We start from the raw sequence: 57,671 nt of genomic DNA, 5'->3' as shown, positions 1-57,671 counted from the left end.
ACATCGTCCAGCGCGACTACGGGGTGGCCGTCGCGGCGGACGCCGCCCGCCTTGCCGTCGCGCCGCTGCACCGGCCGGGAGGGCAGGCGCAGTACATCGTTCGGAACCGCCCGACGCACCGGACGTCGACTCTGGGACGAGCGCTCTCGTGGATCGAGGCGAACGCGCACCGGGACCTCACGCTCGCGGACATCGCCGCCGCGGCCGGCATGAGTGTGCGCACGCTGACACGTCGATTCAAGGAAGAGACAGGGCAGAGCCCCATGCAGTGGGTGTCGGGGGTACGCATCCGTCACGCGCAGGACCTGCTTGAAACCACCGACCACACCGTCGACCGGATCGCTGCCCAGACCGGGTTCCCCACGACGAGCAACTTCCGTTCCCAGTTCGGGCAACTCCTCGGCGTCACGCCCGGCGCGTACCGCAGGGTCTTTCGGCCTCAGGCGTCGGGTGCGGCCGACCGCCGGGATCGGTAGCCCACGCTTGCGGGGGCACATGAGCCTGCCGAGCGACTACCTCAGGGGGCGGAAGTAGTGCCGGACCGCGTAGCGGTAGACCTCCTCACCGAGTTTCGCCCCCTCGACGTCAGCACTGCGGAAGTGGACGCCGCCCCAGACGCGCGCGCCGATGAGCTCGTTGAGCGCTTGGGAGAAGCTGGTGAACTGCCTGGTCGTACCGGAGTCGACGCTGGATCCGCTGAACGCGATGTCGTCCCGGCCGAAGAAGTGCCGGTACAGCGACATCCGCGCGCCGGTGCCGCAGGCGTGGCCGGATGGGTACTCGGGGAAGGGGGGCGTCACGAGCAACGACTGCCAGCCTGGGTCGGCGGTCGTCCTCGGGTTGCCGTCCGTGTCGGCCAGTTGGATCGCCGTGACTGGACGCCAGTAGCTCCACAGGTCCTTCTGGCTGAAACACGCCACGCCTGAGTCGGCCACGATGAGGTCGGTCATCGCGAAGAAGCGCGCGGTCTGCAGGGCGTCCAGCTGCTGGGTGGTGGCGAGCTGGCGCTTGATCTCCCAGGACGCGGAACGCCGGTCGTGCCACCAGATCGCGGCCTCCGTCTGGTCCCGGGTGCGCACCGTGCTCGTCGCCGAGCCGAATTCCTTCACCTCGTCGAGGTCGCGGGTGTACGCGTGGCTGGTCAGTCGTGGCGGCTCGGGTGTGCGGGCCATCGACGCCGGAGGGATGAGGAACGGCCGCATGTGCCCGGTCCACGCGCCCTGGGACAGGAACAGCGGCGGCGTGGGTCGCCACTGGCCGGGCCGTGTCCCGTTCTTCCACTGCTGGTCGCCGAACGCGCCGTCGTCCTGCCGTGCGGTGACCATCGCGGCCGCGGCTCGTGCCCCGATCGTGATGCCGCCCTGCTTCGCCCGCCCGTCGGGAATCGCGGCGAGAGCCGCGTCGTACTGCGCCCGGAGCCGCTCCTGCTGACCGGGAAAGAGGGCGGCGAGCACGGTGTGGGCGGCGGCGGCGACGGCGGCGTCCGGCGACTCGGTGCCGCGCGACGGCGGTGCGACGAGGTACGGCTGGTACGGGGTGCCGGCGATCGCGTTCAGTGCGTCGTAGACGGCTCCGCTCACCATCGCGAAGCTGCGCACCTGCTCGTTCGGTTGCTGAGCCGCGACGTCCCAGATCGCCGTCTGGGCATTGAGGTCCCAGGTGACCACCGGATTGGCGGAGCCGGTGCCGGAGGTCGCGGCTGCGGCGTAGGGCGCCGGCCCGGTCATCGTGGAGGCGACCAGCGAGCCGAGCGCGATGGTCGCGGGAATGATGCGTGACCAGATCGCACGGCGTCTGTGGCTGCGGCTCGTCATGATCTCCCCGTCGGCAGGTTGTCGATGCTGGCTGTCGAGAGCGCGCGACGTACGAAGCGGAATCGATGACTGTCGAACATAGCATCGCCCGGCCTCGATGGTTGCCCCTTCGGTCGCCTCCCGGTGGCGGGCGCCTCGCCGACGTTGCTACAGTCGGGTTGTTGCTGAAGCAAATTTATCGTCAGCAACTACTTTGTCGAAAGGATGCCTTCGGTGACCAAGCTCTCCGTCATCTACTACTCCTCGACCGGTACGGTCCACGCCATGGCCAAGCGGCTCGCCGAGGCTGGCGAGAAGGCCGGGGCCGAGGTGCGTCTGCGCCAGGTTCCGGAGCTTGCCCCGGAGGAGGCCATCGCCTCCAATGCCGCCTGGAGCCAGCACTTCGACGCCACGAAGAACGAGGCGAAGGCGACCGCCGACGACGTCGTCTGGGCCGACGCGGTGCTGTTCGGCACCCCCACCCGCTACGGCAACGTCTCCAGCCAGCTGAAGCAGTTCATCGACACCCTCGGCCCGCAGTGGGGGCAGGGGCTGCTGGCCGACAAGGTGTACGCCGGCTTCACCGCATCCATGACCGCCCACGGCGGCCAGGAGTCGACGCTCCTGGCGCTCTACAACACGATCCACCACTTCGGCGGTCTGGTCGTCGCCCCCGGCTACACCGACCCGTTGAAGTTCGGCGACGGCAACCCGTACGGCGTCTCGCACGTCACCGGCGGCGGCAACGACGCTCCGCTGGGCGACGCTCAGCTCAACGCCCTCGACCACATGGCTCAGCGGGTTGTCAAGATCGCGGGCAAGCTCAGCGCCTGACAGTCGTACCGAGCCCGCAGGAGGCCAGGGGCCGGTTTCCCGTGCTGGGAGACCGGCCCTGGCTGGCCTGCCTCGCCGGGACTCGAGGCTGACCTCACGCTGACCGGGAATCTGTCGGACGTCGTGCTCAACCGGACCGATGTCATGCGCTGATCGTCCCTGTGGAGGGGACCGTTGCCATGTCCCGCTGCCGGACGGCCCTGTCAGACAGAAGCGAATCGTCCAGGCTTCGAGTTCGAATGAACATTCCCGGCGGGCCGCCGCGAACCTAGCGTCGGAAGCCGCCGTGCAGGGGATCCGCCCGCTCGGTTCCCGCACGGCACGGAGACGATGTGGTCAACGAGATCGGCACGACGGCGCTGCCCGAGCGCCTCGAGCCCGAGGTGGAGACGCGAGCGGACGGCGTCGTTCTGCGCGTACGACGCGACGGACGGACCGTCCTCGACGGGGTCCGGCTGGGCATCCGCGTCGGCGGCGTCAATCTGGACGTCGGTTCGGTCCTCCTGCGCTCCCGGCACCGCGACGTCACCGATGAGTGGACCGCCCGGTCCGGCAAGGCCACGGGAACCCACCGTTACGCGCATCGTGAGACGGTCCACGAGCTGCGCCACGCCAGTGGCCTCGAGTGGCAGATCCACGTCAGGGCCGGTGCCGACGGGGTGGCCGTCCGCTACGTGCTCGCCCGCCTGGAGGGCCACGGCCGCCTCGACGCCGACCGCACCCGGCTCACCTTCGAAGCCGACGCCCGCGTGTGGGCGCTCGACTACCAGACCTGGTACGAGACGCCGCGCTTCGGCGCCGACATCGCCGAGCTGCCGCCCGGCGCCTACGGGTTCCCGCTTCTCGTCCGCTCGCCCCGGGCGGGGGTGCATCTCCTGCTCACCGAGGCGGCGATCGACGGCCGTTTCAGCGGCGCCCACGCCGAGATCAGCGCTGGGGGAGAGGCGCGGTTCGCGCTGGCCGACGAGTCGGTCGAGATCACGCGCGGTCCCGTGACCCCCTGGCGGGTGCTCATGATCGGCGACCTCGCCGCGATCGTCGAGAGTCGCTTCGTCGACGAGTTGGCACCCGCACCCGACCCGTCGCTCGACGCGCGGTGGGTACGTCCGGGGCGCGCCGCCTGGTCGTGGTGGTCGGACTTCTACTCCGGTGCCCAGCTGCACCGGCAGCGGCACTTCGTCGACGTCGCCGCGCGCCTCGGCTGGGAACACCTCCTCATCGACTGCGGCTGGGACGAGACGTGGGTACCCGAGATCGTGGCCTACGCGAGTCGCCGCGGCATCCAGGTGCACCTGTGGGCGGTCTGGCACGACCTCGACGGGCCGGAGAACCTGGCGAAGCTCGCCTTGTGGCGGTCCTGGGGGGTCGCCGGCATCAAGGTCGACTTCATGGAGTCCGAGTCGAAGGAACGCTACCGCTGGTACGACACCATCCTCGCCGAGACCGCCCGGCTCGGTCTGCACGTGAACTTCCACGGCTCGGTCATCCCGCGTGGGTGGGCGCGAACCTGGCCGCAGGTCATCGGCTACGAAGCCGTTCGTGGCAGCGAGTACTACGTCTTCTACCAGGGCACGCCCCTGACCGCCGCACACAACGTGATCCAGCCGTTCACCCGCAACGTGGTCGGGGCGATGGACTACACGCCGGTCGCGTTCGCCGCGCCGGGGCGTACCACGAGCGACGGCCACGAGCTGGCGCTCAGCGTCGCGTTCGAGTGCGGCATCACCCACTTCGCCGACGACGTCGACGCCTACCTCGCCAGGCCGGACGCCGCACGGTTCCTCGCGGAACTCGCGCCCGTGTGGGACGAGACGGTGCTGCTCGTCGGCGACCCTGACCACGAGGCCGTGATCGCCCGCCGATCCGGCGACCGCTGGTTCGTCGGCGGCATCGCCACCGGGCCGGCGCGCCGTCTCACCGTCCCCCTCGACCGACTGGCGTTCGGGCCGGCCGACGCGTGGATCGTCGGCGACGGCGCCGAGGGCGGCCTGGCCGCCCACCGGCGACCCGTCGACGACAAGCTGGTCGTCGACGTGGCGGACAACGGCGGCTTCGTCGCCATCGTCGCCGCCCGCGGCGCCCGGCTGCACCGAGCCGTCGAGCGGCCCGAGCAGGCCGCCCCGCGGGTGCACCCGGCCGTCCAACTGCTCGGCCCGGATGGCTCGGCCGTCCTACGGACCGACGGACGCCTGGTGCTACCGCCCGGCTGGTCGGCCGAGCACCTCGACGGTGACCGCTGGAAGGTCTGCGCGCCCGCCGCCCTGGCACCCGGTCGGGCCGGCGTGGTCACGGTCGAGACGCCGGGCGAGGACGGCGTCCCGATCGTGGCGCACGCCCGCCTCTTCCGACCCCTGACGCCCGGATCCCATCGCCTGTCGGCGCTGACCATGGTGGCGTTCGACAACGAGAGCGGCCCGATCGAACGCGACCAGAGCAACGGTGGCGGCAACCCGGGCGACGGCCGCCGCATGAGGATCGCGAGCACGGAGTTCGACGACGGGCTCGGTGCGTCCACGCCGTCGAGGATCGAGCTCTACCCGGGCGGTTCGGCCGCCCGCTTCACCGCCCGCCTCGGCGTCGACGACGAAACCCCTGGCACCGCCGCCCGGATGAGCGTGCACGCCGACGGGGTCGAGTTGTTCAGCGCCGACGTCCGCTCGGGCGAACCTCCGCGCGACATCGACGTCGGCATCCTCGGCGTCGCCACGCTGATCCTGCGCGCGGACAGCCTTCCCGACCACCCGGAGCCGGCCCACGTCGACTGGGCGGCGGGCCGCCTCCACCTCCACCACGACACCGCCACCACCCCGGCCGAGCACTGACGCTCGGCCACCCACCAAGGAGAAGCCATGCGAAACGGCAAGAGATGGGTCGCCGCCGCGGCCGTGCTGGTCACCCTCGCCGCGACCGGGTGCAGCAGCGCCGGAGGCGACGGCAAGGTCACCTTGAGCTACGCGACCTGGAGCGACGACCAGAAGCCGGCCATGGAGGCGATCGCCAAGGCATTCGAGGACAAGCACCCCGATGTCGATGTCCAGGTGCAGGTCCTGCCGTGGCCTGAATACTGGTCCACCCTGCAGGTCGGTGCGGCGGGACGCACCGCACCCGACGCGTTCTGGATGCTCGCCGACCAGTTCCCCGCGTACGCCAAGGGCAACCAACTGCTCGACATCACCGACGCGGTCAAGGCCGCCGGCGTCGACCTGGCCGCGTACCCCAAGGCCGTCCTCGACCTGTACGACGTCGACGGCAAGCTCCTCGGCCTGCCGAAGGACTTCGACACCAACGGGATCTGGTTCAACAAGGCTCTGTTCGACAAGGCCGGGGTGGCCTACCCGGACGACAGCTGGAGCTGGGACGACGCGCGTGAGGCCGCCCGTAAACTCACCAACCCCGCCACCGGCGTATGGGGTATCGCCGCCCCGATCGACCGACAGGGCGGCTACTACAACAGCATCTACCAGGCCGGCGGCACGGTGATCGGCGCCGACGGCAAGGCCGCCATCGACAGCCCGGAGGCCGTCTCCGGTCTGCAGTTCTGGACCCAGATGCACGCCGACGGCCTCTCGCCGACGCTCAAGCAGCTCTCGGACACCGAAGCGGTGCAGATGTTCATGGACCAGAAGGTCGCCATGTACTTCTCCGGCTCCTTCTGGGCCCAGCGCCTCTACGCCGACCAGGCGCTGCGCCCCCACGTCGGCGTCGCGCCGCTGCCGAAGGCGAAGCAGCGCGCCACCATGATCAGCGGCATCCTCAACGCCGGATACGCCGGCACCAAGCACCCCAAGGAGCTCGCCGAATTCCTCATCTTCGCCAGCGGCAGGGACGCCGCCGCCATCCAGGCCAAGTCCGGCGCGGTGCTGCCCGCCTATCAGGGCACGCAGCAGGGTTGGCTCGACGCGATGCCCGAGTTCAACCTCAAGGTCTTCGTCGACGCCGTCGACTACGCGGTGCCGCTGCCGATCGCCGGTGACGCCGCCAAGTGGACCGGCCTCGAGACGCAGTACCTCGCCCCGGCGTGGGAAGGGAAGCAGAACGCGGCCGACGCGGCCCGGGCCTACAACACAGCAATCAACGAGGTCCTCGCGCAGTGACCACCGACGTCGCCAGCTCTCCCCCGCGGCAGCGCACGCGCCGCCGCGGGGGAGGGCTGCTGCCCTCACCCGGATGGGGCTACCTGATGATCGCCCCGGCGCTCATCGGCCTCCTCGCCCTCTACGTCTGGCCGTTCCTCACCACGTTCGGCAAGAGCTTCATGGACGTTCCGGCCTTCGGACCCGGGACGTTCACCGGAGTCGACAACTACACCGAGCTGCTCGGCGACGGGCGCTTCTGGCAGGCCCTGCGCAACTCCGCGCTCTACACCGCGATCCTGCTGCTCGGCGTCCCCGCCGCGATCGTGCTCGCCGCGCTCATCGAGCAGGTCAGCCGTGGCCGCGCCTTCTACCGGGTCCTGTTCTTCCTGCCGGTCGTGACGCTGCCGGTCGCGGTCAGCATGGTCTGGCGCTTCATCTACAACGGCGACTTCGGCCTGCTGAACTACGTCCTCTCGCTGGTCGGCGCTCCCGGGCAGTACTGGGTCGCCGACGCGACCTTCACGATCTACGCGGTCGGTGTCGTCGGCATCTGGATGAGCCTCGGCATCAACCTCATCATCCTCGGAGCTGGACTCCAGTCGATCCCGCAGGACCTCTACGAGGCATCCTCGCTCGACGGGGCGGGACGGATCCGCCAGTTCTTCCGGATCACCCTGCCGCTGCTGTCGCCGAGCGTGTTTCTGGTGACCGTGCTGACGGTGATCTCCGCGCTGCAGATGTTCGACCTCATCTTCGTGATGCTCCGCAGCGTCAACAACACCGCGCTCGCCGACTCGAAGACCATCGTCTACCTCTTCTACGAGAAGGCCTTCGTGCAGTTCGACCAGGGCTACGGTGCGGCGATCGCGATCGTGCTGCTCATGGTGATCATGGCCGCGACCCTCGTCCAGTTCCGCCTGCAACGTCGGTGGGTGTTCTATGACTGATCGGATCCTGCGAAGCAGGCGCAGGGAGCGCGCGGCAGCCGGATCGAAGGCCTCCCGCCACGGCGAGTGGGTCATCCACATTGTCCTCGCCGTCGCGGCGGTCGTCATGGTGGCGCCGTTCGTCTGGCAGTTGCTCACCATGTTCAAGTCCAACCGCGAAGCCTCCCGGATGCCGCCGACGTTCCTGCCCGAGGACCCGACCTCTGGGGCCTTCGCCACGTTCTTCGGCTCGGTGCCGTTCTGGGCGCAGCTCACCGTCTCGGTGTCCGCGCTCGTACTCCGCGTGATCGGGCAGCTCGCCGTCTCGGCGCTCGCCGGCTACGCGTTCGCCCGGCTCCGGTTCCCCGGACGCAGGCTGCTGTTCGGGCTGTTCATCGCCATGCTCATGGTGCCCAGTCAGCTGTTCCTCATCGGGCAGTTCGAGATCATCAGGGACTTCGGGATGCTCGACACCATTCCCGCCCTGGCGATCCCGGGCATGTTCTCGGCCTTCGGGATCTTCCTGATGAGGCAGGCGTTCATGTCGATCCCCGCCGGGTTCGAAGAGGCCGCCCGGCTCGACGGCGCCGGACCCCTGCGGACGTTCTGGTACGTCATGCTCCCCATGGCCCGCCCGACCATGGCGGCGCTGGCCGTCCTCACCTCGCTCTACTCCTGGAACGACCTGCTCTGGCCGCTCATCGTGACCCCGCGCGGTGACAGGCGCCCCGTCACCGTCGGCCTGGCCGGACTCCAGGGCCAGTTCGGAACCGACTACCCGACCCTCATGGCCGGCGCCCTCGTCGCGTCGCTGCCGCTCATCCTCATCTTCCTGGCACTCCAGCGGCAGTTCTTCTCCGGCATCGCCAGCAGCGGCCTGAAAGGCTGAACTGTTTGTGCTGCGCCGGACCCGGGCGACGACCGGCGTTGCTGTTCGTCCGGATGCCACGCCGGCATCCGGACGAACCTCCCGGCGGCCGACGCCTCGCCCCGCCGGGCCTGCGGGCGGCCGGCCGGTCACGTCACACCTCGAAGGCAGCATCATCGGCGATCTCGAAGCCCGCGTGGCGGCGGCGAAAACCGCTCGGGCTCAAGCCGTGGTGCTTCCGGAAGACCCGGGAGAAGTAGAAGGCGTCGTCGAAGCCCAGTTCGGACGCGATCTCGGTGACCGTCGCACCCGTCGTGTCGAGCAGTTGGCGCGCCCTCGCCATCCGCAGCGCGGTGTGGTGAGCCAGCACCCCGCCCCCGGTCGCCCTGCGAAACAGGGTGCTCAGATGAGACGGCGACATGCTCACCAGCCGCGCCAGCTCGGGCACCGTCACCTTCCCGTCGAGCCGCTCGGCCAGGTAGCTCATGGCGCGTTGCAGCGGGTCGCCCGGTTCGGGAAGCAGTCGGTCGACGCTGATCTGCGTCAGCAGCTTCCACGCGGTCCCCGCCGCGCCCAGCAGGCGGATGGGCGACTGGTCGCGCTCGAGGCCGGTGACGATCTCGTCCATCAGCGCCACCGCTCGACCGACGGCCCGCACCGGCACCACGGGCCGCTCGGTCGTGGCCTCCATGCAGTCCATCAGCTTCGACACGTCCGAACCCATCAGGTGCGCCCACCAGATCGTCCAGGGATCGCGCTCGTCGGCACCGTACTCGTGCGCGACGCCGCGGGGGATGACCAGCGCCTGCCAAGCCCCGACCCGGTGCGTGCCCGACCCGACGCGCGCCCAGCCGGAGCCGGTGGCACACACGATCAGGATCACCTCGGGCGTGCCCCGTGGGCGCTGCATCCGATGGTCGGCGGCTTCCGGGTAATAACCGGCGTCGGTGACGAGGAGCCGCCCGGTGATCGGACGCCGCAGCGCCTCGGCGACGAGCGGACGGGGGACCGAGGCCATCCGCTGCCCGCGAAATCCCTCCTGGAGCGGCACCGGTCCATCGTGCGCTGAAACCAGCGGATTGTCCATGCCGTGGGCCGTGCGGCACCGGTGGACGCGTCGGTCAGCGGGACGCCGTCAGGAGCTGACGCAACCCCTCCGGCGGCCGACTCGTTGGTGCGACAGGGGCGGACGGAGGCGGACGATGGCGGCGGGACCCGGTGCCGCACTGCTGCGCCCGCCCACGAGTTCGGGCCGCGCCACCTTCCTGGAGCTCTTCTTCGATCTGGCCTTCGTTGTGGCCCTCACCCGGGTCTCGCAACGATTCGCCGAGCTGAACGATGACACCGGCTGGGTGCTCGTCGAAGGGTTCGGTCGTACCCTGCTGCTCTTCCTGGCGCTCTGGCTGATCTGGTCGCACACCACCTGGATCACCAGTCGCTACGAACCAGAGCGGTCGATCATCCAGGCCGTCGTGGTCGGCACCATGTTCGCCGGCCTGGTGATGGCGGTGACGTTGCCCCGCGGCATGGAGGAGCGAGCGCTGCCGTTCACGGTCGCGTACCTGATGGTGATGCTGGTGCGGCCGCTGGTGGTCGCCGCCGCGCTGCGTGGCCATCCCCGACGGCTGGTGCCCTTCCGGCTTGCCGCATGGGCCGCGGCGAGCGCGCCGCTCTGGCTGGCCGGCGCGTTGGGCCCCGACCGGCTTCGCCTGCCGTTGTGGGCTGCCGCCCTGGCTGTCGACTACCTCGCCTGGGCCCTGGGTTGGCCGCTGCCGTGGCTCGGGGCCTCAGCGGTGGGCCGCTGGCGGATCGCTGGGCCGCATCTCGCCGACCGTCATCAGCAGATGTTCCTCATCGCGCTCGGTGAGTCGATTCTGGTCATCGGCATGGTCTTCAGCGGCACGGACTACTCCGTGGAGCGGGCGGCCGCCTTCGGGGTCGCGTTCGCCACCAGCGCGCTGCTCTGGCGGATCTACTTCCACCGCGCCGGTCTGCTGCTGACCGAGGCGTTGGGTCGGGCGGGTATGCCCGGCCGGCTGGGTACGGCGTCGGAACGGACGCATTTGCTGATCGTGCTCAGTGTGCTCGTCACCGCGGTCGGCTACGAGTTGGTGATCGATGAGCCGTTCGGGCCGCCGCGACCCAGCTGGCTCCTGTTCGTGGTGGGCGGTCCGGTGCTCTTCCTCGTTGCCCGTATGCGGCTGGAGTACGAGGTCTTCGGCCGGGCCTCCCGATCCCTGGTGATCGGGTTGGTGGCCCTGCTGCTGTTCACGTCGGCGTTGACCCGCTGGGCGCCGATGGTCGGGCTGAGCGTGGTGGCCGGCGTGCTGGCCCTGGTCGCGCTCCTCGACGCGCTGCGGAACCGGGGACGGCCGCTGGAGGTTTCCACCTCGCCGATCGGGCGGGAGGCATCCGGCGATCGGGACTCCGAGGCGTGACCGCGCGGCCGTGCACAGTGCTAGCGGGCGGATTCGGTCGACTGGCGCTCGGTATTGATGCGCAGGAGTCCTTTGATCCCCTGCAGGAAGGTCTCGGACACCAACGCGGGATTGAAAAGGCATCCGGCCGCCATGGCGCCGTCGCGGAGCATGACGAAGTGGCGCGCGGCGGGATCCGCCGTCTCCTCGTGGACCTGCGCCATCAGCGTGGTGAGCGTGTCCAGGAACCATTGCCGGTGGGCGATGATCTCCTGGCGTACGGGATGGTCGGTGTCGGGATACTCGGCCGCGGCGTTCAGGAAGGCGCATCCACGGAACCCGGGGGACTGGATGGTCTGAGCGACGGACCCGGCAATGGCCAGGAGCTGGTCGACCGCCGACGGGTTGGTGGCGATGGCCGCGTCGATCGACCCGCGATCCATCTGATGGACTTCCCGCAGGTAGGCGAGGATGAGGTCTTCCTTGCTGGGGAAGTGCCGGTAAAAGGTGGCCCGGGTCACTTTCGCCTCGGCGATGATCCGGTCGACGCCGACGGAGTGGATGCCCTCCGCGTAGAAGATCCTGGTGGCCGTGGTGAGGAGCCGGAGTCGTGCCTCGGAGGGCCGGGCGTCGGGTTCGCGGCGGGTCATACCCCCCATCTTAGCGAACAGAACGTTCGGTCTGGTCGACGTGCAAGGGGCCGTCTGAGAATCATCCATCAGCTAGATAGAACGTTCGGTCTTGACATCTTGAGGTGGGCTCGCGATACTGAACATGACAGAACGTTCGTTCTCCTCAAGCCCCCTGAAGGATCACCGTGGCCACCATTGCTGCCTCTCCCGGCATCTCCCAGACCGCTTCCGCACTGCGGCGGCTGTATTTCACCCGCTTCGCCTTCGCCATCGTGTGGGCACTCGTGACGATCGCGACCGCCAAGGAGATCGGCCCACTCACGGTGGTGCTGTTCGTGCTCTACCCGCTGTTCGACGTGGGTGCCGCCGTCTACGACCTTCGCTCGTCGCGCACCACCGGCTCGCCGGCCCTGCTGTACGTGAACATCGCGGTCAGCCTGATCACCGCCGTCGGCGTGGGTGTCGCCTGCGCGTCCGGCGTCCCCGCTGTCCTGCGGGTCTGGGGTGCCTGGGCGATCGTGGCCGGGCTGGTCCAGCTGATCGTGGGTGTCACTCGCCGCGGGATGGGCGGCCAGTGGCCGATGATCATCAGTGGTGGCATCTCGGTTCTGGCTGGTGGGTCCTTCATCGCCGCGGCCTCCGCGGACAACCCCTCGCTGACCAACGCGGCTGGCTACGCCATCCCCGGCGCCATCTTCTTCCTCATCGCCGCCTTCCGCCTCGGCCGCACAGCGAAGGGCAACTGACATGACCACCACCGAGTACGACGTCGTCGTGATCGGCGCGGGTCCGGTCGGAGAGACCGTCGCCGACCGGGTCGTCCGGGGCGGCCTGACCGCCGCCGTTGTGGAGCGGGAGTTGGTCGGCGGGGAGTGCTCGTACTGGGCCTGCATGCCGACCAAGGCGTTGCTGCGCAGCGCGTCCGCGTTGCGGGCGGCCCGCCAACTGCCGGGTGCGCGGGAGGCGGTGACGGGAGACCTGGACGCCGCCGCGGTGCTCGGCCGCCGGGACTCCTTCGCGTCGCACTGGAAGGACGACGGGCAGGTGTCCTGGCTCGAGTCGGCCGGGATCGCGCTGCACCGTGGGCAGGGGCGGATCCGTTCGGCCCGGGTCGTCGAGGTGACCGGCGTCGACGGTGTCACGACGAGGTTGACCGCCCGGCACGCGGTGGTCGTGGCGACCGGAAGCAGCGCTCTGCTGCCGGACATCCCGGGCCTGCGGGAGGCGTCGCCGTGGTCCAGCCGCGAGGCCGCCTCGGCCCGGTCGGTTCCCCGCCGGCTCGCCATCATCGGTGGTGGCGTGGTGGCGGCCGAGATGGCGACCGCGTTCGCCGCGCTGGGGTCTTCGGTGACGGTGCTGGCCCGTGACGGCGTGCTGCCGTCGGTGGAGCCGTTCGCGGGTGAGTTGGTCACCGAGTCGCTGCGCGAGGCCGGCGTGTCGGTACGCGTCGGCGCGGAGGCCGTCTCCGTCGACCGCGACGACAGCGGGGCGGTCCACATCCGGACCGCTGGCGGTGATGAGGTGGAGGCCGACGAGGTTCTCGTGGCGATCGGCCGTACGCCGAACACCCAGGACATCGGACTGGAGACCGTTGGGCTGGCGCCGGGTGCCTGGCTCGCGGTCGACGACACTCTGCGCGTCGTCGGCGGGGAGTGGCTGTATGCCGCCGGTGATGTGAACCGGCGGGTGTTGCTGACCCATCAGGGCAAGTACCAGGCGCGCGCGGTGGGCGACGTGATCGTGGCCCGGGCGAAGGGCGAGAGGGTCGAGGACGGCCGGTGGGGTCGGCACGTGGCGACGGCTGACGAGCGTGCGGTGCCGCAGGTGGTCTTCACCGACCCGGAGGTCGCGTCGGTGGGGTTGACCGCGGCTGCGGCCGAGGCAGCCGGACTGCGGATCCGGGTCGTGGACTACGACCTGGGCGCCGTTGCCGGGTCTTCGCTGCACGCCGACGGCTACAAGGGACACGCCCGCATGGTCGTCGACGAGGACCGGAAGGTGGTCGTCGGCTTCACCCTCGCCGGCCCGGACGTCGCGGAACTGATCCACGCCGCGACGATCGCCATTGTCGGCGAGGTTCCGCTGGACCGGTTGTGGCACGCGGTTCCGGCATACCCGACCGTCAGCGAGGTCTGGCTACGGCTGCTAGAGACCTACGGCCGCTGATGGTGAACAACCGAGCGCTCGTCCCGTCGCTGGTCGCGCCGGGGCGAGCCTGCCGTCCGCTCGCCGTGGATGCCGTCAACACCCACACGGATCTTCTCAGCTGGAAGTGGTCTCAGCGATCAGGTAGTTGGCGACCAGGTTCTCGGCCGAGAAGATGACCGGCCCCTCGTCGACGATGGCGCAGCCGCAGAGCTGCTGCACGGACCGGAAGCTGACATTGCCGTCCGACGGCACGTTCAGCTGCACCACGTCCGGCGGGACACCGGTCGTCACCTGGGAGAAGTCGGGGGTCTTGTGCCCGATGGCGTTGATGCAGAACTGGCAGAAGAACGACTGGATCAGGAAGGCCGCCGCGCCCACCGGCACGCCTCCCAGGCCCGGCAACTGGTCGACGACGTTCGTGCCCCATGCCGGGTTGGGCAGGTACCCGAGGCTGAGGCCGAGATCGTCTCCCGTCGTCGCGATCAGGGCGGCGTCAACGACACCGGTGAAGGCCGAGTCACCGGTCCAGATGCCGGACCCGACCACCGACAGGCTGGGAGTGGATGCGTACGGGTCGGGTGTGGCGCCCACCCCGGCGCCGATGCCGAGGAAGTCCGAGTCGTCCTCGGCGAACTGGTACGAGAAGCCGGCGATCGCCGCGGTGGCGTACGTCGGGGGGCCGCCGGTGGACACCGGTGACGACGACGTGCCAGACGACATCTGGTCGACGGTGATGCCGTTCTGGTTCTGCAGGAACAGGCCGGGCGGGTTGGTGGAGCCGAGCCACGCGATGACCGCGACCTCGGCCCACGACCCGTCAAGGTCCACCTGGTCGAGGAGCATCTGCTGATCGATGATGAGCGACGTGGTGCCGACGCCGGTGCCGTCGCGCGGGCGCAACGCGAGGCCGATCCGCTGGATGACCGTCCCCGGTTGCAGGGTTTGCAGGTTGAACTGCTGCAACGCGTAAGCGTAGGCACCGATCGTGCTCGGGAACGTGAATGTCGCCGAGCCGTTGCCGGTGATCATGCTGGTCTGGATGGCGATCGACACGATTTCCTCCGGTCAGGCGAACTGGGCGATCACGGACAGCGTCGCGCTGCTGTCCCCGCAGATGTAGTGGTGGGCCCCGGTATCCGGGTTGAACAGGTTGAGCACGACGCTTCCGGAGACGGTGCAGGCGTTGATGCTCAGGTCGCCCGCCTGCATCACCTGGATTAGTTGGAACTCGGCGGTGTCGTCGTAGACGATGCTGACGTCCTGCAGCAGCAGCGCGGCTTGGGCGACCGACGAGTACCCGGACGGGATGGTGAAGTCCACGAAGAACACTCCGGTCATGCCCTGCTGCCCCTCCGGAAGGAGCCAGGTCACGCTCGCCGCCTGCACGTCGAATCCGACGAGATCGGCGCCGTAGGAGAGGAGCCCGACGTCGACCGTGCCGGTCGTCGAGAAGTTCGTCAGGCCGACGCTGCCGTTGACCGTCACCTGGTTGCCCACGGGAGAAGCCACGCTCGACGCGAGTGTGAGCCCGCCGATCTCGCCGGTGCCGTCGCTCGCGGCGACGGAGAACCCGGAGAGGAAGGCCAGGCTTGTGGTGTTGTCGCCGATCGGGACGACCGACGAGTCCTGGCCGGAGGTCAGGCCGAAGGCTGTGGCACAGACCGGTGCCGACGTGTACGGCGTGCCGATCACCGCCAGCACGCTGACCTGCGCGACGCTGCCCGGGCCGCTGTCGGAGTTGGGCGGGTCGATGGCGCTGTCGCCGTCATAGTCGGTGAGCATGACGTTGCCGCCGACGGCGACGACGGTGCCGATCAGGTTGGGGGTGAGTGACACCCCCACCGCGCCCGCGTCCTCCGCCCACCAGGCCGAGTTGGTCTGGTAGTTCAGGACGAAGCCGCTCATCGCGACGGCGTACGCCAGGATCTGCTCGCCGCTGTCGATGTCCGCGGTGAAATCGAACACCACCGGCGAGGCGAACGGGTTCGCGTCGGGCATCGCCTGAGTGCGGACACTGAGATGGGCCACGGCTCTCCTCTACGGGGTGCCGCCCCCGACCAGGGGGGGCGGATGGAATCGGGTCAGGTGGCGTACCGGAGATCGCTGTAGCCGACGAAGGCACCGAGCACGACCGGCAGCGTCACCACGCCGAGTCCGGCGGCCGGCACCATGACCTGGAACGGGTCCGCGCGCCACGCGGACTTCAGGGCGGAGACGGGAGCGAAGACTTCGTCGCCGGCGTTGACCGCCACACCCCCCAGGGGGGTCAGCGCGCCGAAGCCGGTGTACTCGAGGATTCCGACGGTCAGGCCGGTGGTGAGTGGGACATGGTTGATGGTGTTGGTGAGCAGCTGCTTCGTCGTGCCCTGCGCGGTGCCGCCCACGATCCCGGCGGCGAGGTTCGGCACCAGCCGGGGGCGTGCGTAGGTCCATGCCCGCTGGGCCCGGGAGGCTGGCGCGGCTTCCTCCGGTGCGGCTGCGGCATTCGGCTCGTGCGCCGCCGTGGGTTGGGCGTCCTGGAGGGCCGTCACCTCCTCGATATCGTCTGCGGCACCGGCGGGCGGCGGTGGCGCTGGCACGACGGGCGCGGTGCCCACCTGCTCCGGGACCTGACTCGCCGCCGCGCCGGCAGCCGACAGCCCGGCCGTGAACGCGGTGGCGATGCCGCCGGTGATGAAGCCGCCCACCGTGCCGGCGGCCGCTCCGGCCCCGAACTCCTCGCCGAACGTCTTCGCGTTCCACATTCCCGGCGGCGTCTCCACGCTGTAGAGCAGGCCGCTGCCCGCGGCGCCCATCACCGCGCCGCCGACGGCGCCGATGCCGGCCCCGGTGGCGGTCGCGGCGAGGAGCCCCTGGGCGGCCATCGCCGCGGGCACCAGCGTCGCGGTCGCGCCGGCGCTGACGACCACGGTGGCCAGGACGACCAGGAAGAGGCCAAATTCGATGCTGCTTTCCTGAAGGGTCGTCAACTGGCCGCTCGGGTCGGTCAGCAGGGTCGGCTGGTTGCCGACGTAGACGTAGGGGCTGGCGTACTGGGCGGCCGGATCGGGGTTGAGGAACCGCGCGACGCACGGGTCGTAGAGTCGGGCCGGGAAGGCGTACAGGGCGGTCTCGGCGTCGAACTCCTGGCCGGTGAACAGGATCGGGAGGAAGCCCGGCGCCGGTTCGTGCGCGAGCACCTGGCGGCCGAACACGTCGAACGAGTACGCCGAGACCAGCGCTCCGGTGCTGTCCAGGACGAGTCGGGGGGAGCGGAGATGATCGGTCACCACGGAGTAGCGCTGGTTGCCGCGGACCATGGCGACCAGTCCGGTCGGGCCGTGCACCCAGGCGGTCGGCACACCTGACGGGTCCACGGTGAGCAGGGGGCCGGGCACACCGGCGTGTACATAGAGCGTGGGTGCGGGGTCGCCGCCGCGCCACTTCATCCGGCGGTGACCGTTCACGTCGTACGCGAAGGTCAGCGACTGTCCGGTCTGACTGTGGGTGATGGTTGCCGGCAGTGCCGTGGTGTCGAGGTAGCTGAGGGTCAGACCGTCGCCGCGTGCCTCGACCAGGCCGTTCGGTTGGTACGTGTAGGTCGTGGGCTCGCCGCCGTCGGGGGTCACCGCGGCGAGTTGGTTCGTCCCGGGGGTGTAGGTGAAACAGGCGGGGCCGGAGCCGCCGGTGGCGAGGGTCTGGACGTTGCCGTTCCAGTCGCTGCAGCCGTCCGCGTCGACGTAGCCGACGTCGACCGATCGCGTGCCGTCCGCGTCGGCCGCGCAGAGCAACTGTTGCAGTGGGTCGTAGTCGTACCGCACGGAGGCGGCGTCCTTGACTCCCGCACCGGTCGTCGCCTCGACCAGCGTCGCGGGGTTGCCGGCGGGATCGTAGGTGAGCGCGAGTGAGAAGGCGGCGTCGTCGGTCTGCACGCCGAAGGAGGTGAGCCGACCGAACGGGTCGTAGGTGGCCGAGCCGGCAGGCAGGTCGCCGTAGGTGTGGCTGATCGGGCGGCCGAGCGGGTTGTAGGTGAGCGTCACGAAAGGCACACCGTCGGCGTCGGTGATCGCCAGTACGTTGTCCCGGCCGTCGTAGGTGTAGGCGACGCCGCTGAGGCCGGTGGAGGATCCGTCGGGGTAGCCGATCCAGGTGACCCGGCCCTGGTTGTCGAAGTCGTAGGTGGTGGTGAACGTGCCGAGCGTCGTGCCCCCCTGGCTCACCGTCGCTGTCCGGCTCGCCAGCACCCCGGCCGGAGCCCAGCCGTACGCCTCGGCGACCTCGTACTGGGAAGCGCCGGTGCCGGTGAGCGCCACCGTGGCGACGAGTTGGCCCAGCGCCGTCGGATCGGTTCCGTCGCCGTCGTAGGTCCAGCACCGGGTCTGTTGGTACGGGACCTGCGTCTGGTCCTGCGGCCAGGCTGGATCGTCGGCGTACTGCTGCAACTGGGCGGCGGTGGTGGGGGTCCAGTCGAACGTGACGGTACCGGCCGACAGGTGCCGCCCGAGCGCGTCCCACGTGTGGTAGGCGACCAGCCCGGCGGCTGCCGCCGCGGCGTCCTGGACGAAGCGCACCCGTCCACCGCTGTCGAACAGGTAGCGGATGGTGCCGGTGTCCGGCGCCGACTCCTGGATCAGCTGCCCGACCGTGTTCTCCTGCCGCACCAGCGTCTGCGCCGGGTCGTCGAACGTGAACGAGTCGGGCAGGGCGTGGGCGGTGCCGAGGGTGCCGTCGCCGTAGTTCGGCACGATCGTGTCGAGCGCGACCGCACCGCTGTCCGGGGTGAACCGCCCAGCGTGACGGCGGGAGGCGTCGAGCAGATGCGACATCGTCGTCTTCGTCTGACTGGTCCGCGTGACGAGGTGGAACGTCGTGTCCGGCGGGTCCAGGCCGTACGGCAGATCTCCCGCGTTGCTGCCGTAGCCGAACTGCACGGTCGGACGGCTCGCCGGCGTGGTCGATCCGAGGTCGACGATCGCCTGGTCCGCACCGGGAAAGCCGAGCTCGACCTGGCGGGCGAGTGGCGACGGCTCGAGCACCCAACGCCGGTACGGGTAGCCGCCGTCGTCGGTGTCGTTCGTCCCGTCGTACCAGTCGGCGACGTCGCCGCTCATCGTCGCGGTGCCGTCCAGCCCGGCGAGGAAGGTGGCCAGGTCGACCAGCCCGGGACGGTAGGTGAGCACGGGCAGGGACGCGCCGCTGCCGAAGAGCCCCGGCACCGGAAGCGTCTGCACGATCCTCCGGTGCCGGCCGTCGCGGATCGACTGGGTGAGCAGGTAGTCCTCGTCGGTGAGCAGGTGCTCCTGGCGGGCGACCCCGGTCGCGTCGCTCTGCTTGACCCGCAGGGCCGGACCCGCGAGAACGACCAGGTTGGCCAGCCCGAGAGCATTGCACCCGGTGCTGATGCTCGGCGTGCCCTGGGCCTGGCTCGACTGGGCGAAGAGCAACTGCCCGTCGGCGTGGAACAGCAGCTGACCGCCGACCAGGGTGAGCAGGCACCAGGTCGGTAGTCCGGGCACGGCGGCCAGGGCCGGGATCGTCGTGCCGTCGAGGGTGAGCAGCCACTGGCCGCTGACGTGGTCGAAGGTGACCGTGGCGGCGTCGCCGACGGCGATCGCGAAGTCGTCGGTGAGCTCGAGCGGGCCGCCGCCGAGCGGGGCCAGCTCGACGTACACGGTGTACGTCGGGGGCAGCGGGCAGGCGTAGCCGATGGAGTCGCTCTGCCCGGCCGACGCGTGCACGAGGATCCCGGCGCTGGCGGCGAACGCCCCGACGCGTGACGGCGTCCACTCGGCTTGCCAGGCGTTGCCGTCCCGGAAGCTCTGGTAGCTGCCACCGAACAGGCACCGGATCGCCAGGGACGCGTTCGGGTCGGTCGACGCGAACCCGGACGGATTGCCCCGCCGGGAGAGGTAGCTCAGCCGCATGGCAGAGGGCATGCCGGCGGAGGTGGTCTTGCCGACCTCGCGCAGGAAGGTGTCGCGGATGGTGTGCCAGGTGTGCCCGGCACGGTCGATCCGGTCGAGCGGGACCCGGCTCGTCGGGTCGTACGTGCGGGCGACGAGTTGCGCGGTCAACGGGGTCAGGGTCAGGTCGTCCACCCGAACCGGCACCGCCGTGGTGTTGGCGGCGGTGACGGAGAGCGTCGCCCCATCCGTCGACGCCGCGACGGTGATCGGCACGCACTGGTACGACCAGGCGCCGCCGGTGTCCGGAAACGGAAGCTCGACCACCGTGGGCGTGCCACCGACGGTGACGGTCAGGGTCCAGCCGGAGTCGGCCTGAACGAACCCGGGGTCGGTCTTGCACCAGGCGCTGAAGACGTAGGTTTCGCCCGCCCGTGGCGCGAGCGCTGCGCGGGCCGCGCCGGCGCCGGCGCCGGGCAGCAGCAGGCTGACCGAGCCGGTGCGCGCCTCCGTCGTGTCCCAGGTGGCCCCGCCGGTCAGCGACCAGCCGCCCAGGTCCTCGTAGGGTTCGAAACCGCAGAAGGTGGCCTCGCCGTCGGCGAAGCTGGCGTTCGCGGCGTGCGCGACGTCGAGCAGCCCGTCGACCGAGGTGAGCGTCGCGTGTGCGGTGCCGGCGGGATCGACCGATTCCAGGACCGACCCCCGTGCGTCCAGCACCGTCGCGGTGCTGGTGGTCAACCAGTACGCCGGGTCGGCGGCTCCGTCGAACGGGAAGATTCCGCTGTCCTGGCCCGACGGGTCGCCGCTCCACGCCCAGTGCTGCGTCGCGGCGAGCAGTGAGATCCCGGTGCCCGGTTGCGACCAGGGCGACCAGGTGGTGGCCGTCGAGCTGGCGGTGACCGGATCGGCGCCACCCACCGTGACCGTTTCCCGCACCGCCACGACGGGTCGCAGCAGGTTCGCCGCGAGCAGCGGAGGATAGACCTGGTGGCCGTAGCAGCGTTCCTCGACGTGCGTCTCGGCCGCCCCGGCGAGGGTGGTGAGCTGCCAGCAGCGTCCCACCACGACACCGGCGAACGGGGCCGGCAGCCCGGCTGGCAGGTAGGTGAGCGCGGTGACCATCGGGACCCCGTCCTGCCGCTGCACCACCGCCTCCGGTCGCACGTACCCGCCGTACAGCGGCAACGCCGACGCGCCGGGCTGGGGAGACGAGCTGCGGGTGTCGAACATGGTCCACGCCGTGGTGCGGCTCTGCACCGCCGCGCCGGAGAAGGCCCGCACCGCGTCCGACGGGTCGGGGTCACCGGTGTAGTCGAGGTTGTAGACCGCGTCGTTGCTGGGGTCGTTCACCGACCAGTAGCGGTATCCGCCGTCGACCTGGAGGTACTGCACAGTGGCGGCATCGCCGAGGGTGACGCCGCCGGCCGTGAAGGCCTGGGCGAGCCCGGGTGGGACGGGCTGCGGCGGGCCGGGCGACGCTGCCGGATCCAGTCCGAGCGCGGCGTCGAAGTCGGTGGCGAACACGAACCCGCCGGAGAAGACGACGGCCTGCTGCAGGAGCCCGTCGAAGAGCATCTCGGTCGACCCGGGGACCGTGCCGTTGAGGTAGGAGAAGACGGTACGGCCGTACGTCGAGGTCGCCGGGTCGGTGGTGCCGTCGTACACCGCGGAGCGGTAGTACTTGACGACCTGCCCGGTCGGGTCACACGTCGCGCTCGCGGGATCGAACTCGTAGGCGGTCGAATACGTGCCGCCGAAGCCGTCGGTGACGGTGAGCGAAGCAACCGGATAGTCGGTGACCGGGCCGTTCATCGCCTGCCCGGCGTAGCGGAACACCTGGTAGGAGGATGCCTGGCTGAATCCGCCCTCGTTGGCGGCGTATGCGACCAGGGACGACGGCCCGGACGCGAGCTGGCCGTCCGGATCGCCCGGCGACACACCCGGCACGTAGTAGGCCGAGCCGGCGAGCACGTCGGGCAGCGGTTGCAGCACCCCGCCGTTGCGCAGAACGAGCAGCTGGACGGCGTCGTTCGCCGGGTCGGCCGCATCGGTGACCAGGTAGGCGAGGTAGCTCGGCGCCTGGTTGGCGATGCTGCGGGAATCGACGTCGGCGGCGAGCTGCGAGGTGGAGGTCAGCTCGAAGACCGGCTGCTGGACCGATCCGCTCCAGGTGGTGGACGTGCCCCGGTAGTACACCGCGTTGCGGGCGACGACGAAGTCCCCACCGGACGCGGACGGCCAACCCTGGTCGGCGACGGTGCCGCCGGAGGGCAGCGCGGTGATGATCGGCGTCGGCTGCTCGGGGAATCCGCCGCCGTCCGGGTCGTAGGCCAGCAGGCCGGTCACCGCGTCGGTGTCGTCGTTGGCTACCTGGACCGCGACGTCGTCTCCGTACGCGAAGGCCAGCCACCCGTAGCCCTGCATGGACGTGGCGAAGCTCGCGGTGTGCCAGGTGCCCGCGTCGAACCGGAACAGGTTCTCCCGCGCGGCCACGAACCCGCCGTTGACCACAACCGGCCCGGGCGGCCACGAGACGCCCTGCTGCCCGTCGATCGGCTCGGCCGCCAGCCCGCCGACGTACGTGGTGTCGACGAACTGGTAGTCGAGATCCCAGCGCAGCAACTGCACACCATAGGTTGAGGTCGAGCCGGCCGGGCCTTCGGCGAATGACAGCGCGACGAGGGACGGGCCGACGTCCCAGACGACCTGGTAGCCGTCGTTGAAGCTCACCTGACACGGCAGGGTGACGCTGCCGCCGTCGTGCCAGAGCGCGCCGGGGTCGAGCCAGCAGAGCGACAGGTCGGTGCCGGCCGTCGTCGTGCTGGCGACCAGCAGGCACTCGGCGTCGCCGAGAACGAACAGCGGTGACGACTCGGTGCGGACCGGATCGTCCAGTCCGCTCCAGCCATCGCGCCAGTCCCACGCCCACTGGTAGAGCAGGTAGGTCGACGACGTGGCCAGCACGGCGGCGACGAAGGCCGCGCCGGCGGTCAGGCTGACCTGGCCCGCCAGCGCGGGCACGCTGGTCGCGCACCATTGGTCGGGCTGTCGCGGGGTGCGGTTGTAGAGCGTGACGGCGCTGGTCCCGGACTCGGTGCCGAGCGCCAACGCGAACGTGTCGGCGGCCGTGACGGTGTGGGTGTCGTCGGCGTCGAGCGGGTTCGTGGGATCGTCGTAGACGGTACCGCCGCACCAGTGTGACCAGCGGCCGAGCCAGGTGTACACATCGAGTGTCGCCATCGTCCGTGTGAGGCTCAACCAGACCGACACCACATAGTCGGGGCCACTCCACACCAGGGGTGTGGCGCCCGCGCCGAGTGCGTCCGGTGGCTCGATCTGCGGGGTCGCCCGGTCGCAGATGTCCAGGCAGGACGATGCGTACGCCCAGGTGGCAACGGCTCCCTGGGGATAGGTGATGGAGCACAGTGCGCCGACGTTCGGGGAGTCCGCGGCGTCGAGGTAGTAGTCGAAGGCGTAGCCGGGCAGGCTCGCGCCGTAGCTGTTGCGCTCGGTGACGCCCGTCAGGTAGCGCTTGGCGGCGGTGACCGACAGCCCGGCGGGCGTGGTCGAGACCACCTGCGGCGCGCTGTAGGTCAGGTCGATCGCGAAGATCAGGTCGCCGTCCGCGGCCATGACGTCGAGGCCTTGCAGATAGAGCGTCTCGTAGCGGTCCTGGTAGGCGTTGGGCGTGGCGAGGTTCGACGGCGGGCTCGCGGGTCCGTCGGCCGGGACGAGTTGCTTGTGTGGGTCGAGGTACTCCTGCGCGTCCGCGGTGAAGGTCTTGTCGCCGTAGCGGAACAGCACGACCTGACCGGCGACACTGGTCACGCTGGTCGGGTAGATCGCCTTCGTGTACGGCAGCCCGGTGCCGACCAGCTGCTCGGCGTTGTTGCCGAGCAGGCCGTTTCCATCGCGGGGAAACTCGTTGTACGCGTAGCCGACGCAGGAGCCCCACCGATCGCGGCGGGTGGTGAGGTTCCACGCCCGGGCGTACTGGGCCTGGCCCGTGCCCAGCATCGACGGCCCGGACCAGGTGCCCGACGGTCCTCCCCATTTGACCGCCCACTCGATGCTGTTGCCGGCGCTGGTCGCGTAGCCCTGCGCGGTGCCGCCAAGCCCACCGCCAAAGATTCTGACCTCGGCCGAGTCGGTCGTGACCTCCCATTTCTCGTACTCCGGGTAGTACGAGATCTGCCAGAACAGGTAGTCCTGTGTCTGGTACCGCAGCCCGCCGTCCTGGACGTCCGCGCCGTTGGCGCTGACGTCGACCGCGAAGACCCGTTCCCAGGTGGGATCGCTGATCGTCCAGCCCGATGCGGCATCGCCGGTGACGCTTGCCGCCGGGGCCAGCGGAAGCCCCTGGGCTGCGAAGGCCGCGACCACCTCGTCGGACACCGGCCCGTTGACGAGCGTGCCGACAGTCGCCTGGTCGAGTTGGGCGCGAAGCCAGGGGCTCGCGTCGGGTACCAGGGCGTTCGAGACGCCGCCCGACCAGTAGACGTATTCGACGCCGACAGCGCTGACAGAGCCGGAGAAGCAGGCCTCGATACGGTCCCACGCGAGGTACCAGCCGAGGCCGACGATTCCGGTGGGAGCGTCGAGGTTCCACTGGTCGACCTGGTCGCTGACGTTGCTCCGGTACTGCAACGCCACGCCGACGGCGAGGGTGTCGTCATCCGGCACACCGGGCAGCTGGACGAGATTCTGCGGGTAGTTGAGGTCGCCTCGGAACAGGTTCACGTTCCGCGACAACTTCCCGATTGCCCCCACCTCGAACTGCGCAGGGTCGACGGCAGGAATCTCGTTGGCCATCAGAACCCCCGCCTCGCGCAGCCTGTCGGCACCTGCACCCACGTCCTGCCCAGGAGTCGGCGCACTGCGAGGCACCCTGCTCTCGACCGTGGGCTACTCGCACATGTCTACCCCAACAAACAGGCGAAAAGGCGCATATGGTCACATATGCACCAACCCTGGTGTTCGACTGCCGTGAGCCTTCCGGCGGTGGTGGTGCCCTTGGCGGTCCCGGCCGGACCGGCCAGTGGCTTGCGCCGTATCGGCGGCTCGGGGACCTCGGCGCGAACGTCTGAGCCCGGAACATTACGACTTGACGAACGGCATGTTATCGCTCACAGTCGATGGCTAAGGACGACGATAACCGCGGCTTACCGGGCAGGCCCTGCTTCGTCGACCTGGAATCAGGCGTGCGTTAGGGCATGCAGACGTCTTGTTAGCGCTGACATCTTCCGACGCCTGCGCCCGGCCACGCGTCGCGGTGCGCCCATCTTCGGGCAGACCGTTCGGCTCTTGGTCATTGGAGGAGGATCATGTCTGCCTTTGGTAGATCTCCATCAATCTCACCGCCCTCGCGGCGGCGCGGGTTCCTGCTGCGGGTCGTCGCCGCCGGCGTGGCGGTGGTCGTCGGTGGTGCCGCCGCCGCGGTGGTGTCGTCGACACCCGCCGCCGCGGCGACGGTCGACACGAGCGCGTGGTACGTGTTGATCAACCGCAACAGTGGCAAGGCCCTGGACGTGTACAACCTGGCCACCAACGATGGTGCGCGGATCACGCAGTGGGCGCGGAACAACGGCAATCAGCAGCAGTGGCAGTTCGTGGATTCGGGTGGTGGTTACTACCGGTTGAAGTCGCGGCTGTCGGGCAAGGTGTTGGACGTCTACAACTTCTCGACGGCCAACGGCGGCAGCATCGTGCAGTGGAGTGACGGTAACGGGACCAATCAGCAGTTCCGGTTGGCCGACTCCGACGGTGGTTACGTCCGGTTGATCAATCGGAACAGCAACAAGGTGGTGGAGGTGCAGGGGGCCTCGACCGCCGACGGCGGCAACATCGTGCAGTACGACGACTGGAACGGCAGCAACCAGCAGTGGCAACTCGTCCGCGTCGACGGCGGTGGTGACCCGACCACGCCTCCGCCCGGCACGTGCTCTCTACCGTCGACGTACCGCTGGACATCGACGGGCTCGCTGGCGAACCCGAAGTCGGGGTGGGTCTCGCTCAAGGACTTCACCTACGCCCCCTACAACGGCCGGCATCTGGTCTACGCGACGACGCACGACACCGGGACGAGGTGGGGGTCGATGAACTTCGGCCTCTTCACGAACTGGTCCGACATGGCCTCGGCCAGCCAGAACACCATGTCGTTCTCCACTGTCGCGCCCTCGCTGTTCTACTTCGCGCCGAGGAACATCTGGGTGCTCGCCTATCAGTGGGGTGGGACGGCGTTCTCCTACCGGACGTCGAGCGACCCCACCAACCCGAATGGCTGGTCGTCGGAGCAGGTGCTCTTCTCCGGAAGCATCTCCGGCTCCGGTACGGGACCCATCGACCAGGCGCTCATCGGTGACAGCACGAACATGTACCTGTTCTTCGCCGGCGACAACGGCAAGATCTACCGGGCCAGCATGCCCATCGGGAACTTCCCGGGCAGTTTCGGCTCGACGTCGACGGTGATCATGAGTGACACGACGAACAACCTGTTCGAAGCCGTTCAGGTCTACAAGCTTCAAGGTCAGAGCCGCTACCTCATGCTGGTCGAGGCGATCGGCTCGCAGGGTCGCTATTTCCGCTCGTTCACGGCCACCAGCCTGGGCGGTTCGTGGACGCCGCAGGCCGCGACCGAGAGCAATCCCTTCGCCGGCAAGGCCAACAGCGGCGCCACCTGGACCAACGACATCAGCCACGGCGAGCTGATCCGCGGCAACGCCGACCAGACGATGACCGTGGATCCCTGCAACCTCCAGTTGCTGTACCAGGGCCGTTCCCCCAACTCCGGCGGCGACTACGGGCTCCTGCCGTACCGGCCGGGTCTGCTGACACTGCAGCGCTGACGGGTCGACCCTGTGAGCCGCGCAACGCGATGCCGAACAGGTGGACGTTGTCGCGGTTCGCGATCAGGGTCGAACTGAGCGGAAGGGACGGGCTCGGCGCAAGGCCGAGCCCGTCCCAGGTCACGTGGAAAAACCGGTGACGGCGCGACAGGTGCGGTCAGCATTGTTAGCGACCACACGGCGGCCTTGCACCGGTCTTCTTCCTTCGAAATGTCAGAGACATCCTGACCAGCCGATGTGGACCGAAGGCTGGGAAATAGATGATTCCTTACGTCTTGACGAACGGCATGTTATCGCTCACTCTCGATGTCTAGGACGACCGCATCCGTGGCTCACCGGGCGAGCCCTCGCTGGTCGGCCTCGCGATCACGACGTCCCCTCAGGGCATGCGGACGTCACCTCAGGGACACCCGCTGGCGACAGCGACCGGGCTGCGCGTGCCGGTGCCGTCCACCTCACCGACCGTCCGTGAGCCGCGCCCGCCGTCCCGGACCGGCTCCCCGAGCGAACTGGCACATCACCACCACCGGCTCGAAGACTGAGAAGGAACGCCATGACATCCAAGAAAACCGTGCTGTCGACGATGGCCCTCGCCGTCGCGCTCACCGCGGGTATGACGGCGACGTTGGCCTCCACGGCCAGTGCCGGGACCACGCTGAAGGCGTCCGCAGCCGAGAAGGGCCGCTACTTCGGCGCGGCCGTCGCGACGGGCAAGCTCTCCGACAGCCAGTACGTCGGCATCCTCAACCGCGAGTTCAACAGCGTCGTCGCCGAGAACGAGATGAAGTGGGACGCCACCGAACCCCAACAGGGCCGGTTCAGCTACACCGGCGGCGATCGTCTCGTCAGTCACGCTCGGGCCAACGGCATGACCGTGCGGGGCCACACCCTGCTCTGGCACGCGCAGCAACCGGGTTGGGCGCAGGGCCTCGGGTAGCGCGTTGCGCAACGCCGCGATCAACCATGTCACCCAGGTGGCCACGCACTTCCGAGGCCAGATCCACTCCTGGGACGTGGTGAACGAGGCGTTCGCCGACGGTGGCGGCGGCGGACGGCGTGACTCCAACCTCCAGCGCACGGGCAACGACTGGATCGAGGCGGCGTTCCGCGCTGCGAGGTCGGCCGATCCCGGTGCCAAGTTGTGTTACAACGACTACAACACCGACGGCGTCAACGCGAAGTCGACCGGTGTCTACAACATGGTGCGGGACTTCAAGGCCCGGGGCGTACCCATCGACTGCGTCGGTTTCCAGTCCCACCTGGGCACGTCGCTGCCGGGTGACTACCAGGCCAATCTGCAGCGCTTCGCCGACCTCGGTGTCGACGTGCAGATCACCGAACTCGACGTCATGACCGGCTCCAACCAGGCCAACATCTACGCCTCCGTCACGCGCGCCTGCCTGGCCATAGCGCGCTGCAACGGCATCACGGTGTGGGGTGTGCGGGACAGCGACTCCTGGCGCGGCACCGACGACGCTCTGCTGTTCGACCGATCGGGCAACAAGAAGGCCGCGTACAACGCCGTCCTCGACGCACTCAACGCCGGTGGCAACCCGCCCACCACGCCCCCGCCCGGCACTCCGGACACGACCGCGTGGTACCTGCTGGTGAATCGCAACAGCGGCAAGGCCCTGGACGTGTACAACCTGGCCACCAACGATGGTGCGCGGATCACGCAGTGGGCGCGGAACAACGGCAATCAGCAGCAGTGGCAGTTCGTGGATTCGGGTGGTGGCTACTACCGGCTGAAGTCCCGGCACTCCGGCAAGGTGTTGGACGTCTACAACTTCTCGACCGCCAACGGCGGCAGCATCGTGCAGTGGAGTGACGGTAACGGGACCAATCAGCAGTTCCGGTTGGCCAACTCCGACGGTGGTTACGTCCGGTTGATCAATCGGAACAGCAACAAGGTCGTGGAGGTGCAGGGCGCCTCGACCGCCGACGGCGGCAACATCGTGCAGTACGACGACTGGAACGGCAGCAACCAGCAGTGGCAGCTGATCCGCATCGGGTAGCCGCGACCCCTCGGACACACCGAAAGAGCGCCCGGTTTCCGCCCGCACGGTGAGCGCGGGAGCCAGATGACGCACCGCCACGGTCAGCGCGGGCCGGCTTCACGGTCGGCCCGCCCTGCGGCCGAGGCCGAGCGCTCGTCGCCGCGCTCGCACAACATCCCAACGTGCTGACGCCACCAAACGCCGGCACGCACGCCAGGGCACGCGCGTGCGTTCCGCTCGCGGGTGACCCCGATCGAAGGAGTGGACCATGAATGCCATCGGTGCGGCTCGTTCCGCCTCCCCACCGAGACGCCGCTGGCGGTCAGGGCTGGCCGCGGCCGCTGCGGCGGTCCTCGCGGCCGGCACGTTGGTCGCCGTGAACACGGCGCCCGCCGCCGCGGCGACCGTGGACACCAGCGCCTGGTACGTCCTCGTGAACAGAAACAGCGGCAAGGCGTTGGACCTGTACGCCTCGGCCACCAACGACGGCGCACGGATCAGCCAGTGGACGCGCAACGACGGCGCGAACCAGCAGTGGCAGTTCGTGGACTCCGGTGGCGGGTACTACCGGCTGAAGTCCCGGCACTCCGGCAAGGTCCTCGACGTGCACAACTGGTCGACCGCCGACGGCGGAGCGATCGTGCAGTGGTCCGACACCAACGCGACGAACCAGCAGTTTCGGCTCGCCGACTCGGACGGCGGTCACGTCCGACTGATCAGTCGGCACAGCGGCAAGGTCGTGGAGGTGCAGGGTGCCTCCACCGCCGACGGTGGCAACATCGTGCAGTACGCCGACTGGAACGGTGCCAACCAGCAGTGGCAGCTCGTCCGCGCGGACGGCGGCAACCCGCCGTCGGGAGGCACCGGCTGCGGTAAGGCACCGACGCTGTCCAGCGGGACGCACACGATTCAGAGCAGCGGCAAGAGCCGCTCGTTCATCCTGCGGGTGCCCACCACCTACAACAACAACAACCCCTACCGTCTGATCTTCGCGTTCCACTGGCGAGGCGGCACCATGCAGGAGATCTCCTCGGGCGGCACCAGTGGGACGGCATGGTCCTACTACGGGCAGCAGGAGCAGTCGAACAACAGCGCGATCCTGGTGGCGCCCCAGGGCCTTGGCAACGGCTGGGGAAATGCCGGCGGTGAGGACATCACCTTCGTCGACGACATGATCAGGCGGATCGAGAGCGACCTCTGCGTCAACCCGAGGCAGCGGTTCGCCCTCGGATTCAGCTGGGGTGGCGGCATGAGCTACGCCGTCGCCTGCGCGCGGGCCACCGTCTTCCGGGCGGTCGCGGTCATCTCCGGTGCGCAGATCAGCGGGTGCAGCGGCGGTACGCAGCCCATCGCGTACTTCGGGTTGCACGGCATCTCGGACAACGTCCTGAGCATCTCCCAGGGGCGCTCGTTGCGCGACACGTTCGTCCGGAACAACGGTTGCGCCGCCCAGAACCCGCCCGAGCCGGGGCCGGGCAGCCGTACGCACATCACGACCACCTACTCGGGCTGCCGGGCCGGCTACCCGGTCCAGTGGGCCGCGTACGACAACGGTCACATGCCCGGGCCGGTGGACGGGACCTACGCCGAGAGTGGCGTCACCACCTGGACCAAGGGCGAGATCTGGAGGTTCTTCGCGCAGTTCTCGTGACGCTGACGCGCCATGGCCGAGGTCAGGCGGCGCCTGCCCCCGCGATGCGGGGGTGGGTGCCGCCTTCGCCAGAGCCGATGCGGCGAAGATGCTGAGTGCGGGGGCGGGGTCAGCGTTGCAGGCGGGTCGGGCTGCCCGAACCGCTGCGCCGGACCAGCCATGCCTCGGTGATGTGGGTGAACATCGCCTCGGCCGCGCCGTCCGGGTCGTGCGCGGCGATCCGCTCGTAGATGCGCCGGTGGCCGCGGTTGGACGCCACGCACAGGGAGCGCTCGGTCCGGCCCATGTAGCGGGCGGTGTTGATGACCTGGCTCTCCAGCGCCCGTACGACACCGCGGGCGATGCGGTTCCCGGATGCCTGCATGACCGTGTCGTGAAAGGCCCGGTCGTGCTCGTGGTAGGTGACGTGGTCGTCGACGAGTTCGTCCATCCGGTCCACGAGGGCGCGCAGCCGGTCGATGGTCTCCGCGTCGGCGAGGCGGGCGGCGACGTTCGCCATGTCGGACTCCAGCACCCGCCGGGTGACGACGAGGTCGTCGAGGATGGCGAGGCTGTCGTCCTCGGCGATGGTGGCCCCGAGGACGAGCTCATCGAGCATGTCCCAGTCCGACGGTGGGGTGACCATGGTGCCGGCACCCTGGCGGACCTGCACCAGCCCCTTCTCCTGAAGGATTTTCACCGCCTCCCGGACGACGGTCCGGCTCACGGAGAAGGTCTGGCAGAGGATCGGCTCGGGGGGCAGGGACGTCCCCGGCGGGTGCACGCCACGGACGATGCGCTCCACCAGCTCGGCGGTGACCGCCCTGGCGAGGTTGGTCGGTCGACGCACCCACGCCGGGGTCGCCGAACTGTTCAGAACTGTCTCCTGCGGTGGCGTCATGTCCCCCTCCGAATGGCTCGCCGTGGCACGACGTCCGGCTCAGTGTACGGCGGAGCATTGACCTAATACGTCATACGAGTTACGTTCCGATCAAACGACGGCATGACGGGGCGTCCGTCGGCCACCCACGTTCAGAGGTGACAACTGATGCGACAGCGAGCAATATGGTCGGCCGTCCTCGTTGTGGGACTGGCTCTGACCGGCTGTGGAAGTGCCACCAACTCGGGCTCGTCACAGGGCGGGTCGGACGGCAAACTGGTGGTGTGGGACTGGAAGTCAGGTGAGACTTTCGCCGCATCGTACCTGGACAAGGCGAAAGCCGACTTCACGAAGAAGCACCCCGACGTCGCGGTCGAGTTCGTCGCGCAGCCCTTCGACCAGTACTACACGCTGCTCGGCGCGGCCATCCAGTCCGGCAAGGGCCCGGACGTCATGCTGTTCAACGGCGGTGGCCAGATCCGCGACCGGGTCGACGCCCTGGTGCCGCTGGACGAGTACGTCGCCGACGACAGGAAGCGGCTGGCCGGGTGGGACGCGTTCACCAAGGACGGCAAGGTCTATGCCGGCCCGGTGACGCTGCAGGGCCACCCCGTCTACTACAACAAGGCGATCTACGAGAAGGCCGGGCTCGACCCGACGAGCCCGGCCACCACGTGGAACGAGTTCGTCGCCGACTGCGCCGCCATCGCCAAGGCCGGCGCCAAGTGCTTCGCCCTCGGCAACAAGGAGGGCGTCGGCATCCAGTTCTGGCTCTCGAGCATGGCGTCGAGCACCCTCACCGCCCAGGAGTACGACGACTGGATCGCCGGGAAGCGGGACTGGACCTCGGCCAACGTCAAGCGGATCTTCCAGCTCTGGAAGGAGGCCGGCGACGCGGGGATGAACAGCGACGGGGCCAACTCGACCGCCATGTTCAACGACTCCTTCGCGCTCTTCCAGTCGGGCAAGGCCGCCCACGTCATGGGCCTGATGTCGGACGTGGGGCACTGGCAGGACTTCAACGAGTTCCTGACCGCCGACAAGCTGGGCGTCATGAAGGCTCCGGTCGTCACCGCCGGCACCACCCCGAGCCTCCCGTACGACGGTGGCATCGGATACGGGGTCGCCAAGTGGACGAAGGACCCGAAGGTGGCCGCTGACCTGGTGCGCTCGCTGACCTCGACCGACGCGCTGAAGGCGTTCTACGCCGACGCGGGCGCGATCGCCGCCGACACCACGATCGACGTGTCGCAGGGCGGCCCGGCTGTCGCCACGATCCTCTCCGAACTCAAGGGCGGCAAGCCCGCTCTGCACGTGGCCCTGTCCTCGAAGACGCTGGACCTGATGGGCCGGCTCTCCCAACAACTGCTCAGCGGGTCGGTCACCGTCGACGAGGTGGTGAAGCAACTGGCTGCTTCAGACCAGGCGGGCTGACCTCGTGCCCATCGGAAACACGCGACCGTCGGTCCGTACGACTCAGGCCGGACGGGCCGGCGGGGCGGCGGTCACACTGTCCGCGCCGCGGGGCGGCACGAATCCTCGTCGCGCCCGCGGTGGCCTGCGAGCCGAACGCTACGGCCCGTACGTCCTGGTCGCTCCGGCCGTTCTCATCGTCGTGGCGCTGCGGCTCTATCCGCTGCTCCTCGGAGTCAACTTCTCCTTCACCGGTGACGGTGCGCTGAACGGGACGGTCGTCGGGTTCGGCAACTACCGCGAACTGTTCGGCGATCCACTGTTCCGCACCGCCCTGCGCAACGTCGGGCTGCTGGTGCTGCTGCTCCCGGTGGCGGTGGCGATCCCCGGTCTGCTCGCGACGTTCATCTACCTCCGGGTGCCGGGCCACCGCCTCTACCGCAGCGTCTACTTCTTTCCGGCCGTGCTCTCACCGGTCATCGTCGGTGCGATCTTCAACCTGCTGCTCGCCTTCGACGGCCCCCTCAACGCCGTCCTCGGGTCGGCCGGCGTCAGCCCGGTGGACTGGCTCGGGGATCCGGACCTGGCGATGTTCATGGTGGTGGGCGTGTACGTCTGGGCAACCTTCGGAATGGCCCTGGTGGTGTTCCTCGCCGGCTTCGCCACCCTGGACTCCGCGCTCCTGGACGCCGCCCGGGTGGACGGGGCGTCCCTGCCCCAGGTCATCTGGCATGTGATCGTCCCGAGCCTCTCGCGCACCATCCAGTTCGTCTTCGTGACCACGATGATCGGGATGCTGACCTCCATGTTCGGGCTGCTCTTCGTCATGACCAGCGGCGGGCCGGAGGGGTCGACGTACCTGCCGGAGTACTACATCTGGATCCAGCAGGGCCAGATGAACCGGCCGGCTCTCGCGTCGGCCGCGTCGACGATCCTCTTCATGATCATGCTCGTAATGGGGTTGTTGCAGATCAAGGTGCTCGAACGGGCGGGGAGGGAGGACTGATGCCCCGCGTACGTCTGGGACGGTGGTTGATCGCGATCCCGATGTCGCTGCTCGCGGTGGCGACGATCTACCCCCTGCTGTTCACCGCCAACGTCGCGATGAAGACGCGGCGTGACTACATCCTCGACCGGTTCTCCCTGACCGATGCTCTGCGCTGGGAGAACATCGACACGGCGTGGAGCAGCGTCGGCATGGGCCGCTACTTCGCCAACTCGCTGCTCGTGGTGACGTCGTCGGTGGCCCTGCTGCTGTTGTTCGGATCGATGGCCGGCTTCGCGCTGAGCCAGCTGCGGTTCCGCGGCTCGTCGGCGCTGTTCCTGGGCTGCCTCGCGGGCCTGTTCGTTCCGTTTCAGGTGATCATGGTGCCGCTCGCCCGGATCATGGCCGACACCGCGCTCATCGACACGTACCCCGGTCTGGTCCTCGTCTACGTGGCCCAGTTCCTGCCCTTCACCGTCTTTCTGATGACGAGCTACTACCGGGGCATCCCGCCCGAGATCGTGGATGCCGCCCGGATCGACGGCAACACCGTGTACGGCGTCTACCGCCGGATCATGCTGCCCCTGGGCACACCCGCGCTGCTGTCGGTCGGCATCCTCGACGCTCTGTTCTGCTGGAACGACGTTCTCATGGCGTTGGTGATGATGCCCTCGGCCGAGCACCGGACGCTCATGGTCGGCGTGACCTCGCTGCGCGGGCAGTACTCCGACGACATCCCCACCTTCGCCTCCGGGGTCCTGATCGCCGCGATACCCGTTCTGCTGGTCTACCTGTTCCTTCAGCGCCAGATCGCCGACGGCGTCGCCGCCGGTTCCACGAAAGGCTGACATGCGGATCACTGGGTATCGGACGCTCACCACCGTCCAGCAATGGGGGCGGCCCGTCGGCGATGCCAACGGCGTCTTCACCGACGGGGTGGTCCCGGTGTCGATCGTCGTCGTCGAAACCGACGAGGGAATCTCGGGGGTCGGCCTCGGGCCGCACGTCGAGATCGAGCGGATCTTCGCAGCCATCGAGGGCGAAGACCCCCGCGCCGTGACGACCCTCTACGACCGCATGCTGCGGCACACCTTCAAGGCGGGCCACGCGGGCCCGGTGTTCGGCACCATCGGCGCGCTCGACACCGCCCTGTGGGACATCAAGGCGCAGGCGGCCGGGGAGCCGTTGTGGCGGCTGCTGGGCGGACGTGACCGGCGGGTGCCCGCCTACGCATCCGGCCTGGACATCGGACTGACCGACGACGAGCTCGTCTCGGAGTACGAGGTCTACGCCAGTCACGGCCTGCGGGCCGCCAAGCTCAAGGGCGGCCTCGACATCGATCGCGACCGGCACCGCCTCGGCCTGGTCAACGAGGTCCTGACCGAGGCCGGGCACGGACAGCGGCCGGGTCTCATGCTCGACGTGAACGAGGCCTGGACCCGCAAGCAGGCCGTCCGGCACGTCTGCGAACTCGAACGCACCCTGGATCTCATCTGGATCGAGGAGCCCGTCCGGCGCTGGGACGCCGAGGGCCTGGCCGCCGTCAGCCGAGGAGTTTCCGCGTCGGTCGCCACCGGGGAGAACCTCACCGGGCTCGAACAGTACCGCCCACTGATCGCCGCCGGAGCCGTCGACATCGTCCAGATGGCCGCCGTCTGGGGGGTCACCCACTTCCTGCGGGCGTCCGCCCTGGCTCACGCTCACGACCTGCCGGTCAGCCCGATCGGCAACAGCCCGGTCGGGCTGCTGCACGCCGCGACCTCGGTGCCGAACCACCTGACCAGCGAGCTGCAGGACCTGCATCCACCGGTCGGCGTCTCCATCGACCTGCACGTCGAGGACGGCGCCTTCGTCCTCGGCGACTCGCCCGGACTGGGTGTGCGGATCGACGAGGAGCGGATCCGGACGGCCGACCGCCGCCCGCAGGCGCAGACGGCCGAGGGCCCCAACGTCCGGCCGGAGCAGGCCGGACGGCGACTGTTGGCCGGGGTCGACGGCGTCATCCCCGCACGCCAGATCCCCGTCGCACCGCTGAACTCCCGCAACGAGGTGGCGCCCACCGCACGCCTCTGACCCGGCCGGCAGAACAAGGAACGCGTTGGTGCGCCGCCAGGGCGGCGTACCGACGACCACGCCCGGTCGGGACGACCGACGTACCGACCGTCGAGACGGAGGATCGATGAAGGCAGTCGTCTACCGGGGTGCCCGGCGCCTCGGGATCGAGAAACGTGACCTGCTGCCACCGGGTCCGGGTCAGGTGCGGATCGAGGTGGCCTACACCGGGATCTGCGGCACCGACCTGCACATCTACCACGGGGACATGGACGGCAGGGTCGGCGATGCGGCGATCATCGGGCACGAGATGTCCGGACGGATCGGGGCCCTCGGCGAGGACGTCACCGGCTGGACCGTCGGCCAGGCCGTCACCGTCATGCCGACCCGGCCGTGCGGACGGTGCGCCGCCTGCCAACGCGGCACCTCCCACGTCTGTCACGCCATGAATTTCCTCGGCATCGACTCACCGGGAGCCATGCAGTCCCACTGGAACGTGCCGGCGGAGCTGGTCCTGCCTCTCCCGGAGGACCTGCCGCTCGACCACGCGGCGCTCGTCGAGCCCGTCGCGGTCGCGGTGCACGACGTCCGGCGGGGCAACGTGACCGCCGACGACCACGTGGTCGTGGTCGGCGGTGGCCCGGTGGGGGTTCTCATCGCCGCCGTCGCGCAGGGCCGTGGCGCGCGGGTGCTCCTCGTGGAGCCGGACACGGTCCGACGCGAGGTGGCGGCCGGGATCGGGATCGACGTCGTCGATCCGGGGTCGACCGACGTCGTGGCGCTGGTCGACGACCGTACCGACCGCGCGGGCGCCGACATCGCCTTCGAGGTCTCCGGCTCCGCCGCCGGCGTCACCACGGCGGTGGATGTCCTGACCACCCGTGGCCGACTGGTGATGGTGGCGATCCACCCCAAGCCTCGGGAGGTCAACCTGCACCGGTTCTTCTGGCGGGAGTTGGAGCTCCTCGGGGCCCGTCTGTACCAGCGCGACGACATGACGGAGGCGATCCGGTTGGTCGCCTCCGGCGCGATCCCGGCGCGACAGCTCATCTCCCGCGTCGAACCCGTCGAGGCGGCCACGGCCGCGTTCACCGCCCTGGAGGGTGGCGGCGTGATGAAGGTGCTGCTCGATCTCCGGGAGGAGGCGTGAGCACCCTGTTCGACCTGACCGGACGGACCGCCGTCGTGACCGGGGCCCGGCGTGGCATCGGCCTCGCCATGGCCGAGGCACTGGCCCTGGCCGGCGCCGACATCGTCGGTGTCTCCGCCCAGCTCGAAGCGGGTGGAAGCGAGGTGGAACGCCGGGTGCGGGCCGCCGGTCGCCGGTTCACCGCGCTGCGGGCCGACCTCGCGGACCGGGCGGCCGTGCACCGGTTGGCCCGGGATGTCATCGCGCTCGGGCCGGTCGACGTCCTGGTGAACAACGGCGGCACGATCGCCCGTACCCCGGCCGCCGACCACCCGGACGAGATGTGGGACCACGTGATCGAGGTGAACCTGAGCAGCCAGTTCGTCCTGAGCCGGGAGATCGGCCGGACGATGGTCGAGCGCGGTCGAGGGAAGATCATCTTCACCGCCTCGCTGCTGAGTTTCCAGGGCGGCATCACCGTCCCCGGCTACGCCGCGTCGAAGTCGGGCGTGGCCGGGCTCACCAGGGCACTGGCGAACGAGTGGGCGGTCCGCGGCGTGAACGTCAACGCCATCGCGCCCGGCTACATCGCCACCGACAACACCCAGGCACTGCGCGACGACCCCGACCGCGAACAGGCGATCCTCGCCCGGATCCCGGCGGGCCGGTGGGGCCACGCCGACGACCTCGGCGGTGCCACGGTGTTCCTGGCCTCGGCGGCGTCGGACTACGTCAACGGGATCGTCCTGCCCGTCGACGGCGGATGGCTGGGCCGATGACCGGCGAGCAGGTGCCCGGAAAGGCCGGGATCGTCGACGCCCACCACCACCTCTGGGTGCGCGCACGACACCCGCAGCCGTGGATCGACCCCGTGACCATGGCGGCCATCGACGCCGACTTCGAGCCCGCCGACCTCGCCCCGGTGGCCCGGGCCGCCGGGGTCACCGCCACCGTCGTGGTGCAGTCCGTGGCCTTCGAGAAGGAGACGGTGGACCTGCTGGCGGTGGCGGCCGGGGATCCTCTCGTCCACGGAGTCGTCGGCTGGGTGGATCTGACGGCCGTGGACGTCGCCGACCGCATCGAGAGACTGCGGGCCGTCCGGGGCGGGGACCGTCTCGTCGGCATACGCCACCTCGTGCAGTCCGAGACCGACCCGGCGTACCTGGACCGTCCGGACGTCCGCCGGGGGATCGCGGCGGTGGGAGACGCCGGCCTGGTCTTTGACCTGCTTGTCCGCCAGCACCAGCTGCCCATGGCCACGCGCCTGGCACACGACCTGCCCGACGTGTCTCTCGTCCTCGACCACCTGGGCAAGCCCGCGCTGGGCCGTCCCGAGATGGCGGACTGGACCCGGGACGTGCGGGCGCTGGCGGCCGCGCCCAACACCACGGCGAAGCTGTCCGGCCTGGTGACGGAGGTGCAGCGGTCGCACTGGACGTCGGGGGACCTCCGACCGGCCGTCGAGGATGCGCTCGACGCGTTCGGGCCGGACCGACTGATGTTCGGCTCGGACTGGCCGGTCTGCCTGCTCGCCAGCTCATACCCCCGGTGGGTCAATGCCCTGGCGGAGTTGCTGCGAGAGCACGACGAGTCCGACCGGGCGCTGGTCTGGGGAGACACGGCGCGCCGCGTCTACGGGCTGGAGGCGTCGTGAGGGCGCGGCCACTGCCGCCTCCGTTCGTCCGGGCTGACTGTGATCCCGGTCGGGACCGGCTCCGTTCCTCGGAAACCGGTCCCGACCGGACCGTCACCTGCCACCGCGACGGTTAGCGACCCTCACGCCAGGACGAACCGCCACTGCTGGTTGGCGGCACTGTGGCAGGTCCACTGCAACAGTCGGGCGCCGTCGGTGGTGGCAGCGCCGTTGACATCCACGCAGAGCCCGCTCAGGACGTTCCGCACCGTGTACACGCCGGAGGTTCCCGTCGCGGTGGCGGTGAACTTCTGCTGGTTGCCGTTGTTGCAGGTGGCCTGCTGCAGGAAGGCACCCGCCGTGGTGGAGCCGCCGACCACCTCGACGCACTTGCCGCTGTGGACCGCCTTGAGGTAGACCGCTCCGCTACCCGCGTCGACGGCCTGCCACTTCTGGTTGTTACCACCGGTGGCCGCCCACTGGGTGATCTGGGCGCCGTCGGCGGTGGAGACACCGCTGACGTCCATCAGCTTGCCGCTGTGCTGAGCGGTGACCGTCCAGGTTCGGCCCGCCAGGCCGCCATCGGTGCTGGGAACACCGACACCCGGGCCGCCGAAGGTGTGCGAGTCGAGATCGAACCAGTTGTTCGCACTGCCCTTGAACACCATGTAGAGCGTCTGCGTCCCGGCGAGCGCGGCAACGCTCACCGGCGCCGTGGACTGGTAGTTGTCCCAGCCGCCGGTGCTGGGCACCGGCGTGGTGGCGAGCAGCGTTCCGGTTGGTGAGCCGGCCCGCAGCTCGACCGAGCCACCACCGGACGGTGACGACAGCCGGTAGCTGACGGTCGTGATGCCCGACAGGCTCATCGGGGTGAATGCGATCCAGTCGTTGTTGGAGATGTCCCCGACGCGCTTGCCGCTCTCCGCGCCGGCCTGGTCGACGACCCGGGTGCCGGACTGGCTGCTGTGGTACTCGGCCTGCTTGTGCTTCGGTTGGAGGATCACCTGCGCGGTACCGGTGAGCGGGGCCGCACCACCCGCGCCGCCGTTGTCGGTGTACCGCGCGTTGAGCACGTAGAACAGGTTGGCGCCGTCGGGGTGTCCGCCGAGCAGGTCGGTGGAGATGGTGCCCGAGCAACCCGGGTATTCGGTGGTCTCGTGCGCGTGGTCGTCGTGACCGAGCGCCGGGTTGAGGAACACCTTGGTGCAGTCGATCGCGGCACCTCCCGGGTCGGAGACGCTGATCTGGTACGGCACCCGGTCACCAAAGGTGAGCATGCCACCGTTGGACGGGGTGGTGATGGTGACCACCGGCGCGGTGTTGCCGACGGTGATCTGGACGTTCGCGAAGCCCGTCTTGCCGGTGTTGTCGGTGACCTTCAACTGTGCGGTGTAGTTGCCGTTGGTGGTGTAGACGTGTGACGGGTTGGCGGCCGTGGAGGTGGTGCCGTCGCCGAACGTCCACTGGTAGCTGAGCGTGTTGCCGGGGTCCGGGTCGGCCGTACCCGCACTGTTGAACTGCACGGTGAGCGGCGCGTTGCCACTGGTCGGCATGCCGACGGCCTTGGCGATCGGCGACCGGCCGCCCTGGATGTAGTCGACCCGGTAGAGCCCGGAGTCGCTGTTGCCGCCGCCGAAGTTGGTGCCCCACTCCAGCAGGTAGAGCGAGCCGTCCCGGCCGAACTCCATGTCCATCGGCTTGTTGAACCGCGCTGTCGGCAGGAACGGGTTGGTGCGGGTCACCGCCGTGGCCGAGTCGAAGTGCACCTCCTTGACGTAGTTGCGCGACCACTCGTAGAAGAAGTGGACGCCGTCGTAGTAGGGCGGGAACTTCGTGGCGGACGGGTTCGCCGGGTCGTACCGGTAGACCGGCCCGCCCATCGGCGCCGAGCCGCCGGAGCCGAGCTCCGGGAAGGTCGGCGAGGTGCCGTAGCCGTACCAGATGTTGGGCGCGACGACCGGCTTCAGGTTGACCAGGCCGGTGTTGTTGGGCGAGTTGTTGACCGGTGCGGAGCAGTTGAACTTCGCGCCGACGACGCCGGTGTCCGGGTTGAACGGCGCGTAGGGCTGGTTGTCGCCGTGGCAGAACGGCCAGCCGTAGTTGCCGGCCGACTTGATCACGTTGAGTTCGACCAGCCCCTCGGGACCGCGGTTGGTGGTCGGTGGGTTGCGGTCCGGCCCGTAGTCGGCCAGGTGGACCCAGCCGTTGGCCGGGTCGATCGAGAAGCGGAACGGGTTGCGGAAGCCCATCGCGTAGATCTCCGGGCGGGTCTGCGCCGTGCCCTGGGGGTAGAGGTTGCCCGTCGGGATGGTGTAGCCCCCGCTGGCGGAGGGCTTGACGCGCAGCAGCTTGCCGCGCAGGTCGTTGGTGTTGCCGGCGGTCCGGGCGGCGTCGAGGTTGGCCTTGCCCGACCGCCAGTCCAGCGGCGCGTAGCCCTGCCAGTTGGGGTCGAGGTTCGGCGGCGTGTCGTCACCGGTGCCGATGTACAGGTTGCCGTCCGGACCGAACTCGATGTACCCGCCGGTGTGCCCGGGCTCCGGGAACGTGCGGTCCCGGTACGCCGGGATCTCGATGATCGTCACGCCGCTGGACATGTTCAGCGTGTCGCCGGTGAGCGTGTAGCGGGAGACGCGGTTGACATCGGTCGTGCTGCTCGCCGGGGAGTGGTACAGGTACACGTACCCGTTGCTGGCGAAGTTGGGGTCCAGCGCCATCCCGGTGAGACCGTCCTCGCCGCCGGTGTAGACGCTCAGCGTGGCGGCGGTCACGGTGCTGTTGGTGGCAGGTTTGAAGATCTTCACCTGCCCGCCGCGCTGGACGTAGAGCACCCGCCCGTCCGGGGCCACGGCCATCGCCATCGGGTCGACGGTGTTGTCGTCGAGAGTGCGCTTCTCGAAGTTGCCCCAGACCGTGCCACCGCAGTCGCCGGCGACGTTGCCGGCGGCCCACCGGACGCCGCCGAGGACGTGGTTACGGAAGTTCGTCTCGCTGTAGGACTCGATCGCGTGGCCCATCGCGGTGGCCCACACCCGCCCGCCGCCGGCGTTGCGGCACCAGGAGATCGGGTGGTCGGGGCCCATCGCCCGGGAGCCGGGGTTGTACGTGCGCTCGTCGGCGGTCACCAGGACGTGCACGTTCCCGCGCGGGTTGGTGTCGAAGTTGTACCACTCCTCGCTGCGGTTCCAACGGTCCGGCAGCCCGGCCGTCGACGGGTGCTGCTTGTCGGCCACGATGGCGGTGCCGGGCAGCACGCCGGGGGAGTGTTCGGGCATGTGGGCGCCGCCGTTGACGGTCTGGTCCCACCACGGATACTCGGCCTCGATGCCCATGTCGGTGGCGTTGTGGACGCCGACGATGCCCTTGCCGTTGGCGAGATAACCCTCCACCGCCTGCCGTTGGGCTGCCGAGGTCCACACCATGCCCGAGGTCTGGAACATGATGATGACGTCGAAGGTCGCCAGGTTGGTGGGGGTGAAGACGCTCGAGTCCTCGGTGTGCACCAGCTCGAAGTTGTTGGCTGCCGCCTGCTGCTGGAACATGGCGACCCCTGCCGGGATCGAGTCGTGTCGGTAGCCGGCGGTCTTGGTGAACAACAGGGCGCGGAAGGCCGGGGCCGCCGACGCCGGTGGGGCGAGTCCGAGCGACAGTAACAGGCCGGCGATCACTGCGATGATCAATGTGTGGCGACGCATGCCGTCTCCTAGGTCTGGCGGGCAACGGGATTGCGACCACGGGCCCACGGCACGTCAGGTTGTGCCTGCGTGGGTGAGGGCGCACGGGTGTGCTGGTCGTCGTCCTGCCGTCCGCCGCAACGGCAGTCAGCCCCGCAGGCCGTCACACAGCGTGACATGGGCTGTGTGACGTCCCGTGGTCCGCGAGGTCAGGATGCGCTAGGCATCGCTGTGTGTCAATGAATGGGCAGACGTGTGACGTCTCGCGGATTTCAGGGCCCCCACGCCTGGCTCTCTCGGTGCGGCGGCGTTGCCGATCGAGCGACGAGCCTGGCAATCGCCCCAGTTCGAGGATTGCGGACCCGCATCCAAACATCTATCTTCATACGTGTGATGTTTCGCTGATGTCAAGCGAATGTTCGCAGCAGAAGAACGCGATCCTCCACAGCCACCTGCCGCAGTCCGCCCGTCCGGCACCTCGGACGGGTCGCGGTGCACGAAGAAGACCTGTCGATGACCACTCTCTGTGAGGGCTTTCGGGATGTCACACCCACCACCGGCGCCGCTGCTCACCCTTCGCGGCATCGGCAAGTCCTTCCTCGGCGTCCGCGTCCTCGACGGCGTGGACCTCGACGTCGCGCCGGGCGAGGTCCACGCCGTCGTCGGCGAGAACGGCGCCGGCAAGTCCACCCTCATGAAGATCGTCTCCGGCGGTTACGCCCCGGACGAGGGCACCGTCGAGTTCGCCGGTGAGTCACGTGCGTTCCGCGGGCCGCGCGACGCGCAGCGGGCCGGCGTCGGCATCATCCACCAGGAGTTCAACCTGCTCCCGGAGCGCACCGTGGCCGAGAACGTCTACCTCGGACACGAGCCGGTCCGACACGGCTTGGTCGACCGCCGGTCGATGCTCGACCGCACCACGCGACTGCTCGCCTCGATCGGGGAGACCACCCTGCCGGTCGACGCGCGGGTGGGGCGCCTCGGCGTCGCCCAGCAGCAGGTCGTCGAGATCGCCAAGGCCCTCGCCCTGGACGCCCGTCTGCTCATCATGGACGAGCCGACCGCGGCGCTGGCGGACCACGAGGTCGAGCTGCTCTACGGGCTGGTACGCCGGCTCCAGCAACGGGGCATCGGCCTGCTGTACGTCTCCCACCGGCTCACGGAGGTCTTCGACCTGTCCGGCCGGATCACGGTCCTCAAGGACGGCCGGCGGGTGACCACCGTGGACACCGCCGAGACCACCACCGACGACCTGGTACGGCACATGGTCGGCCGCGATCTGTCGAGCTACTACCCGGACCGGGCCGTCCCCGACGACCTCGGTCCCGTGCGGCTCACCGTCCGCGACGCCGGAAACCGGAAGCTGCGTGGCCTGCACCTTCAGCTACGGGCCGGCGAGGTGCTCGGCGTCGGCGGCCTGCAGGGCTCCGGGCGGTCCGCGCTGGCCCGTGCGCTCTTCGGCGTGTCCCCGTTCACGACCGGTGAGGTCACGCTCGACGACCGACCGGTCCGGCTGCGCTCGCCGCGCACGGCGATGCGGGCCGGCATCGCGTACGTCACCGAGGACCGCAAGGGCGAGGGGATCGTCCCCCGCCAGTCGGTCCTCGACAACGCGCTGCTCGCCAGCCGGGCCGTCTTCGCGTCTCGGTCCGGCCACGCCGCCCGGACCGTTCGGGTCCGGGAACTGCTCGCCGCCGTGGAGGTCCGCGCCGCGAGCGACGACCAGGAGATCCGGTTCCTGTCCGGCGGCAACCAGCAGAAGGTCGTACTGGCCCGCTGGCTCGCGCTCAACCCGCGGATCCTGCTCTTCGACGAGCCGACCCGGGGCATCGACGTGGGCGCGAAGTCGGCCATCCACGACCTCGTGCGCCGCCTCGCCCGCGACGGCGCGGCCGTGCTGATGATCTCGTCCGACCTGCCGGAGCTGCTGGGCATGAGTGACCGGATCATCGTCATGCGAGACGGACGCATCGCGGGCGAGTTGACCGCCGGCGCGACCGAGGAGGACGTGGTCGCCCTGGCGGTCGGGACCGTGCGGGAGGCCGCCGCGTGAGTGCTCTGTCGCTCCTGCCGGCCCGCCGACCCGTCCCGGGCGTGTTCGTGGCCCTGACCCTCACCCTCGCCATCGGCTGGCTGACCGTCCTGATCGACGGCGGTCAGCTCTTCAACCAGTCGACCACGGTGAGTCTGCTGCACGTCGCCGCCGGCCTCGGCCTCGTCGCCGTCGGTCAGACCCTCGTCATCCTCGGCGGCTCGCTCGACCTCTCCGTGGCGTACGTGATCAGTCTCAGCACCCTCGTCGCCGCCGAGACGATGAACGGCAGCGACGGCGCGATGCTGCCGGCGATCGGCCTGGCGCTCGCCGTCAGTGCCGGCGTCGGGCTGCTCAACGGGCTCCTCGTCACCAAGCTGCAGGTGAACGCGTTCATCGCCACCCTCGGCGTCGGGCTGCTGCTCAAGGGCTACCTCGACAACGGCTACGACGGCCCGGCCGGCACCACGGCGCCTTCGCTCGTGCAGTCTCTGGGCTACCAGCGCGTCGGTCCGGTACCACTGTCGTTCCTGCTGCTCGTCGCGGTGACCGGGGCGGCCTGGTTCGCGCTCTCGCGGACCCGCTTCGGCCACCACCTGGTCGCCGTCGGCGGCGATCCGGAGGTCGCCCGGCTCTCCGGCGTCCGTAACGACCGGATCCTCGTCACCGCCCACGTGCTGTGCTCGCTCTGTGCCGGGCTCGCCGGGATCTACCTCGCCAGCCGGCTGGGCTCGGGCGCCCCCCGGGTGGGCACCGAGGGCCTCTACGACCTGGAGTCGATCGCCGCGGTGGTGATCGGCGGGACCGCCCTCGCCGGTGGTCGCGGTGGCGTCATCGGCACGATCGGCGGGGTGCTGCTGCTCGCCAGCATCGACGCCATCTTCAACCAGCTCGAGGTCGACGCCTTCTTCAAGCAGGTGATCAGGGGCGCCATCATCATCGCCGCGGTCGCCGTCTACGCCCGTCGGGCTTCGCGAAAGGCGGGGTCCTAGCCATGCGGACCACCCAGCGCCGTTCCCTGCCGCTGCGGCTCCCGCGCGTTCGGCCCGGCGGCGTCCTGCCGATCCTCGCCATCCTCGCCGTGCTGCTGGTCCTCGTCGCCGTCCGGCAGCCCGACTTCCTCCACCCGCCGTCGCTGATGTCCTTCCTCGGGCGGTCGGCGCCGATCATCCTGCTCGCCGCCGGCCAGTACTTCGTGATCGTCTCCGGCGAGTTCGACCTCTCCGTCGGATCACTGGTCACCGCGCAGGTGGTCGTCGCCGCCCGGCTGATCGACGGCGACCCCACGCGCACCTGGCCGGTCGTGGTGCTCCTGCTCGCCTTCGGCGCACTCGTCGGGCTGGTCAACGGGCTGATCACGACCCGGCTGCGGGTGCCGTCCTTCATCACCACCCTCGGCATGTTCCTGATCCTCGTCGGCGCGGTGTACCTGTGGTCCGACGGCGCCCCGAAGGGTGGGCTCTCCGAGGAGTTCCGGCGGTTCGGGCGGCGGGCCGTCGAGGACGTTCCGGTGCTCGGCCGCGTGCCGTACGCGTTGCTGGTGCTGGTGGCCCTCGCGGCGCTGGCCGTCGCGCTGATGCGGTCGGACTTCGGCCGGACGCTGGTGGCGGTGGGCGACAATCCGCGCACCGCCGAGCTGAGCGGGGTACGCGTCTGGCGTACCCGGACGATCGCCTTCATCCTCAGCGGGCTCGCGGCGGCGGTGGCGGCGATCCTCCTGGGCGGCTACAGCGGTGTGTCGTTCCAGGCCGGCGCGGGTCTGGAGTTCGGAGCGATCACCGCGGTCGTCCTCGGTGGCGTCGCGCTCGGCGGGGGTCGCGGCTCGGTCGTCGGCGCGATGCTCGGTGCGCTGACCCTGGAACTCCTGTTCGCCCTCATGAATTTCTACGGCGTCTCCGGCGCCCTCAGGTCGACCGTCCAGGGCGCGATCATCCTGCTCGCCGTGGCGGTCTCGGCAACGCGTTCTTCGTCGAGATAAGGGGAAACCATAGTGCGACGTTCCATGGCGGCGCTGGCCGCTGTCACCCTGCTGTCCCTCACCGCCTGCGCGACCGACGAGCCGGCGGCGGGCCCCTCGGGCAGCGCCTCGGCCGCCGGGTCGGGCACCGGCGACCAGTCGAAGTTCTTCGTGCAGGCCGACTACGACGCCGAGCTCGCGCTGCTCGACGCGGCCGCGACCGGGCCGGCCGAGAAGCCGTGGGAGCAGGTGCTCAACCCGAGGCCGGTGGACACCGCGAAGTTCAAGAAGGCGGGCCCGCACAAGATCTGCTTCTCCAACGCGGCTCTGAACAACCCCTGGCGGCAGGTTGGGTTCAAGACCATGCAGGCCGAGGTCGAGGCGCAGCGGAGCCGCATCAAGGAGTTCGTGCACGTCGACGCCGAGGGCAAGGACCAGAAGCAGATCGCGGACATCAACGACCTGCTCGGCAAGGGCTGCGACGCGCTCATCGTCTCGCCGAACACCACCGCCACGCTCACCCCGGCCGTCGAGGCGGCCTGCCAGGCCGGGCTGCCGGTCGTCGTCTTCGACCGGGGTGTCAACACGAAGTGCCCGGTGACGTTCATCAACCCCATCGGCGGTTACGGGTTCGGCCACGTCGGCGCCGAGTTCGTCAGCCAGAAGATGAAGCCCGGCGGGAAGGTCCTCGCCCTGCGGATCCTGCCCGGCGTCGACGTCCTGGAGACCCGCTGGTCGGCGGCGAAGGTGGCGTTCGACAAGGCGAAGGTGGACGTCGTCGGCGTCGAGTTCACCGACGGCGACCCGGCGAAGACCAAGAAGATAGTCGACGACTACATCCAGCGGTACGGCACGATCGACGGCGTCTGGATGGACGCCGGAGCGGTCGCCGTCGCGGCGGTCGAGGCGTTCCAGGACGCGGGGAAGCCCGTGCCACCGATCAACGGCGAGGACCAGCTCGACTTCCTGAAGATCTGGAAGGACAAGAACCTCACCGCGATCGCGCCGACCTACCCGACCTACCAGTGGCGTACGCCGATCATCGCGGCGCTGCGGATCCTCGACGGCCAGCAGGTGTCCAACCCGTGGAAGCTGCCACAGCCGACCATCACGCAGGACAACCTGGACCGGTACCTCGATCCGGGCATGCCACCGCTGCACTACGCGATGTGCGGCTGCACCGACCTGCCCGGTTACCCGCAGCGCTGGAAGTAGATCCTGATGTACGCCATCGGCGTCAACCCCTGGGTGTGGGCCTCGCCAGTCGACGACAAGGCCCTGGCCGAGTTGATCCCGCGGATCGCCTCGATGGGCTTCGACGCGGTCGAACTGCCGATCGAGCAGCCCGGCGACTGGGACCCAATCCGTACCCGGGACCTGCTGGCGGCGCACGGCCTCGCCGCTGCCGGCGTCTGCGCGGTCACCCCGCCCGGCCGGGACCTGGTGGACGCCGCGCCGACGGTGGTCGAGTCGACCGTGGCGTACCTCATGGGATGCGTCGCGAGCGCGGCGGCCGTCGGCGCGCCGTGCGTCGGCGGCCCCGTGTACGCGTCCGTGGGCCGCACGTGGCGGATGTCGCCAACGGCTCGCGCGGCCTGCTACGCGGACTTCCGGCGCGCCCTGTCGCCGGTGGCCGAGCACGCCGGCGAGCAGGGCGTGAGCATCGGTGTCGAGGCGCTGAACCGCTACGAGACGAGTGTCGTCAACACGATGGAGCAGACCGTCGAGCTGATCGACGGTCTGCCCTCGAACGTCGGCATCATGATCGATACCTATCACATGAACATCGAGGAGGCCGACCCCTACGCGGCCCTCTCCGTCGCCGGCCGGCACATCAAGCACGTCCAGGTCAGCGGCACCAACCGCGGCGCTCCCGGCGCGGACCACTTCGACTGGCCCCGCTTCTTCACCGCCCTGGGGAACACCGGCTACCAGGGCGCGATCTGCATCGAGTCGTTCACGGCGGAGAACGAGACCATCGCGACCGCCGCGGCGATCTGGCGTCCGTTGGCCCCCTCGCAGGACCGTCTCGCCACGGACGGCCTGCGCTATCTCCGGGAGATCCTCGGATGACCGCCCCGACCCGCCACCCCCCGCGCTGGTCGAGGCCGTTCCGCCACCCGCACCCCGTTCTCACGGCAGGAGCACCGTCCCGTGTCCTCGTCTCTTTCGTCGCTGCGCCGGCTGCTGGCCGGCGCCGCCGCGACAGTGGTCACCGCCCTGGTCGCGGTGACCGCCTCGGCGTCCCCGGCCCTCGCGGCCACCACCACCCTCTACGCGTCTCCCTCCGGCACCGGCACCAGTTGTTCCGCCAGCCAACCGTGTTCGCTGAGCGCCGCCCAGACCGCGGTGCGGGCGCTCAACAGCGCGATGTCCGGTGACATCGTCGTGGAGTTGGCCAACGGCGCGTACCGGCTCTCGTCGCCGATGCGATTGACCGCGGCCGACTCGGGCAACAACGGCTATCAGGTGATCTGGCGGGCGGCCGCCGGCGCACGTCCGACGATCACCGGCGCCCGGGCGGTCAGCGGTTGGTCGCTCGTCGACTCCGGGAAGAACATCTGGCGTGCCAACGTCGGCGCCGGGCTCGACTCCCGCCAGCTCTACGTCAACGGGGCCGTCGCCACGCGGGCCCGAACCGCCGTGAACCGCTCCGACTTCACCTTCACCACGTCCGGCATGCGATTCAGCAACAGCGCGCTCAGCTACCTGAACAACCTCGGCAACCAGAACCGGGTCGAGGTGGAGAGCGTCGGCTCGTTCACCGACCGGTACTCGCCGGTGCAGAGCATCAGCGGAAACTTCCTGACGATGCAGCAGCCCGCGTGGAACAACAACACCTTCGGGTTCGACACCCTCTCCAGCCCGCACCGCGCCGGCCCCTTCTACCTGACCAACGCGTACGAGTTCCTGGACTCGGCGGGGGAGTGGTATCTGAACCCGGGTAACGGCCAGCTCAACTACATCCCGCTCGCCGGCCAGAACATGAGCACCGTGAGTGTGGAGTTGCCGCAGCTGCAGTCCCTCGTCAACATCGGGGGCACCTACGACGCCCCCGCGCACCACATCTCGTTCAGCGGCATCACCTTCACGGGCACCAGCTGGCTCGGCCCCAGCAGCAGCAACGGCTTCGCCGACCAGCAGACCGGCGCCCACATCACCGGCACCTGGTCTCGGCCGGCCGACGCGCTGACCTCCTGCCAGGCCGGCTGCCCCCAGTTCGAGGCCACCCGGCCCAACTGGAACCAGATGCCCGCCGCCGTGCAGGTCTCCGCGGCCAACACCATCACCTTCAGCGACTCCCAGTTCGTCAACCTCGGGCAGACCGCGATCGGCATCGGCAACGACGCCAACGCCCACGCCAGCGGTGTCGGCCTGGGCGCCAGCAACATCACCGTCACCCGCTCCGAGATCGCCCGCAACTCCGCCGGCGGCGTGGTGGTCGGCGGCGTGCGCGCCGACGCCCACCACCCCAGTGACCAGCGGATGGTCAACCGCAACATCACCATCAGCAACAACCGGGTGCACGATCTCGGCCTGGAGTACCGGGGCGTGGTCTCGATCCTGACCACCTACGTGAACACGGCGACGGTTTCGTACAACGAGGTCTACAACATGCCGTACACCGGCCTGTCGGTCGGCTACGGCTGGGGCGCCAACGACGCGGGCGGCAGCCAGCACTACGCGAACCGGGGCCTGTACAACTACCAGCCGCGCTACACCACGGCGACCACCGCGGCCAACAACCAGGTCATCGGCAACTACGTCCACGACGTCATGCAGCAGATGACCGACGGCGGGTGCATCTACACGCTGTCGGCGAACCCGGGTGGGACCGTCAACGAGAACTACTGCCTGCGGACCAACGGCTGGTTCGGGCTCTACTTCGACGAGGGCTCGCGTTACTACACCGCCCGCAACAACGTCTTCTCCTCCACCGGCACCTGGGCCACCGCGAACTACTGGTACGCGGAGAACATGGGCAACTTCACCGTCACCAACAACTGGTCGACCAACGGCAGCACGAACGTGACCAACGGCGACCGCGGCAACGTCGTCTCCGGCAACGTCACGGTCGCGGGCGGCAGTTGGCCGTCGGGCGCGCAGGCGGTGATGAACGCCGCCGGTGTCCAGAGCGGCGGCACCAACCCGCAGAACGTGCAGATCGTCGGCGTCCAGTCCGGCCGGTGCGCCGAGATCGGCGAATCCAGCACGACCAACGGCACGCAGGCCCAGATCTGGGACTGCGTCGGCACCGCCAACCAGCGGTGGACCTCCACCGCCGGTCGGCAGCTCATGGTGTACGGCACCAAGTGCCTGGACGCCTCCGGCCAGGGCACCACCAACGGCACCACGGTGGTGATCTGGGACTGCAACGGCCAGGCCAACCAGCAGTGGAACATCAACGCCAACGGCACCATCACGGGCGTGCAGTCGGGTCTGTGCCTGGACGCGAACGGCGCCGCGACGGCGAACGGCACGAAGCTCATCCTCTGGTCGTGCACCGGCGGCACCAACCAGCAGTGGCAGCTGCGGAGCTGACTCCGGACCCTCCCCGGACGGTCAGGGCTGGGTGGTGACGGGAACCGCCACCACCCAGCCCACCTTCGCTCCGTTCAGGCCCTGCACCCGGCCGGCCTGCGGTCGGCGGCCGAGATCATGCCCGGCTCCACCGCTGGTTCGTGTTGCCGTGGCAGGACCAGAGGATCACCGCCGTGCCGTTGGCCGTGCCGCCGTTGTTGACGTCGAGGCAGAGCGACGGGAAGCGCACGTTGCTGACCGTGCCGTTGCCGTTCAACGTCCACTGCTGGTTGGTGCCCCCGTTGCAGTCCCAGATCTGGACCCGGGTGCCGTTCGTCGCGGTGGTGGGGACGTCCAGGCACTTGCCGAGGATCCGCAGCGTCTGGCCGTTCTGGCTGATCTGCTGGTTGGGGTTGCCGTGGCAGTCCCAGATCAGCGTGCCGGTGCCGTTGGCGCTGTTGGAGTTGTCCAGGTCGAGGCATCGCCCGGCCGACTCGCTGCGGAGGCGGAACGTGGTGGGCGTCGGCGGGTCGGTGGTGCCGCCGCCGCTGACCCGGTACACCACGGTGCCGTGTGCCGGGACGCTCGCGGAGATGCCCCCGGTCGTCGTGGAGGTGGCGTTGGTCCACGCGTCCCGCAGCGTGAACGAGCTGCCGGTCTTGCCGATCGCCGCGGCGGTGGTGGAGATCGTCGTGGTGGAGCCACCCTGGTTGAACAGGGCGACGGCGACGTCACCGTTGGCCAGCCGCTTGGCCAGGATCCGCCGGGTGCCGTCGTTGAAGACCTGGACGGCCTGGAGACCGAGCGGGTCCTGGTTGATGGCGATCAGGTTCTGGTTCTTCAGGATCGTCAACGTCGCCGCGTTCGCCGAGCGCAGGTCGTTGCCCATCATGAGCGGCGCCGCCATGATCGACCACAGCGCGAAGTGGCTGCGCATCTCCGTGTCGTTCATCCCCCCGTTGCCGACCTCCAGCATGTCCGGGTCGTTGAACCCGCCCGGCGCGGCGTAGCCGGCCAGCGGCGCGGTGACGTTGACGATGTTCTGGATGCCCATCGGGTAACCGTTGGTCTGGCCGGTGTCCCACGCGTTGGTGATGTCCTCGGTGGTCCGCCAGAGGTTCGCCACGTCGCTCCAGTTGCGCTGCGGCCCGGTCTTCTCGTGGATGCTGTTCGGGTTGATGCTGTAGACGATCGGCCGTCCGGTGGCGGCGAGCGCGTCGCGCATGATGCCGAACCTCGCCACCTGGTCGTTGATGGTCCCGGTGGGGGAGCACCAGTCGTACTTCAGGTAGTCCACGCCCCAGGCGGCGAACTGCCGGGCGTCCTGGTACTCGTGCCCCAGGCTCCCGGTGGAGCCGGGAAAGGCGTCGAAGTACTGGGCGCAGGTCTGGCCCAGTGGACCCTGGTAGAGGCCGAACAGCAGGCCCCGCGCGTGCAGGTAGTCGCCGAGCGCCTTCATTCCGCTCGGGAACCGCTCCGGGTGGGCCTGCAGGTTGCCCTGCGCGTCCCGGTTGGGGTTGAACCAGCAGTCGTCGACGACGACGTACTTGTACCCGAGATCGCGCAGGCCGTTGTTCACGATCGAGTCGGCCATCTGGCGGATGAGGGTCTCGTTGATGGAGCAGCCGAACGTGTTCCAGGTGTTCCAGCCCATCGGCGGGGTGCGGGCGACGCCGTTGTTCAGCGCCTGCGCCGGTTGCGGGGTGACGAGGCCGCCGGCGAAGGCGGTCGCGACCCCCACCGCCAGGACGCCCAGGACGGCGGTCGTCCATCTCTTGCGTCTGTTCACGTGTTCCTCCTCGGAGAACTGCGGCCCGGCGTCGGTAGCCGGTGCCGTGACTGGTCGGAACGGCTGGGCCGTTGGCGGGTGTCGTTGTGCCCGTCCGTGCTGGCGGCAGGTTGTCGTGGGGAGGCCCGCCTGGCCACGTGCAGAGCCGAGGCGACGATGCTCTGGTCGCGTCGGTCGTCCCGCTGGTGCCAACCCGTCGGCTCCAGCCGTGGCTGCCGTCCAGCGATGACGGGACGATTGCAGGGATGTTATCGCTGACATTCACCTATGTAAATCAGAAACATGTGATGTCTCTGCTGGCGTGTGTGCTGCCGTGGTCAGGAGAGGCGGACGGCGCCATCGGCGCAGATCACGACCCGTGTGGTCGGGAACTCCGGGCCGGCGCGCCGCCGGCCGTGCGATGGGGCTGCGGCTCTGGGCCGAGTGTTACGCCTTGACTAACGGCTTGTTATCGCTCACAGTCGATGGATCGGAACGCTGGCCGTCGGCCCGCCGGACCGAAGACCAATCCCTTACGGGTCGTCCGGGCTGCGCCTCCTGGGCAGGGGTGCACCGACCTGTCGAACGATCACGTTGCGCTGCGGATCAGACCTGGTGGCGTCCGCCGCCCGATGACGGGTCCGCCCGACCAACTCCGGTTCGTGGTTGTCTCCCGAAGGAGGATCATGGTTTCCAATGGTGGTCCCACCTGGGCCGTGTCAGGGCGGCGCGGGTGGTTGTCCCGCGTCGCCGCGGCCGTGGTGGCGGTGCTGATCGGGGGCACCCTCGTCGCCGTGTCCCCGACTCCGGCGTCAGCGGCGACGGTGGACCCGAACGCCTGGTACGTGTTGGTGAACCGCAACAGCGGTAAGGCGTTGGACCTGTACAACATGGCCACGGCCGACGGGGCGCGGATCTCCCAGTGGTCGCGTAACGACGGCAACTGGCAGCAGTGGCAGTTCGTCGACTCCGGTGACGGCTACCACCGGTTGAGGTCGCGGCACTCGGGCAAGGTGCTCGACGTGTCCAACGCGTCGACGGCCAACGGTGCGGCAATCGTGCAGTGGGCCGATCACAACGGGAGCAACCAGCAGTTCCGGCTCGCCGACTCGACCGACGGGTACGTGCGGTTGATCAATCGAAACTCCAACAAGGCCATGGAGGTGCAGAACGCCTCGACCGCCGACGGGGGCAACGTCGTGCAGTACGACGACTTCAACGGCAACCACCAGCAGTGGCAACTGGTCCGGGTCGGCGACTCCGGCAACCCCGGCGGCACCTTCACCAACCCGGTCGTCTGGCAGGACTTCGCCGACGTCGACATCATCCGCGTCGGCGACGTCTACTACATGTCCGCCTCCACCATGCACTACTCGCCCGGCGCTCCCGTGCTGCGCTCGTGGGACCTGGTGAACTGGGAGTTCGCCGGCCACTCGGTGCCCCGGCTGGACTTCGGCACGAAATACGACATGGCCAACGGCGCCCAGGCGTACGTCGACGGCATCTGGGCCTCCACGCTGAACTACCGGCCGAGCAACCGCACCTTCTACTGGGCCGGCTGCATCGACTTCGCCCAGACGCACATCTACACCGCCTCCACCGTCGACGGCGCCTGGAGCCGGCACACCACCATCCCCAACTGCTACTACGACGCCGGGATGCTGATCGACGACAACGACACCATGTACGTCGCGTACGGCAACGGCACGATCAGCGTGGCGCAGTTGTCCGCCGACGGGCGGACGCAGGTCCGGGCCCAGCAGGTGTACCAGACGCCGTCGAGCATCGGCACCCTGGAGGGTGCCCGCTTCTACAAGCGCAACGGCGCCTACTACATCTGGCTCACCCGCCCGGCCAACGGCCAGTACGTCCTCAAGTCGACCAACGGCCCGTTCGGTCCGTACGAGCAGCGGCAGGTCCTGCTCAACATGCCGGGCCCGATCTCCGGCGGTGGGGTGCCCCACCAGGGCGGCCTGGTGCAGACCCAGACCGGTGCCTGGTACTACATGGCGTTCACCGACGCGTACCCGGGCGGGCGGATGCCGACGCTGGCGCCGATCAGCTGGACCAGCGACGGCTGGCCGCAGGTGCATACGGTCAACGGGAACTGGGGCGTCAACTACCCCAACCCGCTTCCGCTGCGTCCCGTCAGGCCGCTGACCGGCACCGACACCTTCGCCGGCACCACCCTCGGCCCGCAGTACGAGTGGAACCACAACCCGGACGACAGCCGCTGGTCGGTCAACAACGGGCTGCGTCTGCAGACCGCGACGGTGACCAACGACCTCTACCGGGCCCGCAACACGGTCACCCACCGGATCCAGGGTCCGACCTCGACGGGCACCATCGAGTTGGACTACTCGACGATGCGCGACGGCGACCGGGCCGGTCTCGCGATGTTGCGCGACACCTCGGCATGGATCGGCGTCAGGCGCGACAACGGCACCACGCGTGTCGTCATGACCAACGGTCTGACCATGGGCACCAATTGGAACACCGTCGGCACCGGGACGGAGATCGCCAGCGCCGCGGTGTCCGGCGGACGGATCTGGTTGCGGGCCAACGCCGACATCCGACCGGGGACGGGCCGCCAGGCGAGGTTCTCCTACAGCACCGACGGTGTCACCTTCGTCGCTCTCGGCAACGCCCTGACCCTCAACAACGCCTGGCAGTTCTTCATGGGATACCGGTTCGGCATCTTCAACTACGCCACCCAGGCGCTGGGCGGCGCGGTGACGGTGCGCCGGTTCACCCTCGCGACACCGTGACGTGGGTCGCGAGCCGAGTACGTAGGGGCACCACCGTGTGGTGACGGCACCTGCGCGGGGCGGGAGCGGAGCAGCAGCCGTACCGCTCCCACCCCGGGGCCTGCTGGCCGACGCCGACGGCCGCCGGGCCCAGCCACTCCCGCGCGGGCCGAGCGGTGATGGTCAGACAGCCCTCACAGAGAGGACGTGACGTGCAACGTTACGGCTGCGTGATCCGGCTCCGGCCGGACCATCGAGACACGTACCTGCGGCTCCACGCCGCCGTCTGGCCCGCCGTCGAGCAGACGCTGCGCCGGGCGAACATCCGCAACTTCACCATCTTCCTCCACGACGACCTGCTGTTCGGCTACTACGAGTACGTCGGTGCGGACCACGCCGCCGACCAGCGCCGGATCGCCGACGACCCGGAGACGAGGGCGTGGTGGAAGCTGACCGACCCGTGTCAGGAGTCGCTCGCCGAACCCGGGTCGGGGGACTGGTGGGTGCCGATGCAGGAGGTCTGGCACCTGGGCGAGGCGTCGTGATCGACCAATGTCTATCTTTTTGGAGGATCGATGTCAGACCTGACCCGACGGCAGGCCCTCAGGATGGGCGCCGCCGGCGCGAGCGGCGCCCTGCTGCCGCTGCCCTGGACCGCGGTCGCCCGGGGTGACTCGGCAGCACCACCGCAGGTGCTCGCCGCCGGCGACCTCGCGCTCTGGTACGACGAGGCCGCCGGCACCGACTGGCTCCGCGCGCTACCGATCGGAAACGGTCGGCTCGGCGCGATGGTGTTCGGCAACGTCGACACGGAGCGACTACAGCTCAACGAGGACACGGTCTGGGCCGGCGGACCGCACGATCCCAGTAACAGCAGAGGTGCGGGCGCCCTGGCGGAGATCCGGCGGTTGGTCTTCGCGAACCAGTGGACCCAGGCGCAGGACCTGATCAACCAGAACATGCTCGGCAATCCTGTCGGACAGCTGGCCTACCAGACCGTCGGCAACCTCCGGCTGACCTTCCCCACCTCGGGCGGCGCATCGCAGTACGACCGGCAGTTGGACCTGACCACCGCGACCACCTCGGTGACGTACGTGATGAACGGTGTCCGCTACCAACGTGAGGTGTTCGCCAGCGCGCCGGACCAGGTCATCGCGATGCGGCTGACCGCCGACCGCACCGGCTCGATCAGCTTCACCGCCACGTTCGACAGTCCGCAACGAGCGTCCCTCTCGAGCCCGGACGGCACCACCATCTCCCTCGACGGCATATCCGGCAACCAGGAGGGCGTCACCGGCGCGGTCCGCTTCCTCGCGTTGGCCAACGCCACCGTCAGTGGCGGCACGGTGTCCAGCTCCGGCGGCACCCTGCGGGTCACCAACGCCACCAGCGTGACCCTGTTGGTGTCCATCGGCTCCAGCTACGTCAACTACCGCAACGTCGGCGGCGACTACCAGGGCATCGCCCGGCGACACCTCACCGCCGCCCGTGCCAGCAGCTACGACCAGCTGCGCAGCCGGCACGTGGCCGACTACCAGGCACTGTTCGGCCGGGTCAGCCTCGACCTGGGTCGCACCTCCGCCGCCGACCAGCCAACCGACGTCCGGATCGCCCAGCACAACACCGTCAACGACCCGCAGTTCTCCGCGCTGCTGTTCCAGTACGGCCGCTACCTGCTGATCTCGTCCTCACGGCCCGGCACCCAGCCGGCCAACCTGCAGGGCATCTGGAACGACTCGCTGACCCCGGCGTGGGACTCGAAGTACACGATCAACGCCAACCTGCCGATGAACTACTGGCTGGCCAACACGACGAACCTGCCGGAGTGCCACGCTCCGGTGTTCGACATGATCAAGGACCTCGCCGTTGCCGGCACCCGCACCGCCCAGGTGCAGTACGGCGCCGCTGGTGGCTGGGTCACCCATCACAACACCGACGCGTGGCGAGCCACTTCGGTGGTGGACGGCGCGTTCTGGGGCATGTGGCAGACCGGTGGCGCCTGGCTGGCCACGATGATCTGGGACCACTACCTGTTCAACGGCGACCTCGAGTTCCTGCGGGCCAACTATCCCGCGATGAGGGGCGCCGCACAGTTCTTCCTCAACACCCTGGTGACCGAGCCGACCCTCGGCTACCTGGTGACCAACCCATCCAACTCGCCGGAGATCGCCCACCACGCGGACGCCAGCGTGTGCGCCGGCCCCACGATGGACAACCAGATCCTGCGGGACCTCTTCGACGGCTGCGCCCGAGCGAGCGAGATCCTCGACGTGGACGCGACCTTCCGAGCTCAGGTCCGGGCCACCCGGAACCGGCTCGCGCCCACGAAAATCGGCTCCCGGGGCAACATCCAGGAGTGGCTGCACGACTGGGTGGAGACCGAGCGGACCCACCGGCACATCTCACACCTGTACGGGCTGGCCCCCAGCAACCAGATCACCAAGCGCGGCACCCCGCAGCTGTTCGAGGCCGCGCGGCGGACGCTGGAGCTGCGCGGCGACGACGGCACGGGCTGGTCGTTGGCCTGGAAAATCAACTTCTGGGCCGGGATGGAGGAGGGCAAGCGGGCACACGACCTGATCCGCTACCTCGCCACACCCGCCCGGCTCGCGCCCAACATGTTCGACCTGCACCCGCCGTTCCAGATCGACGGCAACTTCGGCGCCACCGCCGGCATCGCGGAGATGCTGCTCCAGAGCCACACGGGCGAGCTGCACATCCTGCCCGCGCTGCCGGCCGCTGCCTGGCCCAGCGGACGGGTGAGCGGCCTGAAGGCCCGGGGTGGGCACACCGTCGGCATCGCGTGGAGCAGCGGACAGGCCAGCGAGGTCCTCA

At 69.4% G+C, this 57,671-nt stretch carries 36 protein-coding genes and 1 pseudogene (2 of these 37 cut by a window edge); 28 read left to right on the top strand and 9 right to left on the bottom strand.

Annotated features, from left to right (window positions below; all coding sequences use genetic code 11):
* Window positions 1-476: the 3' portion of a GlxA family transcriptional regulator gene (locus tag ACTWLT_RS09390; RefSeq protein WP_445317958.1), read on the top strand. 496 nt of this gene lie to the left of the window's left edge; only the last 476 of its 972 coding nucleotides appear in the window; the start codon falls outside the window, past its left edge; its stop codon occupies window positions 474-476.
* Window positions 477-512: 36 nt separating this feature from the next.
* Here the strand turns inward: ACTWLT_RS09390 and ACTWLT_RS09385 are convergent, their stop codons facing one another.
* Entirely contained in the window at window positions 513-1,814 is a 1,302-nt protein-coding gene (locus ACTWLT_RS09385) for a vanadium-dependent haloperoxidase (protein WP_445317957.1), read from the bottom strand.
* Window positions 1,815-2,018: 204 nt separating this feature from the next.
* Between ACTWLT_RS09385 and wrbA the strand changes: the two genes are divergently transcribed.
* The 5 genes from wrbA (at window position 2,019) to ACTWLT_RS09360 (ending at window position 8,518) form a co-directional block, all read left to right on the top strand.
* On the top strand, window positions 2,019-2,627 hold the full coding sequence (gene wrbA, locus ACTWLT_RS09380) for an NAD(P)H:quinone oxidoreductase (protein WP_445317956.1): 609 nt from the start codon (window positions 2,019-2,021) through the stop codon (window positions 2,625-2,627).
* A 332-nt stretch (window positions 2,628-2,959) separates the two neighbouring features.
* Window positions 2,960-5,449 carry a glycoside hydrolase family 97 catalytic domain-containing protein gene (locus ACTWLT_RS09375; protein WP_445317955.1) on the top strand — a complete coding sequence of 830 codons (2,490 nt, stop codon included), beginning with the start codon at window positions 2,960-2,962 and terminating at the stop codon, window positions 5,447-5,449.
* 27 nt (window positions 5,450-5,476) lie between these two features.
* On the top strand, window positions 5,477-6,721 hold the full coding sequence (locus ACTWLT_RS09370) for an ABC transporter substrate-binding protein (protein ID WP_445317954.1): 1,245 nt from the start codon (window positions 5,477-5,479) through the stop codon (window positions 6,719-6,721).
* Complete coding sequence (locus tag ACTWLT_RS09365; RefSeq protein WP_445317953.1) at window positions 6,718-7,650, top strand: carbohydrate ABC transporter permease; 933 nt, start codon at window positions 6,718-6,720, stop codon at window positions 7,648-7,650. The genes ACTWLT_RS09370 and ACTWLT_RS09365 overlap by 4 nt, the downstream gene beginning before the upstream one ends.
* Complete coding sequence (locus ACTWLT_RS09360; protein WP_445317952.1) at window positions 7,643-8,518, top strand: carbohydrate ABC transporter permease; 876 nt, start codon at window positions 7,643-7,645, stop codon at window positions 8,516-8,518. The genes ACTWLT_RS09365 and ACTWLT_RS09360 overlap by 8 nt, the downstream gene beginning before the upstream one ends.
* A gap of 133 nt (window positions 8,519-8,651) precedes the next feature.
* Here ACTWLT_RS09360 and ACTWLT_RS09355 read toward each other — a convergent pair whose 3' ends face one another.
* Window positions 8,652-9,584 carry a helix-turn-helix domain-containing protein gene (locus ACTWLT_RS09355; protein WP_445317951.1) on the bottom strand — a complete coding sequence of 311 codons (933 nt, stop codon included), beginning with the start codon at window positions 9,582-9,584 and terminating at the stop codon, window positions 8,652-8,654.
* A gap of 115 nt (window positions 9,585-9,699) precedes the next feature.
* On the opposite strand from ACTWLT_RS09355, the gene ACTWLT_RS09350 reads away from it, so the two are divergent.
* A complete protein-coding gene (locus ACTWLT_RS09350) occupies window positions 9,700-10,935 on the top strand; it encodes a low temperature requirement protein A (protein WP_445317950.1) in 1,236 nt (411 codons plus the stop codon).
* A 20-nt stretch (window positions 10,936-10,955) separates the two neighbouring features.
* Here the strand turns inward: ACTWLT_RS09350 and ACTWLT_RS09345 are convergent, their stop codons facing one another.
* Entirely contained in the window at window positions 10,956-11,564 is a 609-nt protein-coding gene (locus ACTWLT_RS09345) for a TetR/AcrR family transcriptional regulator (RefSeq protein ID WP_445317949.1), read from the bottom strand.
* Between the two features lie 167 nt (window positions 11,565-11,731).
* Here ACTWLT_RS09345 and ACTWLT_RS09340 point away from each other — a divergent pair, with 167 nt between their 5' ends.
* Window positions 11,732-12,292, top strand: coding sequence for a hypothetical protein (locus ACTWLT_RS09340; protein ID WP_445317948.1), 561 nt, complete (start codon window positions 11,732-11,734; stop codon window positions 12,290-12,292).
* Window position 12,293: 1 nt separating this feature from the next.
* On the top strand, window positions 12,294-13,712 hold the full coding sequence (locus ACTWLT_RS09335) for a dihydrolipoyl dehydrogenase family protein (protein WP_445317947.1): 1,419 nt from the start codon (window positions 12,294-12,296) through the stop codon (window positions 13,710-13,712).
* Between the two features lie 96 nt (window positions 13,713-13,808).
* On the opposite strand, the gene ACTWLT_RS09330 is transcribed toward ACTWLT_RS09335, so the two are convergent.
* From ACTWLT_RS09330 to ACTWLT_RS09320, 3 genes are read right to left on the bottom strand one after another with little or no spacing between them, the layout of a single operon-like run.
* Window positions 13,809-14,747, bottom strand: coding sequence for a hypothetical protein (locus ACTWLT_RS09330; protein ID WP_445317946.1), 939 nt, complete (start codon window positions 14,745-14,747; stop codon window positions 13,809-13,811).
* Window positions 14,748-14,759: 12 nt separating this feature from the next.
* The gene (locus ACTWLT_RS09325) at window positions 14,760-15,722 is read right to left on the bottom strand and encodes a hypothetical protein (RefSeq protein WP_445317945.1); all 963 of its coding nucleotides are present in this window, start codon (window positions 15,720-15,722) and stop codon (window positions 14,760-14,762) included.
* 53 nt (window positions 15,723-15,775) lie between these two features.
* Complete coding sequence (locus ACTWLT_RS09320) at window positions 15,776-24,316, bottom strand: RHS repeat domain-containing protein (protein WP_445317944.1); 8,541 nt, start codon at window positions 24,314-24,316, stop codon at window positions 15,776-15,778.
* Window positions 24,317-24,900: 584 nt separating this feature from the next.
* Here ACTWLT_RS09320 and ACTWLT_RS09315 point away from each other — a divergent pair.
* From ACTWLT_RS09315 to ACTWLT_RS09305, 3 genes and pseudogenes are all read left to right on the top strand, one after another.
* Window positions 24,901-26,421: a non-reducing end alpha-L-arabinofuranosidase family hydrolase gene (locus ACTWLT_RS09315; protein ID WP_445317943.1), complete on the top strand. Its 1,521-nt coding sequence runs from the start codon at window positions 24,901-24,903 to the stop codon at window positions 26,419-26,421.
* 583 nt (window positions 26,422-27,004) lie between these two features.
* Window positions 27,005-28,436: pseudogene (locus ACTWLT_RS09310) on the top strand (endo-1,4-beta-xylanase).
* A 250-nt stretch (window positions 28,437-28,686) separates the two neighbouring features.
* Window positions 28,687-30,069 (top strand): RICIN domain-containing protein, encoded by a 1,383-nt coding sequence (locus ACTWLT_RS09305; RefSeq protein WP_445317942.1) that lies wholly within the window; start codon window positions 28,687-28,689, stop codon window positions 30,067-30,069.
* Between the two features lie 109 nt (window positions 30,070-30,178).
* Here ACTWLT_RS09305 and ACTWLT_RS09300 read toward each other — a convergent pair whose 3' ends face one another.
* A complete protein-coding gene (locus ACTWLT_RS09300) occupies window positions 30,179-30,949 on the bottom strand; it encodes a FadR/GntR family transcriptional regulator (protein ID WP_445317941.1) in 771 nt (256 codons plus the stop codon).
* Between the two features lie 147 nt (window positions 30,950-31,096).
* On the opposite strand from ACTWLT_RS09300, the gene ACTWLT_RS09295 reads away from it, so the two are divergent.
* From ACTWLT_RS09295 to ACTWLT_RS09265, 7 genes are all read left to right on the top strand, one after another.
* Window positions 31,097-32,362 (top strand): ABC transporter substrate-binding protein, encoded by a 1,266-nt coding sequence (locus ACTWLT_RS09295; protein WP_445317940.1) that lies wholly within the window; start codon window positions 31,097-31,099, stop codon window positions 32,360-32,362.
* Between the two features lie 4 nt (window positions 32,363-32,366).
* Window positions 32,367-33,347 carry a carbohydrate ABC transporter permease gene (locus tag ACTWLT_RS09290; RefSeq protein WP_445317939.1) on the top strand — a complete coding sequence of 327 codons (981 nt, stop codon included), beginning with the start codon at window positions 32,367-32,369 and terminating at the stop codon, window positions 33,345-33,347.
* Window positions 33,347-34,174, top strand: coding sequence for a carbohydrate ABC transporter permease (locus tag ACTWLT_RS09285; protein WP_445317938.1), 828 nt, complete (start codon window positions 33,347-33,349; stop codon window positions 34,172-34,174). Before ACTWLT_RS09290 ends, ACTWLT_RS09285 begins: the two co-directional genes overlap by 1 nt.
* Before the next feature lies 1 nt (window position 34,175).
* Window positions 34,176-35,399 (top strand): mandelate racemase/muconate lactonizing enzyme family protein, encoded by a 1,224-nt coding sequence (locus tag ACTWLT_RS09280; RefSeq protein WP_445317937.1) that lies wholly within the window; start codon window positions 34,176-34,178, stop codon window positions 35,397-35,399.
* A 106-nt stretch (window positions 35,400-35,505) separates the two neighbouring features.
* Window positions 35,506-36,528 carry a zinc-dependent alcohol dehydrogenase gene (locus tag ACTWLT_RS09275; RefSeq protein WP_445317936.1) on the top strand — a complete coding sequence of 341 codons (1,023 nt, stop codon included), beginning with the start codon at window positions 35,506-35,508 and terminating at the stop codon, window positions 36,526-36,528.
* A complete protein-coding gene (locus ACTWLT_RS09270; protein WP_445317935.1) occupies window positions 36,525-37,286 on the top strand; it encodes an SDR family oxidoreductase in 762 nt (253 codons plus the stop codon). The genes ACTWLT_RS09275 and ACTWLT_RS09270 overlap by 4 nt, the downstream gene beginning before the upstream one ends.
* Window positions 37,283-38,161: an amidohydrolase family protein gene (locus ACTWLT_RS09265; RefSeq protein ID WP_445317934.1), complete on the top strand. Its 879-nt coding sequence runs from the start codon at window positions 37,283-37,285 to the stop codon at window positions 38,159-38,161. The genes ACTWLT_RS09270 and ACTWLT_RS09265 overlap by 4 nt, the downstream gene beginning before the upstream one ends.
* A 122-nt stretch (window positions 38,162-38,283) precedes the next feature.
* On the opposite strand, the gene ACTWLT_RS09260 is transcribed toward ACTWLT_RS09265, so the two are convergent.
* Entirely contained in the window at window positions 38,284-41,832 is a 3,549-nt protein-coding gene (locus ACTWLT_RS09260) for a ThuA domain-containing protein (protein ID WP_445317933.1), read from the bottom strand.
* A 520-nt stretch (window positions 41,833-42,352) separates the two neighbouring features.
* On the opposite strand from ACTWLT_RS09260, the gene ACTWLT_RS09255 reads away from it, so the two are divergent.
* The 6 genes from ACTWLT_RS09255 to ACTWLT_RS09230 all read left to right on the top strand — a co-directional run bounded on the left by ACTWLT_RS09255 (window position 42,353) and on the right by ACTWLT_RS09230 (window position 50,342).
* Entirely contained in the window at window positions 42,353-43,864 is a 1,512-nt protein-coding gene (locus ACTWLT_RS09255; RefSeq protein ID WP_445317932.1) for a sugar ABC transporter ATP-binding protein, read from the top strand.
* Window positions 43,861-44,835 carry an ABC transporter permease gene (locus tag ACTWLT_RS09250; protein WP_445317931.1) on the top strand — a complete coding sequence of 325 codons (975 nt, stop codon included), beginning with the start codon at window positions 43,861-43,863 and terminating at the stop codon, window positions 44,833-44,835. The genes ACTWLT_RS09255 and ACTWLT_RS09250 overlap by 4 nt, the downstream gene beginning before the upstream one ends.
* Window positions 44,836-44,837: 2 nt before the next feature.
* Window positions 44,838-45,821 (top strand): ABC transporter permease, encoded by a 984-nt coding sequence (locus tag ACTWLT_RS09245; protein ID WP_445317930.1) that lies wholly within the window; start codon window positions 44,838-44,840, stop codon window positions 45,819-45,821.
* 12 nt (window positions 45,822-45,833) lie between these two features.
* Entirely contained in the window at window positions 45,834-47,015 is a 1,182-nt protein-coding gene (locus ACTWLT_RS09240) for a substrate-binding domain-containing protein (RefSeq protein WP_445317929.1), read from the top strand.
* Between the two features lie 6 nt (window positions 47,016-47,021).
* Window positions 47,022-47,873: a sugar phosphate isomerase/epimerase family protein gene (locus tag ACTWLT_RS09235; RefSeq protein ID WP_445317928.1), complete on the top strand. Its 852-nt coding sequence runs from the start codon at window positions 47,022-47,024 to the stop codon at window positions 47,871-47,873.
* A gap of 81 nt (window positions 47,874-47,954) precedes the next feature.
* A complete protein-coding gene (locus tag ACTWLT_RS09230; RefSeq protein WP_445317927.1) occupies window positions 47,955-50,342 on the top strand; it encodes an RICIN domain-containing protein in 2,388 nt (795 codons plus the stop codon).
* A 115-nt stretch (window positions 50,343-50,457) separates the two neighbouring features.
* On the opposite strand, the gene ACTWLT_RS09225 is transcribed toward ACTWLT_RS09230, so the two are convergent.
* Window positions 50,458-51,975, bottom strand: coding sequence for a glycoside hydrolase family 27 protein (locus ACTWLT_RS09225; RefSeq protein ID WP_445318043.1), 1,518 nt, complete (start codon window positions 51,973-51,975; stop codon window positions 50,458-50,460).
* An 800-nt stretch (window positions 51,976-52,775) separates the two neighbouring features.
* Here ACTWLT_RS09225 and ACTWLT_RS09220 point away from each other — a divergent pair.
* From ACTWLT_RS09220 to ACTWLT_RS09210, 3 genes are all read left to right on the top strand, one after another.
* Window positions 52,776-54,857, top strand: coding sequence for an RICIN domain-containing protein (locus ACTWLT_RS09220; RefSeq protein ID WP_445317926.1), 2,082 nt, complete (start codon window positions 52,776-52,778; stop codon window positions 54,855-54,857).
* A gap of 191 nt (window positions 54,858-55,048) precedes the next feature.
* Window positions 55,049-55,381 carry an L-rhamnose mutarotase gene (locus ACTWLT_RS09215; protein WP_445317925.1) on the top strand — a complete coding sequence of 111 codons (333 nt, stop codon included), beginning with the start codon at window positions 55,049-55,051 and terminating at the stop codon, window positions 55,379-55,381.
* A gap of 30 nt (window positions 55,382-55,411) precedes the next feature.
* Window positions 55,412-57,671: the 5' portion of a glycoside hydrolase family 95 protein gene (locus ACTWLT_RS09210; RefSeq protein WP_445317924.1), read on the top strand. The gene runs 743 nt beyond the window's last position; only the first 2,260 of its 3,003 coding nucleotides appear in the window; it begins with the start codon at window positions 55,412-55,414; the stop codon falls past the right edge of the window.

The organism is Micromonospora yongxingensis (assembly GCF_052601155.1).
This window is presented reverse-complemented; position numbering and strand designations above follow the sequence as displayed.

Bases quoted from the DNA above. Each gene is read 5' to 3' on its own strand.
- ACTWLT_RS09260 (WP_445317933.1), bottom strand. From the start codon at position 41,832: ATGCGTCGCCACACATTGATCATCGCAGTGATCGCCGGCCTGTTACTG.
- ACTWLT_RS09295 (WP_445317940.1), top strand. From the start codon at position 31,097: ATGCGACAGCGAGCAATATGGTCGGCCGTCCTCGTTGTGGGACTGGCT.
- ACTWLT_RS09220 (WP_445317926.1), top strand. From the start codon at position 52,776: ATGGTTTCCAATGGTGGTCCCACCTGGGCCGTGTCAGGGCGGCGCGGG.
- ACTWLT_RS09235 (WP_445317928.1), top strand. From the start codon at position 47,022: ATGTACGCCATCGGCGTCAACCCCTGGGTGTGGGCCTCGCCAGTCGAC.
- ACTWLT_RS09245 (WP_445317930.1), top strand. From the start codon at position 44,838: ATGCGGACCACCCAGCGCCGTTCCCTGCCGCTGCGGCTCCCGCGCGTT.
- ACTWLT_RS09355 (WP_445317951.1), bottom strand. From the start codon at position 9,584: ATGGACAATCCGCTGGTTTCAGCGCACGATGGACCGGTGCCGCTCCAG.
- ACTWLT_RS09255 (WP_445317932.1), top strand. From the start codon at position 42,353: ATGTCACACCCACCACCGGCGCCGCTGCTCACCCTTCGCGGCATCGGC.
- ACTWLT_RS09335 (WP_445317947.1), top strand. From the start codon at position 12,294: ATGACCACCACCGAGTACGACGTCGTCGTGATCGGCGCGGGTCCGGTC.
- ACTWLT_RS09305 (WP_445317942.1), top strand. From the start codon at position 28,687: ATGAATGCCATCGGTGCGGCTCGTTCCGCCTCCCCACCGAGACGCCGC.
- ACTWLT_RS09345 (WP_445317949.1), bottom strand. From the start codon at position 11,564: ATGACCCGCCGCGAACCCGACGCCCGGCCCTCCGAGGCACGACTCCGG.
- ACTWLT_RS09300 (WP_445317941.1), bottom strand. From the start codon at position 30,949: ATGACGCCACCGCAGGAGACAGTTCTGAACAGTTCGGCGACCCCGGCG.
- ACTWLT_RS09225 (WP_445318043.1), bottom strand. From the start codon at position 51,975: ATGGGCTGGAACACCTGGAACACGTTCGGCTGCTCCATCAACGAGACC.
- ACTWLT_RS09280 (WP_445317937.1), top strand. From the start codon at position 34,176: ATGCGGATCACTGGGTATCGGACGCTCACCACCGTCCAGCAATGGGGG.
- ACTWLT_RS09370 (WP_445317954.1), top strand. From the start codon at position 5,477: ATGCGAAACGGCAAGAGATGGGTCGCCGCCGCGGCCGTGCTGGTCACC.
- ACTWLT_RS09350 (WP_445317950.1), top strand. From the start codon at position 9,700: ATGGCGGCGGGACCCGGTGCCGCACTGCTGCGCCCGCCCACGAGTTCG.
- ACTWLT_RS09275 (WP_445317936.1), top strand. From the start codon at position 35,506: ATGAAGGCAGTCGTCTACCGGGGTGCCCGGCGCCTCGGGATCGAGAAA.
- wrbA (WP_445317956.1), top strand. From the start codon at position 2,019: ATGCCTTCGGTGACCAAGCTCTCCGTCATCTACTACTCCTCGACCGGT.
- ACTWLT_RS09360 (WP_445317952.1), top strand. From the start codon at position 7,643: ATGACTGATCGGATCCTGCGAAGCAGGCGCAGGGAGCGCGCGGCAGCC.
- ACTWLT_RS09385 (WP_445317957.1), bottom strand. From the start codon at position 1,814: ATGACGAGCCGCAGCCACAGACGCCGTGCGATCTGGTCACGCATCATT.
- ACTWLT_RS09285 (WP_445317938.1), top strand. From the start codon at position 33,347: ATGCCCCGCGTACGTCTGGGACGGTGGTTGATCGCGATCCCGATGTCG.
- ACTWLT_RS09265 (WP_445317934.1), top strand. From the start codon at position 37,283: ATGACCGGCGAGCAGGTGCCCGGAAAGGCCGGGATCGTCGACGCCCAC.
- ACTWLT_RS09315 (WP_445317943.1), top strand. From the start codon at position 24,901: ATGTCTGCCTTTGGTAGATCTCCATCAATCTCACCGCCCTCGCGGCGG.